The sequence below is a fragment of the Pseudomonas sp. W2-17 genome (assembly GCF_041060445.1).
Lineage (GTDB): Bacteria > Pseudomonadota > Gammaproteobacteria > Pseudomonadales > Pseudomonadaceae > Aquipseudomonas.
On record NZ_JAUFNS010000030.1, the window covers coordinates 1 to 57671 of the forward strand.

49 protein-coding genes (1 of these 49 running past the window's edge) are annotated in these 57671 nt (G+C 63.5%); 17 read left to right on the plus strand and 32 right to left on the minus strand.

Annotation, left to right across the window (positions count from 1 at the left end):
- Window positions 1-322: 322 nt before the first annotated feature.
- From QWI20_RS24840 to QWI20_RS24850, 3 genes are all read right to left on the minus strand, one after another.
- The gene (locus QWI20_RS24840) at window positions 323-754 is read right to left on the minus strand and encodes a RidA family protein (protein WP_369307659.1); all 432 of its coding nucleotides are present in this window, start codon (window positions 752-754) and stop codon (window positions 323-325) included.
- A gap of 96 nt (window positions 755-850) precedes the next feature.
- Window positions 851-2035 (minus strand): DUF2252 domain-containing protein, encoded by a 1185-nt coding sequence (locus QWI20_RS24845; protein ID WP_192172160.1) that lies wholly within the window; start codon window positions 2033-2035, stop codon window positions 851-853.
- A 118-nt stretch (window positions 2036-2153) separates the two neighbouring features.
- On the minus strand, window positions 2154-5039 hold the full coding sequence (locus QWI20_RS24850) for an EAL domain-containing protein (RefSeq protein ID WP_369307660.1): 2886 nt from the start codon (window positions 5037-5039) through the stop codon (window positions 2154-2156).
- A 309-nt stretch (window positions 5040-5348) separates the two neighbouring features.
- Here QWI20_RS24850 and QWI20_RS24855 point away from each other — a divergent pair, with 309 nt between their 5' ends.
- The 4 genes from QWI20_RS24855 to QWI20_RS24870 all read left to right on the plus strand — a co-directional run bounded on the left by QWI20_RS24855 (window position 5349) and on the right by QWI20_RS24870 (window position 10727).
- Window positions 5349-6413: an NAD(P)-dependent alcohol dehydrogenase gene (locus tag QWI20_RS24855; protein WP_369307661.1), complete on the plus strand. Its 1065-nt coding sequence runs from the start codon at window positions 5349-5351 to the stop codon at window positions 6411-6413.
- 413 nt (window positions 6414-6826) lie between these two features.
- Window positions 6827-7498 carry a 2Fe-2S iron-sulfur cluster-binding protein gene (locus tag QWI20_RS24860; protein WP_369307662.1) on the plus strand — a complete coding sequence of 224 codons (672 nt, stop codon included), beginning with the start codon at window positions 6827-6829 and terminating at the stop codon, window positions 7496-7498.
- Window positions 7498-8481, plus strand: coding sequence for a xanthine dehydrogenase family protein subunit M (locus QWI20_RS24865; protein ID WP_369307663.1), 984 nt, complete (start codon window positions 7498-7500; stop codon window positions 8479-8481). The genes QWI20_RS24860 and QWI20_RS24865 overlap by 1 nt, the downstream gene beginning before the upstream one ends.
- A 14-nt stretch (window positions 8482-8495) precedes the next feature.
- Window positions 8496-10727, plus strand: a complete 2232-nt coding sequence (locus QWI20_RS24870) for a xanthine dehydrogenase family protein molybdopterin-binding subunit (RefSeq protein ID WP_369307664.1) — start codon at window positions 8496-8498, stop codon at window positions 10725-10727.
- Between the two features lie 126 nt (window positions 10728-10853).
- Here the strand turns inward: QWI20_RS24870 and xylB are convergent, their stop codons facing one another.
- From xylB to QWI20_RS24895, 5 genes are all read right to left on the minus strand, one after another.
- Window positions 10854-12338, minus strand: a complete 1485-nt coding sequence (gene xylB, locus QWI20_RS24875; RefSeq protein ID WP_369307665.1) for a xylulokinase — start codon at window positions 12336-12338, stop codon at window positions 10854-10856.
- Between the two features lie 27 nt (window positions 12339-12365).
- A complete protein-coding gene (locus QWI20_RS24880; protein WP_369307666.1) occupies window positions 12366-13364 on the minus strand; it encodes a LacI family DNA-binding transcriptional regulator in 999 nt (332 codons plus the stop codon).
- 26 nt (window positions 13365-13390) lie between these two features.
- Complete coding sequence (locus tag QWI20_RS24885) at window positions 13391-14332, minus strand: ABC transporter substrate-binding protein (RefSeq protein ID WP_369307667.1); 942 nt, start codon at window positions 14330-14332, stop codon at window positions 13391-13393.
- 64 nt (window positions 14333-14396) lie between these two features.
- The gene (locus QWI20_RS24890; protein WP_369307668.1) at window positions 14397-15389 is read right to left on the minus strand and encodes a ribose ABC transporter permease; all 993 of its coding nucleotides are present in this window, start codon (window positions 15387-15389) and stop codon (window positions 14397-14399) included.
- 15 nt (window positions 15390-15404) lie between these two features.
- Window positions 15405-16982: a sugar ABC transporter ATP-binding protein gene (locus QWI20_RS24895; protein WP_369307669.1), complete on the minus strand. Its 1578-nt coding sequence runs from the start codon at window positions 16980-16982 to the stop codon at window positions 15405-15407.
- A gap of 705 nt (window positions 16983-17687) precedes the next feature.
- On the opposite strand from QWI20_RS24895, the gene QWI20_RS24900 reads away from it, so the two are divergent.
- Window positions 17688-18557, plus strand: coding sequence for an oxaloacetate decarboxylase (locus QWI20_RS24900; protein WP_065986037.1), 870 nt, complete (start codon window positions 17688-17690; stop codon window positions 18555-18557).
- Window positions 18558-18600: 43 nt separating this feature from the next.
- Here QWI20_RS24900 and QWI20_RS24905 read toward each other — a convergent pair whose 3' ends face one another.
- From QWI20_RS24905 to QWI20_RS24915, 3 genes are all read right to left on the minus strand, one after another.
- Window positions 18601-19791, minus strand: coding sequence for an MFS transporter (locus QWI20_RS24905; protein WP_369307670.1), 1191 nt, complete (start codon window positions 19789-19791; stop codon window positions 18601-18603).
- 144 nt (window positions 19792-19935) lie between these two features.
- Window positions 19936-20823 (minus strand): alpha/beta hydrolase, encoded by an 888-nt coding sequence (locus QWI20_RS24910; protein ID WP_369307671.1) that lies wholly within the window; start codon window positions 20821-20823, stop codon window positions 19936-19938.
- A gap of 39 nt (window positions 20824-20862) precedes the next feature.
- On the minus strand, window positions 20863-21117 hold the full coding sequence (locus QWI20_RS24915) for a hypothetical protein (protein ID WP_369307672.1): 255 nt from the start codon (window positions 21115-21117) through the stop codon (window positions 20863-20865).
- A gap of 47 nt (window positions 21118-21164) precedes the next feature.
- Here QWI20_RS24915 and QWI20_RS24920 point away from each other — a divergent pair, with 47 nt between their 5' ends.
- A complete protein-coding gene (locus QWI20_RS24920; protein WP_369307673.1) occupies window positions 21165-22106 on the plus strand; it encodes an AraC family transcriptional regulator in 942 nt (313 codons plus the stop codon).
- Between the two features lie 32 nt (window positions 22107-22138).
- Here QWI20_RS24920 and QWI20_RS24925 read toward each other — a convergent pair whose 3' ends face one another.
- Entirely contained in the window at window positions 22139-22582 is a 444-nt protein-coding gene (locus tag QWI20_RS24925) for a cupin domain-containing protein (RefSeq protein WP_369307674.1), read from the minus strand.
- A 95-nt stretch (window positions 22583-22677) separates the two neighbouring features.
- Here QWI20_RS24925 and QWI20_RS24930 point away from each other — a divergent pair, with 95 nt between their 5' ends.
- Window positions 22678-23577, plus strand: a complete 900-nt coding sequence (locus tag QWI20_RS24930) for a LysR family transcriptional regulator (RefSeq protein ID WP_369307675.1) — start codon at window positions 22678-22680, stop codon at window positions 23575-23577.
- Between the two features lie 9 nt (window positions 23578-23586).
- Here the strand turns inward: QWI20_RS24930 and QWI20_RS24935 are convergent, their stop codons facing one another.
- Window positions 23587-25956: a DNA polymerase II gene (locus QWI20_RS24935; RefSeq protein WP_369307701.1), complete on the minus strand. Its 2370-nt coding sequence runs from the start codon at window positions 25954-25956 to the stop codon at window positions 23587-23589.
- A 375-nt stretch (window positions 25957-26331) separates the two neighbouring features.
- Between QWI20_RS24935 and QWI20_RS24940 the strand changes: the two genes are divergently transcribed.
- Window positions 26332-27585, plus strand: coding sequence for a M20/M25/M40 family metallo-hydrolase (locus QWI20_RS24940; RefSeq protein ID WP_369307676.1), 1254 nt, complete (start codon window positions 26332-26334; stop codon window positions 27583-27585).
- Between the two features lie 471 nt (window positions 27586-28056).
- Here QWI20_RS24940 and QWI20_RS24945 read toward each other — a convergent pair whose 3' ends face one another.
- Window positions 28057-29229, minus strand: a complete 1173-nt coding sequence (locus QWI20_RS24945; protein ID WP_369307677.1) for an aspartate aminotransferase family protein — start codon at window positions 29227-29229, stop codon at window positions 28057-28059.
- A gap of 99 nt (window positions 29230-29328) precedes the next feature.
- Between QWI20_RS24945 and QWI20_RS24950 the strand changes: the two genes are divergently transcribed.
- The 3 genes from QWI20_RS24950 (at window position 29329) to QWI20_RS24960 (ending at window position 32588) form a co-directional block, all read left to right on the plus strand.
- Window positions 29329-30231 carry a LysR family transcriptional regulator gene (locus tag QWI20_RS24950; protein WP_369307678.1) on the plus strand — a complete coding sequence of 301 codons (903 nt, stop codon included), beginning with the start codon at window positions 29329-29331 and terminating at the stop codon, window positions 30229-30231.
- A gap of 175 nt (window positions 30232-30406) precedes the next feature.
- Window positions 30407-31423, plus strand: coding sequence for a zinc-dependent alcohol dehydrogenase family protein (locus QWI20_RS24955; RefSeq protein WP_369307679.1), 1017 nt, complete (start codon window positions 30407-30409; stop codon window positions 31421-31423).
- Between the two features lie 226 nt (window positions 31424-31649).
- Window positions 31650-32588 (plus strand): hypothetical protein, encoded by a 939-nt coding sequence (locus QWI20_RS24960; protein ID WP_369307680.1) that lies wholly within the window; start codon window positions 31650-31652, stop codon window positions 32586-32588.
- Here QWI20_RS24960 and QWI20_RS24965 read toward each other — a convergent pair.
- From QWI20_RS24965 to QWI20_RS24975, 3 genes are all read right to left on the minus strand, one after another.
- Window positions 32575-32892, minus strand: a complete 318-nt coding sequence (locus QWI20_RS24965) for a class I SAM-dependent methyltransferase (protein ID WP_282370964.1) — start codon at window positions 32890-32892, stop codon at window positions 32575-32577. The two genes, QWI20_RS24960 and QWI20_RS24965, sit on opposite strands and share 14 nt — an antisense overlap.
- A gap of 285 nt (window positions 32893-33177) precedes the next feature.
- Complete coding sequence (locus tag QWI20_RS24970) at window positions 33178-33615, minus strand: DoxX family protein (RefSeq protein ID WP_369307681.1); 438 nt, start codon at window positions 33613-33615, stop codon at window positions 33178-33180.
- Between the two features lie 102 nt (window positions 33616-33717).
- Complete coding sequence (locus QWI20_RS24975; protein WP_369307682.1) at window positions 33718-35121, minus strand: transglycosylase SLT domain-containing protein; 1404 nt, start codon at window positions 35119-35121, stop codon at window positions 33718-33720.
- Window positions 35122-35318: 197 nt separating this feature from the next.
- Between QWI20_RS24975 and QWI20_RS24980 the strand changes: the two genes are divergently transcribed.
- Together QWI20_RS24980 and QWI20_RS24985 are read left to right on the plus strand one after the other, a co-directional pair.
- On the plus strand, window positions 35319-36143 hold the full coding sequence (locus QWI20_RS24980) for a TatD family hydrolase (protein ID WP_369307683.1): 825 nt from the start codon (window positions 35319-35321) through the stop codon (window positions 36141-36143).
- Window positions 36144-36344: 201 nt separating this feature from the next.
- Window positions 36345-36566 (plus strand): hypothetical protein, encoded by a 222-nt coding sequence (locus tag QWI20_RS24985; RefSeq protein WP_192172193.1) that lies wholly within the window; start codon window positions 36345-36347, stop codon window positions 36564-36566.
- A gap of 67 nt (window positions 36567-36633) precedes the next feature.
- Here QWI20_RS24985 and QWI20_RS24990 read toward each other — a convergent pair whose 3' ends face one another.
- The 6 genes from QWI20_RS24990 to QWI20_RS25015 form a co-directional block, all read right to left on the minus strand.
- On the minus strand, window positions 36634-37428 hold the full coding sequence (locus QWI20_RS24990; protein WP_369307684.1) for an acyl-CoA thioesterase: 795 nt from the start codon (window positions 37426-37428) through the stop codon (window positions 36634-36636).
- A gap of 96 nt (window positions 37429-37524) precedes the next feature.
- Complete coding sequence (locus QWI20_RS24995; RefSeq protein ID WP_369307702.1) at window positions 37525-38295, minus strand: CHAD domain-containing protein; 771 nt, start codon at window positions 38293-38295, stop codon at window positions 37525-37527.
- 45 nt (window positions 38296-38340) lie between these two features.
- On the minus strand, window positions 38341-40341 hold the full coding sequence (locus tag QWI20_RS25000; protein ID WP_369307685.1) for a DUF3488 and DUF4129 domain-containing transglutaminase family protein: 2001 nt from the start codon (window positions 40339-40341) through the stop codon (window positions 38341-38343).
- A gap of 13 nt (window positions 40342-40354) precedes the next feature.
- On the minus strand, window positions 40355-41311 hold the full coding sequence (locus QWI20_RS25005) for a DUF58 domain-containing protein (protein WP_369307686.1): 957 nt from the start codon (window positions 41309-41311) through the stop codon (window positions 40355-40357).
- Complete coding sequence (locus QWI20_RS25010) at window positions 41308-42225, minus strand: AAA family ATPase (RefSeq protein WP_369307687.1); 918 nt, start codon at window positions 42223-42225, stop codon at window positions 41308-41310. Before QWI20_RS25010 ends, QWI20_RS25005 begins: the two co-directional genes overlap by 4 nt.
- 263 nt (window positions 42226-42488) lie before the next feature.
- Window positions 42489-42767 carry a hypothetical protein gene (locus QWI20_RS25015; protein ID WP_062381160.1) on the minus strand — a complete coding sequence of 93 codons (279 nt, stop codon included), beginning with the start codon at window positions 42765-42767 and terminating at the stop codon, window positions 42489-42491.
- Between the two features lie 171 nt (window positions 42768-42938).
- On the opposite strand from QWI20_RS25015, the gene QWI20_RS25020 reads away from it, so the two are divergent.
- Window positions 42939-44000, plus strand: a complete 1062-nt coding sequence (locus QWI20_RS25020) for a patatin-like phospholipase family protein (RefSeq protein WP_369307688.1) — start codon at window positions 42939-42941, stop codon at window positions 43998-44000.
- A 138-nt stretch (window positions 44001-44138) separates the two neighbouring features.
- Here the strand turns inward: QWI20_RS25020 and QWI20_RS25025 are convergent, their stop codons facing one another.
- The 7 genes from QWI20_RS25025 to QWI20_RS25055 all read right to left on the minus strand — a co-directional run bounded on the left by QWI20_RS25025 (window position 44139) and on the right by QWI20_RS25055 (window position 52680).
- Window positions 44139-44828: a response regulator gene (locus QWI20_RS25025; protein ID WP_369307689.1), complete on the minus strand. Its 690-nt coding sequence runs from the start codon at window positions 44826-44828 to the stop codon at window positions 44139-44141.
- 63 nt (window positions 44829-44891) lie between these two features.
- Window positions 44892-47549, minus strand: a complete 2658-nt coding sequence (locus QWI20_RS25030; protein ID WP_369307690.1) for a DUF4118 domain-containing protein — start codon at window positions 47547-47549, stop codon at window positions 44892-44894.
- Window positions 47550-47604: 55 nt separating this feature from the next.
- Window positions 47605-48171, minus strand: coding sequence for a potassium-transporting ATPase subunit KdpC (kdpC, locus tag QWI20_RS25035; RefSeq protein ID WP_369307691.1), 567 nt, complete (start codon window positions 48169-48171; stop codon window positions 47605-47607).
- A gap of 65 nt (window positions 48172-48236) precedes the next feature.
- Complete coding sequence (gene kdpB, locus QWI20_RS25040) at window positions 48237-50342, minus strand: potassium-transporting ATPase subunit KdpB (RefSeq protein ID WP_369307692.1); 2106 nt, start codon at window positions 50340-50342, stop codon at window positions 48237-48239.
- A gap of 10 nt (window positions 50343-50352) precedes the next feature.
- Entirely contained in the window at window positions 50353-52047 is a 1695-nt protein-coding gene (kdpA, locus tag QWI20_RS25045; RefSeq protein WP_369307693.1) for a potassium-transporting ATPase subunit KdpA, read from the minus strand.
- Window positions 52048-52052: 5 nt separating this feature from the next.
- Complete coding sequence (kdpF, locus tag QWI20_RS25050) at window positions 52053-52148, minus strand: K(+)-transporting ATPase subunit F (protein ID WP_037009437.1); 96 nt, start codon at window positions 52146-52148, stop codon at window positions 52053-52055.
- Window positions 52149-52416: 268 nt separating this feature from the next.
- Window positions 52417-52680: a hypothetical protein gene (locus QWI20_RS25055; protein ID WP_369307694.1), complete on the minus strand. Its 264-nt coding sequence runs from the start codon at window positions 52678-52680 to the stop codon at window positions 52417-52419.
- Between the two features lie 440 nt (window positions 52681-53120).
- On the opposite strand from QWI20_RS25055, the gene QWI20_RS25060 reads away from it, so the two are divergent.
- The 3 genes from QWI20_RS25060 to xopAW all read left to right on the plus strand — a co-directional run bounded on the left by QWI20_RS25060 (window position 53121) and on the right by xopAW (window position 55884).
- Window positions 53121-53873 (plus strand): response regulator, encoded by a 753-nt coding sequence (locus tag QWI20_RS25060; protein ID WP_133771586.1) that lies wholly within the window; start codon window positions 53121-53123, stop codon window positions 53871-53873.
- The gene (locus tag QWI20_RS25065; protein ID WP_369307695.1) at window positions 53870-54952 is read left to right on the plus strand and encodes a sensor histidine kinase; all 1083 of its coding nucleotides are present in this window, start codon (window positions 53870-53872) and stop codon (window positions 54950-54952) included. Before QWI20_RS25060 ends, QWI20_RS25065 begins: the two co-directional genes overlap by 4 nt.
- Before the next feature lie 131 nt (window positions 54953-55083).
- Window positions 55084-55884: a XopAW family type III secretion system calcium-binding effector gene (xopAW, locus tag QWI20_RS25070; protein ID WP_369307696.1), complete on the plus strand. Its 801-nt coding sequence runs from the start codon at window positions 55084-55086 to the stop codon at window positions 55882-55884.
- A 68-nt stretch (window positions 55885-55952) separates the two neighbouring features.
- Here the strand turns inward: xopAW and QWI20_RS25075 are convergent, their stop codons facing one another.
- A complete protein-coding gene (locus QWI20_RS25075) occupies window positions 55953-57005 on the minus strand; it encodes an AI-2E family transporter (protein WP_369307697.1) in 1053 nt (350 codons plus the stop codon).
- Between the two features lie 109 nt (window positions 57006-57114).
- Window positions 57115-57671, minus strand: the 3' portion of a protein-coding gene (locus QWI20_RS25080; RefSeq protein ID WP_369307698.1) for a DUF4892 domain-containing protein. 262 nt of this gene lie beyond the right edge of the window; only the last 557 of its 819 coding nucleotides appear in the window; its start codon lies beyond the right edge, outside the window; its stop codon occupies window positions 57115-57117.

The following is a 57671-nucleotide window of genomic DNA, read 5'->3' on the forward strand; positions in this document are numbered from 1 at the left end:
GACGTCGGCAGTCACGCTGCAGAATTGATGTCGTTCGCATCGGCCTCTTCCCGGCTGAAGCCGGTCCCACTAATCGACCGCGTACCATCGTAGGACCGGCTTTAGCCGGGAGGGCGTCGGCAGTCACGCTGCAGAATTGATGGTGCCCACGCTGGCCTCTTCCCGGCTGAAGCCGGTCCCACTAATCGACCGCGTACTCATCGTGACACTAGCTTTAGCCGGGAAGGCGCCGGCAGTCACGCTGCAGAATTGATGGTGCTCACACTGGCCCCTTCCCGGCTGAAGCCGGTTCTACGAGCGCGTACATCTGACGAACTATCGTTCACCCGTTAGGCATGCGCGCCGCCACCGCTTCGATCTCGATCAGCATCCCGTCCAATGCCAGGCGGGGTACCGGGATCAGTGTGCACACCGGCTTCATATGACCGGCCCATGCCCGATCCGCCTCCTCGACCCACATGCGCAACCGTTCCTCCGTGTGATCAACGATCAGCAGCGTCAGTTTGAATATGTGACGAAGGTCGGCCCCGCGGGATTGCAGGGCGGTGCGGAGGTTGGCGATTGCCTGGGCTGCCTGATCGGCAAAGACCGGTGACAGCTGACCTTCGGCATCCTCCCCGCCCTGCCCGGCGACAAAAAGCCACTCTGCGCGCGGGGCAACGACGGCGAGGTGGGAATAGGCATTCGGGGTGGGATCGTACAAGCCCTCGGGGTTGTACAACGTGAACGGAGCAGTAACGGGGGATTGCGTCATGGGAAGGATCCTGAACGTGGGAGCGCCCAGTCTCGAACCTCCACCTAAGTCGAGGTCAAGGGGGCGCTCCCGTCCGACGCCATTTTCCAGCGCGTCTCAATTCTCCAGCGCATACCGCCGGCAATGTTCCAGATAGCCCTGTTCGTGGCTGCCCACCAGATGCACGACGTTACTCCACAGCCACGACGGCGCATCCAGGGTCTGCGAGCGGTTGAGTTGCAGTTCGCGCATCCACGACGAGCGCGTGGCGAGGTCCATCTGCCGGGCGTGGGCCAGGCCGACGACACGGGCCAGGTAGCCGGCGGCTTTCATGGCTTCGCGTTCGCTCAACTGATCGAGCTCAAGCTTCATGTCCTGGGGCAACAGCTCGCGGACGAAGAAACCGTGATCGAGCATGCGGGTCGCAATCATGCGATTACCCAGCCCTGGCGACAGATGCCGGGCACCTTCCACCACGCGCTTGCCGTTGTCCCGGGGCATGCCCGCGCGAGGGGTGCGCGGTGCGGCGGCGGCGACGGCTTCCTTGACGTCGAGCAGGCAATATTCCTGATCCTCGTCATCGCCCACGCTCAACAGCACCGCATAACGCAGCAGGCCCAGCGAACTGCAACCCTTCACCCAGTAGGCACAATCGAGCATCTCGACGCGGTCATCCTTGGATCGGCCTTTGAGCGAGGTGACCAGCGCATGAATCTCCGGCGTCGCGCACAGGTCTTTCAGGCCGTGACGCTCATCGCGGGACAACGACCAGAAATGCTTGCCCAGCGGAATGGTCGGCCGGGTGTCTTCGATGCGCTCTTGAGCAAGGTGCTTCCAGGTCCGCTGCACCGCGCTGCGCATCCCCGCCTTCACCTGCGCCGGGCGTGCGGGCTCCTCATCGGCGCCATCTTCGAACGCCAGCTCGTAACCCTGCATCATCTCTTCGAGCATTCTGGCGGTGGCGACGCCGGGCAGATCGGAACCCCGCGCAGCAGTGGCCAGAGACAGCGCCAGACGCACAAGGTCGTGGGCCGGGTTGCCGATCACCGTCTGATCCAGATCGCGAATATGAATGTCGATGCGCCCTTTGGAATCCCCGGTCGGCCCGAGATTACCGGCGTGACAGTCGCCGCAGATCCACACCGGCGGACCGCTGGGCAGACGTCGGCCTGACTGGCTGTGCAGCCATTCGTAAAACTGCACCGTGCTGCCGCGCACATAGGCGTGGGCGGAACGGGCCATTTTCAGATTGCGTAATTCGTTGAGTGGCTTGAGGCGTGCGGACGGTCGAGGGGTCTTCATGAATAATTCTTTGCAGGGAGATGTAAGCGTTGACTCGCTGCGAAGAGAAATGTTGCGGAATGTTTCACGATATCGCGACGGTCGAGCTTAACGACCTCGGCTTACGGTTAAGCCCTTATTACCGCAATGCGCTCAAATCCAGCCTGTCCTGAGGCACCGGCATCGAGAAGTAGTAGCCCTGAGCCTGGCCCGCGCCCATGTCCCGCAGAAGGTCCAGGGTCGCGGCGTCTTCCACGCCCTCCGCCACCACCGTCAGCCCGAGGGATTCGGCCATGCGCACAATGGCGCGAACGATGGCCCGGCTGCGGGAGCTGGTGGTCAGTTCCAGGGTGAAGGACTTGTCGATTTTCAGCCCGCTGAAGTGGTACTGGTGCACGTAACTGAGGGACGAGAACCCGGCGCCGAAGTCATCGAGCACCACCGAGACGCCGTTGTCGGCCAAATGCTTCATGGCTTGACGCGCCAGCTCAGGCTCGGCCACCAGCGCGCCTTCGGTGAGTTCCAGGCAGATGCGCGACGGCGCCACCCCGTGCTGGCTCAGCAAACCGAGGACTTCGCTGGAAAACTCTGGGCGGGTGATGCTGTAGCTGGAGCAGTTGACGTGCACCGTCGGCCAATGGGCGTGGTCGGGATGGGCGAGGATGACCACCACCTGCTGCAGCATGTAGAGGTCCAGTCGGCCGATCAGGCGCAGGCCTTCCAGCGCCGGCAGAAACTCACCCGGCGCGACGATTCGGCCATCGGCCTGACGCCAGCGGATCAGCGCTTCGAGGGCCAGTATCCGGCCGCTGGCCACATCGATGATCGGCTGGAAATACGGCACCAGTTCATCGGTGCGCTTGAGGGCGTTGCGCAGCGCGGTCTCCTGCTCCATCTGGTCGGACACCTCGCGGCGCACTTCCTGATTGAACACCGCATAGCTGTCGCGCCCGGCGTTCTTGACCCGGTACATGGCCGTGTCGGCGTCGCGGAGCAAATCCGCCGGCTCGCTGTGAAACTGCAGGTCGGCGCCGACCACGCCGATGCTGCAGGATGAAAACACCGCGTGGCCGTCAATGTAGAACGGCACGTCGAAGGCCAGCAGAATGCGCTCGGCAATCGCCACGGTGACGTCCGGCGGCGCGGCGTACGCCAGCACCGCGAACTCATCGCCCCCCAGCCGAGCGAGCAAATCGCTGTCGCGCATGCAATGGCGCAAGCGGTCGGCGGCCTGGATCAGCAACAGATCGCCCGAGTGATGGCCGAGGCTGTCGTTGACCATCTTGAAGCGGTCGAGGTCGATGAACATCACCGCCAGCTCCTCGCCCCGGTTGCAGAAATCCTGCCACGCGCCTTTCAGCCGCTGCTGCAGATAGCTGCGGTTGGGCAGCCCGGTCAGCGCGTCGTGGGCGTTTTCGTGCTGCAGCTTGGCGTTGGCGTAGTCCAGCTCCCGGGTGCGGTCCTGAACCCGCGCTTCCAGGCGCAGGTTGGCGGTGTGAATGGCCTCGGCGGCGCTGCGCCGGGACAGTGCCGTGTCAATGTGGCGTGACACGAAGGTCAGCAACTCCTGATCGCGCAACGAGTAGCTGACATGGGAGGTGTAGCTCTGCACGGCCAGCACACCGCGGACCACGTCGCCGTCGAACAGCGGAATGCCCAGCCAGGAACTGGAACGGTTGACCTCGTTCTGCAGGGTGATCTCGCCGATGCTTTCCAGCCAGCGCGCCTCCGCGCCATCGATCAGGCACGGCCGGCGCTGGCGGATGACGTATTCGGTAAAGCCACGCTCGCCACGGCGCGGGTCCGGGCGGCGGGTCAGGCGTTCGTCCACGTAGTACGGGAAGGTCACCTCGCCGGTGGCGTCGTCGAACAGCGCGATATAGAAGTTCAGGGCAAACAGCAGTTCGCCGACGATGCCATGCAGGCTTTTGAACAGGTCGGTCATGTCGCCGGGTTGACTGGACAGCTCCGTGATCTGGAACAGCGCGCTCTGCAAGTGCTCGGCGCGTTCGCGATCGGCCACCTCGTTGCGCAGGGCGTCGTTGAGGCGGGACAGCTCAAGGGTGCGGCGGGCGACGGTTTCTTCCAGTTGCGCGCGGTGCAGAATGCGGTCCAGGGCCATGGCCACGTGGCGGGCCACCACCAGAAACAGCTCCTGATCCTCGACGCTGTAGACCCGGGCGACGTCATACACCTGCATCGCCAGCATGCCGAACACGTCGTCGGAGGCGTTTTTCAGCGGCGCGCCCATCCAGAATTCCGGGCGATGGCCCACGCAGTGGAAGCGATCCAGCGCCCGCGCCCGCTCGATGGCGGCGGCATCGACGAACAGCGCCTGCTCGGTGGTCAGCACATAACCGGTCATGGACAGCCGCTCGGGATCGAGAAACTCGTAGGTTTCCGCTTCGAGGGCGTCGAGGTCGGTGATGTCGATGTAATAGGGGTAAGTGATTTTGCCGCTGTGGTTTTCGTACAGCGCCAGGTAGAAGTTTTCCGCGTCGATCAGGGTCGAGAGCTGCTTGTGCACGCCTTGCAGAAACGCCGAACGGTCACGGGTCGAGCTGGCCAGGTAGGTGATTTCATAGAGCACCCGCTGGGTCGCCTGGGCCCGGGCCAGCGCATCGGTCTGCAGGCGCAGCCCCAGACGCCCGGCCAGCTCGGCGAAAAATGGATCGTCGGAGTGCGCGTCCGGCATCAACAGCCAGCCCAGCGCGGACTCGCCATGGCCGGTCACCCACCGCTGCAAATGGTGCTTACGGCAGTAGCCGTCGAACTCTTCACGGGGTATCAACGTCGGCCAGTCCGTGGCGGAACTGCCCTGCCCCAACAGGTGCATTTGCTGGCCGGCTCGGTAAGCGGCCCAGCTCAACTCCGGTGCAGCCTCGCGCGCGGCGCGCAGCAAGGCGTCCAGCGAATTCTCCTCGGTCAATCCCCCCACGGCCGACAGACCGTTATCGCCGGGTGCGGAGATCCGCTCGTCGGCAATCGGCGTGTACCCGGAGAGAGTGGAAAGTGGGGAATTCATAGGCGCTCCATTGCCAGCGTCGGACTGAGCTATCTTCATGGGGTGTGACAGAAGGTTGCAAGCGGCATATTCGGATTTGCGGTCTATTCGCGACGAAAAAACCGTATTCCACGACATTTATTGAAATTACCCGCGGCACAGTCCTGTAGCGGCCTGCAAACGGAAAGATTTAACCCGGCACTCTATTCACACAGCTCGTCAAACAGCCCGGCAGTGACGGTTTCATGTTTTGGCATTGACCTTTGCGCGCCCTCGCCTGTCACTGATTGCTGTTACCCGTCTTTTTGCCCCACTGGAGATGATCACCCCATGATCAAGACTTACAGCTACGCCGCGCAAAAACCCACTGACAAGCTGGCGCCGTTGCAGATAGAACGCCGCGAGCCGGGCGCCGATGACGTGCAGATCGATATCCTGTTCTGCGGCGTCTGCCACTCGGACCTGCACACCGCGCGCAACGAATGGCACAACACCCTGTATCCGTCGGTGCCGGGCCACGAGATCGTCGGCAAGGTGACCGCTGTAGGCGCCAACGTCACCCACTTCAAGGTCGGCGACCTGGCCGGCGTCGGCTGCATGGTCGACAGCTGCCAGCACTGCGCGTCCTGCGCGGAAGGCGAAGAGCAATACTGCGAAAACGGCTTCACCGGCACCTACAACGGCCCGGTGTTTGGCGGCGAGAACACTTACGGTGGCTACTCCGACAAGATCGTGGTGAAAGAGAAGTTCGTCCTGAAGATTTCCCACAGCGACAACCTGGCCGCCGTCGCGCCGTTGCTCTGCGCCGGGATCACCACTTACTCGCCGCTGCACCACTGGAAAGTCGGTCCGGGCAAGAAGGTCGGCGTTGTCGGGCTGGGCGGTCTCGGTCACATGGCGGTCAAGATCGCCCACGCCATGGGCGCGCATGTGGTGCTGTTCACCACCTCGCCGAACAAGCGTGAGGACGGTCTGCGTCTGGGCGCCGATGAAGTGATCGTGTCGAAAAACGCCGACGAAATGGCGACCCAGACCAATCAGCTCGACTTCATCCTCAACACCGTCGCGGCGCCGCACAACCTTGACCCGTTTCTGAACCTGCTCAAGCGCGACGGCACCATGACCCTGGTGGGCGCGCCGGATCAACCGCACCCTTCGCCAGGCGTGTTCAACCTGATCTTCAAGCGCCGCAGCATTGCCGGCTCGCTGATCGGCGGCATTCAGGAAACCCAGGACATGCTGGATTTCTGTGCGAAGCACGGCATCGTCTCCGACATCGAGATGATCCACATGAAGGACATCAACGAAGCCTACGAGCGCATGATCAAGGGCGACGTGAAATACCGCTTTGTCATCGACATGGCGACCCTGAAAGAAGAAGCGTCAGCCGCCTGACGGTTGGGGTTCCCGGGGGCGGTATCGCCGCCCCGGGCACTCGTCACATGCTGTGTGTTTTCCGCTCGAGAAATATCCGCAACCATCCCCCGGTGCTTCGGTCACAACCCTTGAGCCATGGCCAGCACCGCCTGCTTTCCTGATCCCGACAAGGCGCCAGCCCTCGCTGCTGACACAAACGCCACGGATTAGAGAGCATGACTCACAAGTGCATGCACGGATTCAACTGAATGCAGTGCCTGCGCAGTGGTTATCGTTGAAGACTGCCTTCACTTTGAAGACTGCCGTTGGCCCAGCCATACCGCATGCCGTTGCCCGGTTTTGAAAACTGCCGCTGCACTTGCCATCCCTGCCCGCGCGTCCGCCCACCGTCGGCCGCCAGGTCTGACCCAACGCTGACGAGGAACCCGTTCATGACCGATCAGCCTGATCGCCCCAACAAACAAGAAGTGTCTTGCGACCTCAAGGCCTTTACCGTGCCCTCCCGCCGTAATTTTCTGAAATCCATCGGCGTGTCCAGCCTCGCTGCCGCGACGGCGCCGATCTGGACCCAGGCGCTGGAAGCCCAGGCCGCCGTCGCCGATGACATCGACCCGCCGGCGGCCGACGAAAGGCGCATGACCTTGAAGGTCAACGGCCAGGCCCACACCCTGAACCTGCCGGCCAACGCCGCGCTGCTCGACGTGCTGCGCGATCGCCTGCAACTCACTGGCACCAAGAAAGGCTGCGATCACGGCCAGTGCGGCGCCTGCACCGTTCACGTCAACGGCGTGGCAATCAACTCGTGCCTGTCCCTCGCGGCGATGCACGAAGGCGACGACATCACCACCATCGAAGGCCTGGCGCAGAACGGCAAGCTGCACCCGGTGCAGGAGGCGTTCTGGGAACACGATGCCTACCAGTGCGGCTATTGCACTTCGGGGCAGATCATGAGCGCGGCGGCGTTGTTGAAAGACAAAAACATCGGCACCGACGATCACAGCGTACGCGAAGCCATGAGCGGCAACATCTGCCGTTGCGGCGCGTACAAGAACATCCTCGCGGCGATCCAGTCGGCGCGCATCAACGTCCAGGAGGTGAGCTGATGAGAGCCTTTGATTACGTGCGCGCCAACAGCGTTGAACAGGCAGTGGCCACCCACGCAAAAAGCCCGACCACGTTCTTCCTCGCCGGCGGCACGACGTTGCTCGACCTGGTCAAGCTCGACATCATGCCGGCCGATCAGGTGATCGACGTCAACCACCTGGCCCTCAAGCAGATCGAGGTGCAGAAGGACGGCAGCGTGCGGATCGGTGCGCTGGTCAGCAATACCGAACTGGCCCATCACCCGCACATCGTCGAGCACTATGCCGTGCTGTCCCAGGCGTTGCTGTCTGGCGCCACCACTCAACTGCGCAACAAGGCCACGACCGCCGGCAACGTGATGCAACGGGTGCGCTGCAATTATTTCCGCGACGGCTATTCGCCCTGCAATAAACGCGAGCCGGGCTCGGGTTGCGCCGCTATCGACGGCCACAATCGCAGTGTTCACGCGGTGCTCGGCACCAGCGACCAGTGCATCGCGACCCATCCTTCGGACATGTGCGTGGCGATGATCGCCATTGGCGCGACGGTCGAGGTGCAAGGGCCGAAGGGCAAGCGCAGCGTGGACTTCGCTGACTTCCACCTGTTGCCCGGTGCGACGCCGTGGAAAGAACACGCGCTGCTGGACGATGAGTTGATCACCCACGTGGTGCTGGCCGCGCCGCTGGCCGGCAACACATCCGCGTACCTGAAACTGCGAGATCGCGCCTCCTATCAGTTCGCCCTGGCGTCCAGCGCCGTGATCGTCGTCATGGACGGCAACACCGTGCGCGATGCGCGGGTGGCCTTGGGCGGGGTCGGCACCAAACCCTGGCGTTCGGTGGAAGCCGAGCAGGCGCTGAAGGGCCAGACCCTGACGCCGCAGACCCTCGAGAAAGTCGCCGCCATCGCCCTCAAGGGCGCCAAAGCCTATCGCCACAACGCCTACAAGATCGCATTGGGGCAGCAGGCCATCGTGCGCAACCTCGGCACCTTGAACGCCTGACCGGAGGATTCACCATGACTGATGCAATGATTGGCTCGGCACCCCGCCGCATCGATGGCCAGCGTAAGGTCACCGGCAGCGCGATGTACGCGTCCGACCATCACCTGAAAAATATGGCCTACGGCTACGGCGTGTTCAGCACCGTTGCCAGCGGCAAGATCACCGAATTGAAGCTGGACGACGCGCGCAAGTCCCCCGGCGTGCTGGAAATTCTGCACCACGGCAACTTCCCCTCGCTCTACCACAACTCGACGCTGCCGATGTCCTTCGCGCAGATCCTCAAGGCGGCCAAGTCCGACGAAAGCCGCCTGCCATTCGAAGACGACACGGTGCATTACGCCGGTCAATTTGTCGCCCTGGTGGTGGCCGATACCTTCGAGCACGCGCGGGCCGCGGCCTACAAGATCAAAGTCAGCTACAGCAAGACCGACGCCGTGGCCAATCTCGAACAAGGCCTGAAAGCCGGCGCCTTGCAGGACGGCAGCCCGAACCACACCCGGGGTGATGCCGCCGCTGCGTTCGACAGTGCTGCCCACAGCATCGACGCCACCTACTCGACCCCCGTCGAAACCCACAACCCGATGGAAATGCACGCCACCGTTGCCAGCTGGGAAGACGGGCGCCTGATCGTGTACGAAGCCACCCAGGGCGTGGTCGCTCACCGCAATTCCCTGGCGAAAATCTTCGGCCTGATCCCGGAGAAGGTCGAAGTGCGGGCGCCGTTCATTGGCTCCGGCTTCGGCAGCAAGCTGTGGATCTGGCCCCATTCAGTCGCCGCCTGCGGCGCTGCCAAAGTGCTCAATCGGCCGGTGCAACTGGTTGTGCCGCGCCAACAGATGTTCACCACCACCGGCCATCGCCCGGAAACCCGTCAGCGCCTGCGCCTGGCAACCGATGACAACGGCAAGCTGGTGTCGGTGCGCCACGAGTCGATCAACACCACGTCGTTTACCGACCCGTACAAGGAAAACTGCGGCACTTCGACCAAGAGCCTTTATAGCTGCGCGAACGTGCTGGTTACCCACAAGATCATCGAGGTCAATCGCGGCACGCCGACCTCCATGCGCGCGCCGGGTGCAGCGCCGGGGCTGTTCGCGCTGGAATCGGCCATGGACGAGATGGCCGATAAAGTGGGCATGGACCCGCTTGAGTTCCGCAAGCTCAACGTCTCCGAGCGCGACGAGAGCCAGAACCTGCCGTGGTCGAGCAATCACCTGCAGGAATGCATCGACAAGGCCGCCGAACGCTTCGGCTGGAGCAAACGCAACCCGACGCCGGGTTCGATGAAGGACGGCACCGAGATCATCGGTTATGGCATGGCCGCCTGTAACTGGGACGCCTATCGCACTCCCGCAGAGGCGCAAGTCGCGCTGCGCGCCGACGGCACGGCCTGGGCCATTTGCGGGGTGCAGGACATCGGCACCGGCACCTACACCATCGTTGCCCAGGTGGTCAGCAGCATCACCGGCATTCCGCTGGACAAGATCGAAGTGGAGCTGGGCAACTCGTCGTTCCCGCCGGCGCCGGTGTCGGGCGGATCATGGGCGACCGCGAGCGTGCTGCCGGCCATCGCCGAGGCCACCCGCCAGGCCGTCGAACAGCTGAAGGCGTTCGCGACCGCGCCCAAGGGCGTGTTTGCCGGAGCCAAGGCCGATCAAGTGAGCTTCGAGCAGGGTCAGGTGAAAAGCGGCGACAAGACGTTCGCCATCGCCGATGTGCTCAAGGCGCAGAAGCAGGGCAGCGCCTTTGGGGAAGCGAAGACCGGCATGAATGACACCAGCAAGCACTCGTTCCGCTCCTTCGGCGTGCATTTTGTCGAAGTGCGCTGGGACCCGGGCATCTCGCGGCTGCGCGTGTCGCGGGTGGTCAGCGCGATTGATGTGGGCAAGGTGATCAACCAGAAAACTGCGCTCAACCAGGTCGAAGGCGCGATCGTCATGGGCGTCGGCATGGCGCTGTTTGAAGCGACGGACTTCGACGAGCGCAACGGCATGCCGGTGAACAACAACTACGCCGAATACGTGGTGCCGGTACACGCTGACCAGCCGGAGATCGACGTGATCCTGCTGGACTACCCGGACTTCGAGCTCAACGAATTCGGCGCACGCGGGATCGGCGAGATCGGGATTACCGGGCTTGCGGCAGCGGTGGCGAATGCTGTTTCACATGCCACGGGCAAACGTATTCGGGACCTGCCGATCACGCTGGATAAGTTGATGGAGCTGCCGCCGACGATGAGGGTTTAAGGGCAGAGATGACTGATCGTTCCCACGCTCCGCGTGGGAATCCCGCACTGGACGCTCCGCGTCCCAAAGCTGACGCGGAGCGTCATGGCATGAATTCCCACGCGGAGCGTGGGAACGATCATGTTGTCAGGCACGCAATCCCTGTGCGGCGCTCAGCAGCCCTTTGAATTTCCGGTAACGCGCGCTCAATACATCCTGCACCGCCGGTATCGGCTGATACCGCGCCTTCACCGCCATCCCCCGTCCCAGCAACTCAGCCCCCTCCCCGATCGACAGAAACCCCAGCTTCGCCGCACCAATGCACGCGCTCAGTTCGCTGCCGTGCAGGGTGTACACCTCGCGATCCAGTATGTTGGCCAGCAACTGCGCCCAGTATTCGCTGCGTGCGCCGCCGCCCACCAGGGCGCAGGCGTTGACCGTGGCGCCGGCGGACAGCGTAGCGTTCATCGCATCCAGCAGTCCGAACCCGACACCCTCAAGCACCGCGTAACCCAACATCGCCGGCGTGCTGTCGTGCCCCAGGTTCATGAATCCGCCGCGCAACAGCGGGTCGTTGTGGGGCGTGCGCTCGCCCGCCAGATACGGGAGAAACAGCGGACTGGAAACCGCCACCGGCTGATCGACCGGCAATTGCGCGTGAACCAGATCGAGCAAGGCCTGCTCACTGGGCTGCCCCAACAATCGGGTGACCCAGCGCAGGCAGCTCGCTCCCGCCAGCATCGCGCCCATGGTGTACCAGCGCTGCGGCAACGCGTGGCAAAAGCTGTGCACGGCGCTGGCCGGATTGCCCGCCGGATGATCGGTGATGGCGACGATCGCCGCGCTGGTGCCGAGGGTGACAAACGCATCGCCGGCGTTGATCGCGCCGATGCCCACCGCCGAAACCGGGTTGTCACCACCGCCTGCGGCCACGGGCAGACCCAACGGCAAACCCAGCGCATCCGCCGCGTCGGCGCTCAGCCCGGCCGAAAGTTGATCGGCTTCCAGCAGCCGAGGCATCTGCTCAATCGTCAGCCCCGTGGCGTGGAGCATCGGCGCGTCCCACTCGCGCTTTGCCACATCCAGCCACAAGGTGCCAGCGGCGTCAGACATGTCACTCACCTGCTCGCCGGTCAGCAGCAAGCGCAGGTAATCCTTCGGCGACAGCACGCTGGCAATGCGCGCGAACAGCTGCGGTTCGTGCTGCTGCATCCACAGAAGCTTCGGCGCGGTCAGCCCGGCCATGGCCAGGCTGCCAGTGACCTCGGCGTAATTCGGGAAATCCTCGTTCAACTGCGACGCCTGAAGCACTGCGCGGGAGTCGTCCCAGAGAATCGCCGGGTACAGCACCTGCTGCGCCGCATCCAGCAGAACCGCGCCGTGCATCTGCCCCGACAAGCCGACGCAGCCGACCCGTGCCCACGCCTGAGGATTGCTTGTCCGCAACTGCTTAAGCGCTCCACGACAGGCCTGCCACCAGTCGGCCGGATTCTGCTCCGACCAACCCGACTGCCGGCGGCTGACGTCCACCCGCGCACCGGCCTGGGCCAGCACCTCGCCTTCGGCGCTCAGCAAAATGGCCTTGAGTTCGGACGTGCCGAGGTCAATCCCCAGGGAAACAAGCTGATTCATGAAGGTGTCATTCCTGTCAGCGGACGCCTAAAGGCATCCGCACGAATTTCGAATACGTAACGTCGGCGCCAGTCGCTCCGACAGTCGTTTGCCCTCGGGTTTATCGATGCGCTGCAACAGCAACTGCACCGCCCGCGCGCCCAGGGCCTGCACCGGCTGAGCGATCACGCTCAAGCGCGGCAGAAAAAAATCCGCCCAGTCGAAATCATCGAAACCCACCAGCGCGATCTGCTCCGGCACCTCAATGCTGGCGTCGCGCAGCGCGTGCATGGCGCCGATGGTCATCAGGTTATTCGCCGCCAGAATCGCCGTGGGCGGCGGGTTCAGGCGCAACAGCGCTGACGTCGCGACCCGTGCCGATTCGCTGTTCGACTCACCGTCGATCAGCAACTGCGGATCCCACGGCAGATCAGCCTCAACGAGCGCTTGCCGATAACCCTCGATGCGCTCCTCCGTCGTGCTCAGGCCGCGATGCCCGGCAATCATGCCGATGCGCCGATGACCGTGGCCGATCAGATGATTGACCAGTTCGCAGGTGGACTGGCGATTTTCGACGCCGACCTGATCGAAACCCTCCACCGCCATCCGGTCCACCAGCACGCTGGGAATGGCGTTGCTGCGCAAGTACGCCAGCGCTGCCTGCTGCGGATCGCTGGACGGCGCAAGCAAAATGCCGTCGACGCGGCGATGGTGCAGCGCCTGAACCACGCGCAGTTCCTGGGCGGGATCGTCGTGGGTGTCGACGAACAACATCATGATGCCGTGGCGCGCGCATTCGGTTTCGATGGCGTGCACGGTCTCGCTGAAATAGTGGTTTGACAGCGCCGAAATCGCCACGCCAATGGTGTTGGTGCGCGAACGGGCCAGCGAGCGTGCCAGGGTGTTGGGGATATAGCCCAAGTCCTGAACCGCCCGCTGCACCGCTTCCACCGTCTTGGCGCTGACCTTGCGCGTGCCGTTGAGCACGTGGGAAACGGTCGACGTCGATACCCGCGCCCGCTTCGCCACGTCTTCCATTTTGATCACTGCGCCGACTCCTTCAGGCCTGCGTATCAGTGCTTGCTGGACCAGCCGCTGTAGGAACCGACGTTGTCGCGGGTGATCAGTTTCGGCGTCAGCTGGGTGACCGCTTCAGCCGGCTTCTTGTCGTTGAGCAGGTCGTTGCCGATGACGACTGCCTGTTGCGCCATGGCCCACGGGTCCTGGCTGGCCGAGGCCTGAATCGAGGTGTCGGACTTGAGGGCCTGCTCGATGTCCGGCGCACCGTCCACCGACGTGATGACGATGCCGCTGCGTTTGAGCTGCTTGGCCGCCAGGTCACTGCCAATGGCCTGCGGGTCGTTGATCGCGAACAGACCATCGATTTTCGGGAAGCGCGTCAGGTAACCCTGCATCGCGTTCAGGCCGCCTTCGCGGGAGCCTTTGGCGTCCTGATCGTCGGAGAGAATCTTGATGTCCGGCGCGGCGGCGAAGGCCGATTTGCAGCCGGTAACGCGGTCGGTCACGGCGGTGACTTGCGGGCCGTTCTCGATGATCACGTTGCCCTTGCCCGACAGCTTGTCGACGATGAACTGACAGGCCAGCTTGCCCGCTTCGACGTTGTCGGTCTGCACGGTGGCGTCGACACCGGCGGCGCTGACGTCCACGGCCACGACCTTGATGCCGGCGGCCTGGGCCTTCTTGATTGCCGAAGCAATGGCCTTCGGATCCACGGCGTTGATCAGGATCAGGTCAACGCCCGACGCAATGAAGTTGTCGATCTGCGAGAACTGCTTGCTCAGGTCGTAATCGGCGGAGACGGAGGTGACTTTGACGTTGGGATTGAGCTCCATGGCCTTCGCCTTGGCGCCGTCAGCCAGAGTGACGAAATACGGGTTGCCCAGCGAACCCAGGGTGATGCCGACGGATTTCAGCTCGCGGGCTTCAACGCCCTGGGACAGCAACGCGGCCAGGCACAGGGACATGACAGCGGGGAATTTGCGTTTGAAGTTCATGGGTTCTCTCTTGTGATTATTGTCGGAGTCTTCGTTGAAACGCGTGCAGCCAGACAGCGTTGAATCAGGTTCGCGCACCGGACTGGCGATAGCGATCCAGCGCCACCGCGCCGATGATCACGATGCCCTTGATGATGTATTGCCAGATATCGGAGACGCCCAGCAGCACCAGGCCGTTGGTCAGCACCGCGATGATCAGCGCGCCAATCAGGGTGCCGCCGATGGTGCCGACGCCGCCGGTGAAACTGGTGCCGCCGAGGATCACCGCCGCGATGGCGTCCAGCTCGTAGGACTGACCCAGTTGCAGGCCGTTGGCGGCGAACAGTCGCGAGGCGCTCATCACCGCGCCGAGCCCGGCCAGCGCACCGGACACTGCGTAGACGAACAGCAACACCTTCCACACCTTGATCCCGGACAGGCGCGCCGCTTCGGGGTTGCCGCCCACCGAGTAGATCTGCACGCCCATCACGGTTCGGCGAAGGATGAACCACGAGACCACGATAACCGCCACGGCGATGATCACCAGCCACGGCACGCCGAGCACCGAATCGTTGCCAATGAAGGCAAACGGCAGGTCGGGATTGAACACGGTTTTGTCGTCGGCCAGCAGACGCGCCAGGCCGCGCATGGCGGTGAGCGCGCCGAGGGTGACGATGAACGGCGGCAGGCGCATGAAGGCAATCAGGCCGCCGTTGACCAGCCCCAGCAGCAGGCCGAAACCCACCCCTGCAGCGATGCCGAGCATGCCGAACTGCGGCGACATCGACGCTTGGAGGGCGACCACTGCGGAGGCCGCGAGAATCGCGCCCACCGAAAGGTCGATCCCCGCCGTCAGAATCACGAAGGTCATGCCGGCCGCCAGCACCACGTTGACCGAGGCCTGCTGGGTGATGATCGACAGGTTTTGCCAGCTCATGAAGGTGTCGGTCATCAGCGAAAAGCCGATCAGCAACAGAATCAGCACCGGCAGCATGCCAACGGTGCGCATCAATTCGCGCACGCGTTCACGCTTGCTGATGGCGGCAACGGTGGGCGAGTTTTCCAAGGGCAGACTCATGGCCTGGTTTCCTTTTTATTGTTGTTGAGTGTTGGGGTCGAAAGTATCGCGGGCACCGTGGGCTGCGGTGGCTGCGGCGTTCTCGCTGCCCGTCGCCAGATCGATGATCCGTTCCTGAGAGATCTCCTGCCCGGACGCCCCGCCGACTTCGGCCACCAGCTCGCCTTCACGCATGATCAGCACGCGGTCGCAGGTGCCGATGATTTCCGGCAGCTCGCTGGAGATCACCACAATGCCGACGCCGGCCTTGGCCAGTTCGTTGATGATGCGGTAGATCTCGGACTTGGAGCCGATGTCCACCCCACGGGTGGGCTCGTCGAGGATCAGCACGTGGGGCTTGACCTCCAGCAGCCGCGCCAACAGCACCTTCTGCTGGTTGCCGCCGGACAGCGCGCCGACATTGACCTTGCCCGACGCCACGCGAATCGACAGCGAACGAATCGCCTCGATCGCCCGCTTCGCGCCACGTCCGCGATCGAGCACGCCACCGGCATGGGCATCGGGCACGCAGGCGCAGACGTTGATGTTGTCGCGCACGCTCATGTCCAGAAACAGGCCCTGGGCCTTGCGGTCTTCGGTCAGGTAAACCACCCCTGCACGGATGGCGTCGGTGGGGTTGCGCAGATCGGTGATCGCCTTGCCGGCCACTTCAAGGGTGCCTGAGGTGCGCGAATCAGCCGCAAAAATCAGACGTGCCAGTTCCGTGCGCCCTGCCCCAACGAGTCCGGCAATGCCCAGCACTTCGCCGGCGTGCAGATCAAAACTGCACGGTTTGACGCGCTTGCCGTCGGCCATGTCGCGCACGCGCATGACCACCGCACCGGGGTCGTAGGCGGCGTGTTCTTTTTTGTAGAAACCGGACAGGTCGCGGCCGACCATCATCTTCACAAGCGCCTCGGCCGACAGCGCGTCGCGCTCCAGCATGCCGACGTACTCGCCGTCGCGCAGCACCGAGACGCGGTCGGACAACTCGTAGATTTCGGCCATGCGATGGCTGATGTAAATAATCGCCAGGCCCTGGTCACGGAGCTGTTTGATCAGCGCGAACAGGCGGTCGGTCTCCCGGGACGACAGCGGCGTGGTCGGCTCGTCCATCACCAGGATTTTCGCGTTGGCGTGCAGGGCCCGGGCGATCTCCACCAGTTGCCGCTCGGCAATCGACAGCACGCTGACCTTGGTGGACGGTTTGAAATCAGCACCCAGGCGCACCAGCACGTCAACGCAGCCGGCTTCCATCGCCTTGCGGTCAATGCTCCAGCCACGGCGCAGTTCGCGGCCCAGGTAAATGTTCTCGGCGACGCTGAGGTTCGGGCAGAGGCTGAGTTCCTGATAGATCACCGCGATGCCGCGCGCTTTAGCGGACAACGGGTCGAACGCACTCAGGGCCTCGCCGTCGATGCGGATCTCGCCACCGGCATCGGCCTGATAGGCGCCGGACAGAATCTTCATCAGCGTCGACTTGCCCGCGCCGTTCTCGCCCATCAGGGCATGAACCTCACCGGCGTAGACCTTGAGAGCGACATTTTTCAGCACGCGCAGGCCATTGAAGGTCTTGGAAATGTCGGTCATTTCCAGCACGGGTTGAGGGGACATAGCAAGGACGGCACTCATGGCCGGGCGGCCGATGAAGCAGCAATGACGAGCGCGGACAGCACACGCGGCAATCGAGCAGACGAGCTGATCATGTGGATCTCCGAGGTTTCTTGTTTTTATGCCTGGGCCACCTCTTTGCGGGTGGCACTCGGGTGTTGCTTTGAAATATTTCGGAACAGCTGAATCCTAGAACAGCTGAATCGATTCACGCAAGCGCTTGCTTTGTTATTTACTGTTCGGGTCGTGAGGCGGCAGGTCGGGCGCCTTCCCGGCTGAAGCCGGTCCTACCAAGCGCGGCAGAGGTCAGCTCTGCCCTTGATCGTCCCCGCGCTCCGCGTGGGGATGCAGCCTGGGACGCTCCGCGTCACCTCCCGATCTCGAATGCGCGTCTTCGGCTGGACGCAGAGCGTCCGGGGCGGCGTTACCACACAGAGCGTGGGAACAATCGGCATCACCTGGTGGCAGAAAGACTGCTTCCGTAGGACCGGCTTCAGCCGGGAAGAGGCCGATGTGGTCACCCTCAATTCTTCGGTGTAATGCAAACGCCTTCCCGGCTGAAGCCGGTCCTACCATGAGCTGCGTGGGTCAGTTACATCAGGGTGCGATGGCAAATCAATGCACGTCGCTCGTCGAGGTGAGACGTTTCAGCCTGAATTTGCGGTAGCATTGCTGGCATTTAGATGACGGCCAGAATCAGGAAGCCTTATGTCCAGAATTTCCCACTCCGCTTTGCGTCGCAAATTCCGTGAGCAGCTGGCTTCGCAGCACTGCGTCGAGACGGCTTCAGTGTTCGATCCCATGTCAGCACGCATTGCCGCGGATCTGGGGTTTGAGGTCGGTATTCTGGGCGGCTCGGTGGCGTCGCTTCAGGTGCTGGCAGCCCCTGATTTCGCATTGATCACCTTGAGCGAGTTCGTCGAGCAGGCCACCCGGATCGGTCGTGTCGCGCAGTTGCCGTTCATTGCCGACGCCGACCATGGCTACGGCAACGCCCTGAACGTGATGCGCACGGTGGAAGAACTGGAGCGCGCCGGTGTGGCGGCCTTGACCATCGAAGACACCTTGCTGCCCGCGCAATTCGGGCGCAAATCTACAGATCTGGTGTCCATCGAAGAAGGCATCGGCAAGGTCAAGGCCGCCCTTGAAGCCCGGGTCGATCCGGAACTGACAATCGTCGCCCGGACCAACGCCGGCGTGCTGCCGGTCCAGGACATCATTGAACGTACGCTGGCGTACGAAAAGGCCGGCGCCGACGGCATCTGCATCGTTGGCATCAAGGACTTCGAGCACCTGGAGCAGATTTCGGAAAAGCTCACCGTCCCGCTGATGCTGGTGACCTACGGCAACCCCGAGCTCAATGACCGCCAGCGCCTGGCCGATTTGGGCGTCCGCGTGGTGGTTGCCGGTCACGCGGCGTACTTCGCCGCGATCAAGGCCACTTACGACAGCCTCCGCGCTCAGCGTCAGGTGACCCACAGCACCTCGAACCACAGCGCCACCGAGCTGACCCACACCTACACCTTCCCGGAAAATTACGTGGCCTGGGCCAAGGATTTCATGGACGTGAAGGAGTGAGGCTGCGGCGTGGCGCATGACTGCGTCACGCCGCCTGCACGCTTCATGCAGTTACCGCTGCGGTCCGCGACACCTTCCACGCCAACAGCGCGGCGACGAGCAAAAACACGCCGCTTGTAATAAATGTCGCGCTGTAGCCCACCCCGTCATACAGCAAGCCACCCGCCGTTGCGCCCAGCGTGATCGCCAGCTGGATCACCGCGACCATCAGCCCTCCTCCCGCCTCGGCGTCTTTGGGCAGCGTGCGGGTCAGCCAGGTGAACCATCCCACCGGCGCACAGGTCGAGATCAGACCCCAGGCCCCGAGCATCACGGCGGTCATGCCAAACGACTGACCGCAGGCCAGCAGCGCGATGGCAATGCCCGCCATCAGCACCGGAATGGCGATCAGTACCCGGTACAGACTTTTTGCCAACACGGCGCCAATCATCAGCGTCCCGGCCAGCCCTGAAACGCCGATGATCAGCAGCAGGATTGACAGCTTCGGCACATCGACCCTGGTCACCGACTCCAGAAAAGGCCGCAGGTAGGTGAACAGCGCAAACTGCCCCATGAACAGGAAGGCTACGGCCGCCATCCCGTAGACCACCTTCGCGCGGCCCAGCAATCGAAACACATGCATCGCTGATCCGGAAGAGCGCTCACTGGGCATGCGTGGCAGCGTGAAGGCCTGCCAGCACAGCGCCAATGCGGCCAGCGGGACCACGCAGAAAAACGCGCCGCGCCAGCCAATCAGCCCGCCCAGAAAACTGCCCAGAGGGGCCGCAACGGCGGTGGCCAGCGCCGTGCCGCTCTGCACCATGGCGATGGCTCTGGGCACCATCGACTCGGGGGCAATGCGCATCATCACCGCCGTGCTCATCGACCACGAACCGCCGATCGCGATACCCAGCACCGCCCGCCCGAACATCAGCACCGGGTAATTCGGCGCGAAGGCAACCATTGCCCCCGACACGATCAGCAAGGCAGTCAGGGTCAGCAGCACCGGCTTGCGATCAAGCCCACGGGTCAGCGCAGACAGAAACAGGCTGGTGATCACCGCAAAAAACCCCGAGATCGAAATTGCCTGACCTGCCTGGCCTTCGGTCAGGCTCAAATCTGCCGCAATGGGCGTCAGCAGACTGACCGGTAAAAACTCGGACGCGACCAGCGCGAACGCGCACAGCGACATCGCCAGCACGGCGCCCCACACACGGTGGGTTGTTTCGGTCATTGGTACAGCGGGGGTGCCCATGAACATGCTCCAGCTCATTCAGCCCCCCATGCAGCGGGGCCAGTGATCAACAAACGGCGCGCAAAACCGTGCGTGCAACAAAAAGGGCCGTTCCGGCAGGATCCGGCACGTGACCGGATCGAGCCGTCTTGAACAGCCTGGGGGTTACTTCAGATGGGTCTGAAAGAAAGACGTGAGCCTGTCGAAAGGAATCAGATCCACCCGGTCATACAAGTCCACGTGTCCGGCGCCCGGAATGATCACCAGCTCTTTGGGCTGACCGGCCAGGCGATAAGCCTCCTCGCTGAACTCACGGGAATGGGCGTTCTCGCCGGCGATGAACAGCATCGGCCGCGGTGAAATCGTCTCGATGTCAGCGAACGGGTAGAAGTTCATGAACTTCACGTTGCTGGTCAGCGTGGGGTGCGTGGTCAGCTCAGGCGACTGCCCCTTCGGGGTGAACTCGCCACGTGGGGTCCGGTAGAAATCGTAAAACTCACGCTCGATCGGGTTGGAGTGTTCGGTGAGTGTGTCCACCGTGCCGCTGGTGTACTGGGTTTTGCCACCGGCAAACTCGACATCACGTTGTGCAGCGGCGGCCGCGATGGCTTCTTTGCGTTGCTCGACACTGACCGAGTGCTGCAGGCCGTTGCGATTGACGCCGCCCATGTCGTACATGCTCACCGTCGCGACGGCCTTCATGCGAGGGTCGATCTTTGCAGCGCTGATGGCGAAACTGCCGCTGCCGCAGATGCCCAGCACGCCGATGCGCTCACGATCGACGAAGCCCTGGCTGCCGAGGTAGTCGACGGCGGCGCTGAAGTCTTCGGCGTAGATCTCGGGGGACACCAGATTGCGCGGCCGGCCTTCGCTTTCGCCCCAAAAAGACAGGTCGATGGCCAGGGTGACGAAGCCCTGTTCGGCGAGCTTCTGCGCGTAGAGATTCGAGCTCTGTTCCTTCACGGCACCCATGGGGTGGCCGACGATGATCGCGGGGTACTTGCGGCCGCTGATCATGTCTTTGGGCACGAACAGGTTGCCCACCGTCTTCATCTGGTACTGGTTGTTGAAGGTTACTTTCTGCTTCGTGACCTATTCACTGGTGTAGAAATTGTCAGCTCCGCTGGACATATCGGCTCCCATTGTCGCGAATGAACTGACCAGCAAGGCCAGCCCTATCATCAGCTGTTTCATGAATGTCTCCGGCGCCAGGGCATGGCGCAAATGAAGTGTGCGATGCACATCTTCATGGCGCGGCCCGGGCAACCCGTAGAGCGATCCGGTGGTTTTCTTGCCTGATCCGATCAATCCCGAGGCGCGAGGCTGGACGGCTGTTTTGCCGGGCACGTACAGTTCCGGCTCAATGGCACAACAGCAAAACCAAGGGGAAAAACATGGGTGATACCGCGCTTTCAACGCTGGCGAAAGGCAGTGCCACCCGCGCCCGGTTGCAAACCCTGACGAACGCTATCGGGCACCTCACGCCGGCCTCCGGTGACTTTCCCACCGCCATCGCCGACCTCGGCCTGTTACGTCGCGAAGCGCCCTCGCCGCCGGTCATGTGCATCCTCGCGCCGAGCATCGTGCTGGTGGTCCAGGGCGCCAAGGAAATGGTCATCGGCAGCGATGTCTACCCCTACGACACGACGCGCTTTCTGATCACCTCGCTGGACGTGCCGGCCAATTCCGCCGTGACCCTCGCCAGCGCGGACGCGCCGTGTCTGGGACTGGTGTTCAAGCTGGACCTGCGCACCTTGACCGAGCTGATCGCCCAAGGGGATCTGCCAACACCGAAGGCGCGCACCGTGGGCAAAAGCGCGGGCATCGCCAGCCTCACGTCCGCGCTGCTCGATCCCTTGGCCCGACTGGTCGACCTGTTGCAGGAGTCCGACGCCATTGCGGTGCTCTGGCCCCTGTTGCAGCGCGAGATTCATTTCCGCCTGCTCACATGCGATCAAGCGCCGCTGCTGCGGCACATTGCGTCGGTCGACAGTCAGGGCTACCGCATCGGCAAAGCCATCGACTGGCTGAAGCTCAATTACGCGACAGCCTTGCGCGTCGAAGACCTGGCCGCGCGGGTGCAGATGAGCGCGCCGAACTTCCACCTGCACTTTCGCAACCTCACGTCCATGAGCCCGCTGCAGTACCAGAAATGGCTGCGCCTGAACGAAGCCCGGCGGCTGATGCTCAACGACCATCAGGACGCCGCCAGCGCAGCGTTCAAGGTCGGTTACGAAAGCCCCTCGCAGTTCAGTCGCGAGTACGGTCGGCTGTTTGGCGCACCGCCGAAAAAGGACATCGCCCGGATGCGCAGCCAGGCCCTCGCGGCGTCTTGATGACGGCGTCCTGATCGGGGTTCGCGAGCCCCTCAGTCTTTTTTCACCGGCCCGGCCAGGTAGGTCTGCTCGGTCACCGGCTCCAGCCAGTCGACCGGCTTGCCGTCCAGCGCTTCGTTGACCGCGACGTGTTGCATGGCGGTGGTGTCGGTCGCGCCGTGCCAGTGACGACGGCCGCAGTTGCACCAGATCAGATCCCCCGGACGGATTTCGGTTTTCGGCCCGCCTTCGCACTGAGTCCAGCCGACGCCGTCGGTGACCAGCAGGATCTGGCCCAGCGGATGGGTGTGCCAGTTGGTGCGCGCGCCGGGCTGGAAATTCACGATAGCCAGGCCGACCCGCGCCGGTGCCGGTGCGTTGAAAATCCGGTCGATTCTTACCTCACCCGTGAACCAGTCTGCCGGCCCCTTGATGGCCTTGGCGGAGCCGGCGCGGTGGATTTGCATGTCTTCAGCAGCGGTGTCAGTGGCGGTCATGTCAGATCTCCAGAAAGTGTGCAGCCAGCGTAACAAGGGCGCATTGACGACAGTATCCGTAGAATGCTTCGATCAGAATGAAGGAGCGCTTCGCAATGGCGGATTACAAACTCGATGACCTGGCCGTGTTCGTCGCCGTGGGCCGCGAGGGGAATTTCACCCGCGCCGCCGCCGCGCTGGGCATCTCGCCCTCCGCCGTCGGCCAGACCATGCGCCTGCTTGAGGAGCGTCTCGGCGTTCGCTTGCTCACCCGCACCACCCGCAGCGTGACCCGCACCGAGGCCGGCGAGCAGTTGTTTCAGGGCTTGGCGCCATTGCTTGACGGCATCGAAGAACAGGTCAACGCCGCCATCGATCACAGCGGGCGCCCGTCCGGCACGGTGCGCATCACCGCCGATGAATTTGCCGCGCGATACGTGCTGTGGCCGCGCCTCAAGCCGTTGCTTGATCAATACCCTGACATGACCATTGAGTTGGTCACCGACTACGGCCTGACCGACATCGTCGCCCAGCGCATCGACGCCGGCGTGCGCCTGGGTGACACCCTCGCGGCGGACATGATCGCCGCGCCGATCGCCCCGCCGTTGCGGCTGATGACCGTGGCGTCCCCCGAGTACCTGGCGCGGCATTCCACGCCGCAGGTGCCGGAAGACCTGCCGCGCCACCGCTGCATCAACCTGCGCCTGCCGACCCACGGCGCGCTGTACCAATGGGAATACGCGAAAGACGGCCGCGAGATTCGCGTGCGCGTCGACGGGCCACTGATCATGAACAGCGTGTTCCAGATTCTGCAGGGCTGCCTGGACGGCGTCGGTCTGGCGCAGCTTCCCGAGGGGCTGGTGGCCGGGCATATCGAGCAGGGGGAACTGGTGGAAGTGCTGGCCGATTGGTGCGAGCCATTCGAGGGCTATCACCTGTACTACCCCAGCCGGCGCCAGCACACGGCAGCGTTTCGCGTGGTGCTGGACGCGCTGCGGATCAATCCGCTGGTTTGAGAATACGGGTCAGAAGTCGAAGCTAAACTGGTCCTGGGAACTGAGATCAATCGTCCGCGAGATCACGAACGGCAGGATCGCGTCGGCAATCGGCTGCAGCTGTTTGCTGATGTAGTGGTCGTAGTCGATGGCCGCCGTCCGCACTTCCAGCGGCTCGGGCCCGGCGACCGTGATCACGTAGCTGATCCAGCCGCCATTCTGGTATTGCAACGGCCGACCCTGCTGGCGGTTGTACTCATCCGCCAGCCGCGCGGCGCGCACATGGGGCGGCACGTTGCGTTCGTAATCGTCGAGGGCCCGGCGCAGGCGTTTGCGATAGACAAGCTGGCCGTCGAGCTCCCCGGCCAGGGTTCGGCCCACGTACTCCCGAATGTATTCCTGAAACGGCTGACGCTGAAAGATCCGCAGGTACAGCTCCTGCTGAAAGGTCCGGGCCAGCGGCGACCAGTCGGTGCGCACCACTTCCAGGCCTTTGTAGACCATTTCGTCTTTGCCATCAGCGCGGGTGACCAATCCCGCATAACGCTTCTTGCTGCCCTCCTCCGCGCCGCGAATGGTCGGCATGAGGAAGCGCTTGAAGTGGGTTTCGAATTGCAGTTCGAGCGCACTCTCCAGCCCGTATTCCTCTTTCACATGAGCGCGCCACCAGTCGTTGACCTGCTTGACCAGCGCGGTGCCGATCTTCGCCGCGTCATCCTGCTCGTGGGCCTTTTTCAGCCAGACGAACGTCGAGTCGGTATCGCCGTAGATCACCTCGTAGCCCTGGGCTTCGATCAGCAGCCGGGTCTGGTGCATGATCTCGTGCCCGCGCAGGGTGATCGATGACGCCAGCCGCGTGTCGAAGAAGCGGCAACCGCTGGAGCCGAGTACGCCGTAGAAAGCGTTCATGATGATTTTCAGCGCCTGGGACAGCGGCGCATTGCGCTCGCGCTTGGCCACTTCGCGTCCTTCGGCTACCCGCGAAACGATGGCCGGCAGACAATGCCGCGTCCGGGAAAAACGCGCGCCGCGAAAGCCTTCCACCGACTCGCTGTCGTCGGGGTGCTTGAGGCCCTCGATCAAGCCCACGGGGTCGATCAGAAAGGTGCGGATGATCGACGGATACAGGCTCTTGTAATCGAGGACCAACACCGATTCGTAAAGGCCGGGGCGGGAATCCATGACGAAACCGCCGGGGCTGGCTTCAGGCATGCGCTCACCCAGGTTCGGCGCGACGAAGCCCTGGCGGTGCATTAGCGGGATATACAAATGCTCGAACGCGGCCACCGAGCCGCCGCTTCGATCCACCGGCAGGCCGGTCACCGTGGCGCGTTCGAGGAGGAAGGTGAGCAGCTCGGTCTTGGCGAAAATCTGCGTGACCAGCTCGCAGTCCTTGAGGTTGTAACGGGCCAGCGCCGGTTTGTCCTCGGCGAACATGCGGTTGATCTCGTCCATGCGCTGATACGGATTGTCGATCGCCTTGCCTTCGCCCAGCAGCGTCTGCGACACGTTTTCCAGACTGAACGACGGAAAGCTCCAGGTCGCCGAACGCAGCGCCTCGATGCCGTCGATGATCAGCCGCCCGGCCGCCGCCGCGAAGAAGTGATTGTTGCGCGCGCCGTGTTCACGCCAAGTCATCACCTCGCCGCCGCGCCCCAGACGCAGCGGCACATTCAAGCGCCGCGAGTGCTCGTGCAGCACGCGCAGATCGAACTGCACGACGTTCCAGCCGATGATACCGTCCGGGTCATGGCGGGCCATCCATTCGTTGAGTTTCTCCAGCAGCGCAACGCGGGTGTCACAGTACTCGAGCTTGAAATTCACCTGGGCGTCATCGCCATTGGCCGGGCCGAGCATATACACCTGACGCTCGCCGCAGCCGTGCAGGCCGATGCAGTACAGCTCGCCGCGCTCGGTGGTTTCGATGTCCAGCGACACCAGTTTCAGGGTCGGTCGATAACGTGGATCAGGCCTGAGTTGCGCGTCGAGCAACAGGCCATTGGCGTCCGCCCGCCCGCCGAACTGCACCGGCGCGGTGATGAAGCGCTCCATCAGGTAACGCTCGGGCGGACGGATATCGGCTTCGTAGACGTCGACACTGGCCTTGCGCAAGTCACTTTCCAGGTTCATCAACTGGCGATGCTGACGCGTGTACAACCCCATCACCGGGCGATGGCGGAAATCACACAGCTCCAGTGGCTTGAGCTCGACATGGCGCTCGTTGCGCAACACGGTTTCAGCGCGCTCGCGGTGCTGCGCCGGGATAAACGCGACGGACGTCTGATACGGCAGGCGCACCTGGCGCGGGCCCTCGTCGGTGGCCAGCCAGAATTCCACCTCGGTGCCGGCGTCCGTGTCGCGCCAATGCCGGGTCAGGACGAAGCCCTGCTGTAAATCCACCGCTGCAACCTCGTCGCTTTTTATTTCAGACAAGGATTCTACGGTGAATGATGTAGGAAAGCGCGGCGGCTGCAGCAATATGCAAGATCGCGACTTTGATGCCCTGCGGGCCATTCGCGAGCAAGCTCGCTCCCACATTTTTTGCAACGTGCCGCAGTCTGGAAGACTTTCATTGTCCGTCTTGTGTGCCCCCGCCCAGTTTTCGATGTTGCTCAAAAGCTGGCAACTCGGTCTGTCAGGCCATGGCACGTTTAAGCAAATGTGGGAGCGAGCTTGCTCGCGAAAGGCCCGAAGGGCTTCAAAGTTGCGATACTGACTGTTCTATCCTACGGCAACAACGTCACAACAACTCGACCATCATCTGAGGGATCCAGCATGCACGTTCGACGTACCGCCCTGACGACTTCCATCCTCGCCGCGCTGTTGAGTGGCGGCGCCCTTTTTGCCGGCAGCGCCTACGCCGCCGATATCTCCCCCGAGCAGTTATTAAAGAAGGCCGAGGCCGAGCAGAAACCTTATCTGGCCACCGTCAAACAACTGGTCGACATCGACACCGGAACCGGTCAGGCGACCGGTCTGAAAATGGTCAGCGTGGTGCTGGTCGAACGGCTCAAGGCCCTTGGCGCAACGGTGGACACCACGCCAGCAACGCCGTCGGCGGGCGATAACATCGTCGGCACCCTCAAGGGCACGGGCAGCAAATCCTTTCTGCTGATGATCCATTACGATACCGTTTTCGGTCCGGGCACCGCCGCCAAGCGGCCTTTCCGCGTCGACGGCGATCACGCCTACGGCCCCGGTGTCGCCGACGCCAAAGGTGGCGTGGCCATGGTGCTGCACACCCTGAAGCTGCTGGAAGACCAGAAATTCAAGGACTTCGGCACGATCACCGTGTTGTTCAATCCTGACGAAGAAACCGGGTCCGCCGGCTCGAAAGCCCTCATCGCCGAACTCGCCCGCAAGCACGACTACGTGTTCTCATTCGAGCCACCGGACAAGGACGCCGTGACAGTCGCCACCAACGGCATCAACGGCGTGTTCGTCGACGTCAAAGGCAAGTCCTCCCACGCCGGCTCCGCGCCGGAAGCCGGGCGCAACGCCGCCATGGAACTGGCCCACCAACTGGTGCAGCTCAAGGACCTGGGCGACCCGGCGAAGGGCACAACGGTGAACTGGACCCTGATCAAAGGCGGCGAGAAGCGCAACATCATCCCGTCGAGCGCCGCGGCTGAGGGCGACATGCGCTACTCAGACCTGAGCGAATCCGACCGCGTGCTGGCCGACGGACAGCGCATCGTGCAAGGCAAATTGATCGACGGCACCGACGTCACCTTCCGCCTCGACAAAGGCCGACCCCCGCTCGCAAAAAACCCCGCGACCGACGCCCTCGCCAGAACCGCCCAGGCGATCTACGCCAAAACCGGCCGCACCCTCGAGCCCATCGCCATGCGCTTCGGCACCGACGCCGGCTACGCCTACGTCCCCGACAGCCAAAAACCCGCCGTCCTCGAAACCATGGGCGTCGTCGGCGCCGGCCTCCACGCCGACGACGAATACATGGACCTCACCAGCATCGCCCCGAGGCTCTACCTGACCGCGGCGATGATCATGGAATTGTCCGGGAAATAGAGCGGGGGGCTGCTTAGCGCTTGTCGATAGATTGCTACTTTGATGCCCTGCGGGCCTTTCGCGAGCAAGCTCGCTCCCACATTTGCTTAAACGTGCCATGGCCTGATAGACCGAGTTGCCAGCTTTTGGGTTGCGTCGAAAATTGGGCGGGGCTACATAAGACGGGCTTTGATTTTCGCCTTTGATCATCATTACGACGCAAAAAGTCCAGACGACACCAATCGCGACTTTGGTGCAGGCTGAACGCAGACGACGCGGAGTGGGCCGAGCCGCATGGATGCGGCGAGAGCGCCGTCAGGACATGGATGTCCGTTCGGCGCGGGCCCACGGAGCGTCGTCGAAGTGAGGGAACCCGACGAAGTCGGGCCCAACCAGGAGCAAGCACCCTTGGTTACTTGGGGTGCTTTTCCAAGTAACTCGCCGAAGGCGAAACAGTCTGCCCCCAGGCAGACGCTCTTGATCTTAAAAACCTCAACCGCGAAGCGCGCCTACTACGCCTGCCACAATCCTGCCCACATCGTTTGCATCAATCACCAACGGCGGCAACAGCCGAATCGTCTGCCCACGGGTCACATTGATCAACACCCCATACTCCTGCGCCGCCACCAGACACACATCCCGAATCGGCCGCGTCAACTCAATCCCGATCATCAACCCCATCCCCCGCACCTGCGCCACATCAGCGTGCCCCGCCAGCGCGACGCGTAACCCCGCCAACAGCCGCTCACCCTGCACCGCCGCATTGCGCAAAAGCCCCTCATCCTCAATGATATCCAACACCGTACAACCCACCCGACACGCCAGCGGATTACCGCCAAACGTACTGCCATGACTGCCCGGCGTGAACAGCCGAGCCACCGCCGCCGTCGCCAGACACGCACCAATGGGAATGCCATTGCCCAGCGCCTTTGCCAGCGTCATGACATCGGGCACGATCCCCTCATGCTCGAACGCAAACCAGCGCCCCGTCCGACCCATGCCGGTCTGAATCTCATCCAGCATCATCAGCCAACCGTTTTGAGTGCAATGGTCGCGCAGTGCCTTCAGATAGCCCGGCGGCGGCAACGCCACACCGCCCTCGCCCTGAATCGGCTCAACCAGCACCGCGACGATGCGCTCGCCATACGTCGACGTCGCTTGTTTAACCGCAACGATGTCACCGAACGCCACCTTCACGAACTCCCCCGACATCGGCTGATAACCTAGCCGCGCGGCGCCGTTATCGCTGGCCGACAACGTGCCGAGGGTGCGGCCGTGAAAGGCGTTGTCCATCACCAGCACCAGCGGATGCTCGATGCCCTTGGCCCAGCCATACAAACGCGCCAGCTTGAGCGCGGTTTCGTTGGCCTCGGCGCCGGAATTGTTGAAAAACACCTGCTCCAGGCCCGACAGCCGGGTCAGCCGTTGCGCCAGCTTCTGCTGCCAGTCGATGCGGTAATGGTTGGACGTGTGCAAGAGCAGCCGGGCCTGCTCGCTGATCGCCGCGACAATTTTTGGATGGCTGTGACCCACGTTGGTCACGGCGACACCCGCGACGGCGTCCAGGTACTGACGGCCGCTGTCATCCCACAGCCGCGCACCTTCGCCACGAATGAAGCTCAAGGGCATCGGTTTGTAAGTGTTCATCAGGCAGGCGGCGGTCATGTCAGTGGCTCCATCACGGGTGAGTGATGCCAGTATCGTTAGCCCGTTCTGATGTATAAAGACCACCTTCCTTCAGTGACTTTAAAGCAGGGCTTGATAATGGACGTGTTTCTGGCAATGACGGTCTTCGTCAAAGTGGTGGACGGCGGCAGCATGACCGCGGCCGCGCGCCAGTGCGAAATGTCGACGACCATGGTCGGCAATCACCTCAAGGCTTTAGAGCAACGTCTCGGGGTGAGCCTGTTGCAGCGCACCACCCGCCGGCAGAACCTGACCGAGTTTGGCCTCGAATATTACCGGCGTTGCGTCGAAGTACTGGGGCTGGTCAATGATTCCGAGCGCATGGCCGAACAGGCCCAGACCGAGCCCAGCGGCACCTTACGCGTCACCGCCCCGCCAGCCTTCGGCGCTGAACGCCTGGCGCCGCTGCTCAGCGATTTCGTCCAGCGCTACCCGGAGATCAAGGTGGAGGTGGTGCTCAGCAATCAGACGATGGACCTGATCGAGCACGGTTTCGACGCCGCCATCCGCCTCGGCACACCGGAATCTTCGGCCTTGATCGCCCGGCCCCTGCAGGACTACACCCTGACCATCTGCGCGGCTCCCCCCTACTTGAAGCGTCGGGGTACACCGCAAACCGCCGACGAGCTGCGCGACCACGACTGCCTGGCGTTCGCCTACCCGGCCGGCGATGACTGGCGTGCCGCCGACAAGTTATGGCGCCTGACCGGGCCCGAGGGCGTGATGGAGGTGCCGGTGTCGGGCTCGATGATCGTCAACAGCACGCCGGCGCTGCGCCAGGCCGTGCTCGCCGGGATGGGCGTGTCAATGCTGCCCGACGTGCTGATCAGCGAGGACATCGCCAGCGGAAAGCTCGTGCCACTGCTGCAGGACTATCAACCGCCCAGCCGCACGCTGTGGCTGATGTACCCCCAGGACCGCTACCGCTTGCCCAAGGTGCGGCAGTTTGTCGAACACGCATTGCGCGCCTGGGGCAAGTAAACGTTCACAACCCCACTGGCCGCTTGCGTCCTACGCCGGAATCAAACGGCCGCGTGCAACATCAGCAACGCGAATTGATAGCAGGCATGTCGGGTATCGACCGACAGAAATAGTGCCCCGTGGCCCCCCTCGATACAGTCGTTGCAACACTCAACGACAGGCATCGAGGTCAACAATGTCACGCGCCATCAAATTCCATCGCTTCGGCAAAGCCGATGTGCTTAGTTGCGAGGAGCAGCCTGACCGGTCCCCCGGCCTACAGGAAGTGCTGGTTCGTGCCGAAGCCATCGGCATCAGCTGGGACGACGTGTTGTGGCGACAGAACCTGTCACTGGCATCGGTGCAGTTGCCGGCGGGGCTGGGCAGCGAAATGGCCGGCGTCGTCGAAGCCCTGGGCGCTGGCGTGACTGACTTGAAGGTGGGCGACAAGGTGGCGAGCTTCAAAGCCATGAGCGCCAACCAGTACCCGGTGTGTGGCGACCACGTGATGGTCCCGCGCAATGCCCTGACCCTTTACCCGGACGCACTGACGCCGGTGGAAGCCAGCGTTCACTACACGCCGATGCTGCTGGCCTGGTTTGCCTTCGTCGAGCTTGCCAACGTGCAACCGGGCCAGACCGTGCTCGTCACCGACGCGACGTACAGCCCCGGCATTGCCTTCGTGCAGTTGGGCAAGGCGTTGGGCCTGCGGGTTATCGCGGCGACGCCCCATGGGCAAGACCGTGAATACCTGCTGGCGAACGGCGCCGATCGGGTGATCGTCACCGACGAGGACGACATCGGCCTGCGCATCGAGTCGCTGACCCACGGCCATGGCATCGAAGCAGTGTTCGACGGCCTGGGCGGCATGCAGATGTCGATGCTCGGTGACGTGCTGGCGCCCCGCGGCAGTCTGGTGCTGTACGGCCTGCGCGGCGGCAACAAAACGCCTTTCCCGGCGCAGCAGGCCTTCCGCAAGAACATGCGCTTCCACGTGCATTGCCTGGAAAACTTCACCGGCAAACCGGAGCTGGGCATCGAGCAGAATGGCCCCGCCCTGCAACGCGCGCTGGACGCCATCAACGAGCTGACGGCCAAGGGCCTGCTCAAGCCGGACATCCACCGCACCTGGCCCTTCGAGCAGTTCGGCAAGGCGCACAACCACCTCGACGAGCACCCGGTGCGCGGTCGCGTGGTGCTGAAAGTCAGATGAGCGCCATGCAGGTCAACTCCGCACCGGCCATGGTTGCCCGGCGCGCGGTCGCAGGATCAATAAACGCCTGAGCCCGACCCGTGCCCTTACATCGCGCAACAGTTGCGAAGCGGGCGCAGGGTTGACCTCCGTGGGACGACGGCCAGACTCCGGGAAAGGACTGCGAGCGAATGACCGCTCACCCCGCTCCGCCCCGGAGCCTCACCACACGTCAAGGAATGACTGCATGCCCCTCAACCCACCGGCTTCACCCCGTCCGCCCCATCTCGACTGGATGGCGCAAACCCCCGAACTCGCACGGTTGCGCATCGACCAACTCATCCTCCCCGGCGCCCACAATGCCGGCAGCGACAAGCTGTCACCCAACTTCGCCGTCCCCCAGGAGATGGCCCAGGACGTCGCGCCCCTGGAGCAATTGCGCCAGGGGGTGCGCGCGCTGGATTTGCGCGTGGCGTTTTATTCGAAGTATGAAAAGGGTGACCCGCGGCGTTTTCAGCTGTTCCACCTGACCTCGTCAGGGCGCACGGTCGCCGGAGATATTCTGGCGTGCGTCCATGCATTCTTTGAAGAACTGGAACAGAACGGCCCCCCGGCGCGGGAAATCGTCATTCTGGATTTCCATCAGTTCAAGGATTTCACTGAATTGACCCACCGGGAATTTCAGACCCTGCTGACCAAAAGCCTTGGCCCGAGGGCCGTGCCTCGGCAGCTGAGCAGGCTGACGCTGGAAGGCATCTGGCGTGATCATCCGGGCAAAAACGTCGTGCTTGCCTATAACAGGAGCTCCGGCAACGAGCTGCTGTGGGACGGGGTCAAGCAGCGCTGGCCGGGAGAAAACCTGTTCAACACCAACACCCTGAAGGCGTTCGTCAACGAAGTGGCGGTGGAAAACAAACCCGAGTTCAGCCTGACCGCCATCCAGTGCGCCAAGTATTCACTGCCGCTGCACGCGCCCAGTGACTTGAGCGGGAAGATCGATCAGTGGTTTGCGTCGACGGACGACAACAGCTTCATCCAGAACTTCTACATCATCAACACCGACTGGACCCTGCGCAGCGCACTGGTCGCCCATTGCCGTCACGCCAATGCTGTGCGAGCCCGCTTCAACCTGCGCCATCCCGATCAGCCGTTGCAACCCAGGCGGCGAGCCGTCAGCAGCGCGTGATCAAACCCTGTCGGGCGACGCGGATCAGTTGATGGATCACCGCCTCCGCGCGCTCGGCAGCGGGCGCCTGAATCACGGCCAGGTCGAACTGGTCGTTGCTGAAGCGCTCAAGGGCATCGTCGGTTTCGATGAATTGAATGAGGAAAGCGTGCGGGCCGCCCTGGCGACGCGGCCAGCCGTCGAGGTAACGAAGCAACGTCGGCTGATGGGCGCCGCCCAGAAGGATTTGTGGATTGCGACGATTGAACTGGCTGGCGATGGGGGCCAGACGAACGAGGGGACGCGGGTGGGAATGACTGCTCATAGTGTCGTTTTCTCTGCCTCATTGATCCGCTGGGCAGCGGTGAGAGGCAACACCGAACCAGCGCTTTAGCGGAATTTCGATGACGAATGACCGTCACCCGGCGCCCCGCAAGTAGCTGTTTAAATCGGCGCATGAACGGCATCCTAGAGAAGCGCCGTAGGCATTGTCAATCGACGGATACCGTCGCGCTCCTGTCTGACCGGATGCAAAAAAATCCCGGCGCTCTGAGAGGCCGGGGATTTTGTTTTGCCACGAATGTGGCTGCTACGGATTTGACCGGAAGAATCAGCGGCGCGCGAGCAATCGGTCGACGGACAGGCGACCCGCGCCTTCGAACAGCACCGCCACCGCAGCGGCGATCAGCGCCAGTCCGAACTCATAACCGTTGTTGGCCATGAACAAGCCGTTGTGGATGTGCACCGAGAGAATCGCCACCACCAGCATCACGATCACCACCAGCGCCGCAGGCCGTGCCAGCAAGCCAAGGAACAGCGCCAGGCCGCCGAAGAACTCCGCGCTGCCGGACATCAACGCCATCAGGTAACCAGGGTTCAGGCCCAGGCTCGCCATGTACTGGCCAGTGCCTTCCAGCCCATAGCCGCCGAACATACCGAACAGCTTCTGACTGCCGTGGGCCATGAGGATGATGCCGATGAGAATCCGCAGGCCGGTGATGCCGAAACCGGCGTGGGTGTTGAAGATCGATTTAAGCTGAGCATTCATGGCGGTTAATTCCGTTTGATTTGAGAATGGCACCATCTTAATCGCTTCTATAAATATGAAAATCGCAAAATACGCTTCATACGTATCGATTCTTTAGATCTGTCAGCGTGTATCAGGGCGCTCCAATGAACTGCGGGCCTGGTCAAACGCCAAGTAGTACTTGTTGACGCTGTTGACGTAGCTCACGACGTTCTTGCCGCCCTGCTCCATGGCCACGCGCTCGACCTGAAAAAACCACTGGTTCGGGTTGAGCCCCTGGCGCTTCGCTTCCGCACGCATGGCCTGCACCCGCTCCGGGCCGAGGTTATAGGCGGCCAGGGTAAACGCCATGCGCTCACGCTCGTTGATTTTCGGGCTGGCGAAAAACTTGCGCCGCAGCAGCGCCATGTATTTGCTCGCCGCCTGCACGTTACCGTCGAGGTCGTGAATGTTGTCGACGCCGACGCGCTGGGCGGCCGACGGGGTGATCTGCAGCAGACCGGTGGCGCCGCTGCCACCCTTGGCAACCGGGTTGAGCGCCGACTCCTTGAAGGCCACGGCGGCCAGATCGAGCCAGTCCATCTTCTGTTTGTCGGCGTGCAATTGCAGCGTGGGACGCAGTTTTTCCAAGCGCTGACGGTCTTCGCGCGCCAGCGGATTGTGGATCTGGTAGCGGTCCTTGTAGGCGGTCTGGAACGCGGCGTCCTGATTGCGCGGCGGTTCGTAGGTTTGCAGGAAACGGTCGACGGCGCTCCGCAACACCACGGCGTCCTTGCGCACGAACCAGTTCATGTCCCCCGGATCGCTCAAGGCAGCAGCGCGGTCGATCCGCAGCTTCGGCATCACTTTGGCCCAGCGCTCGGCGATGGGCTGCTCGACCACGGTCAGGTGGTAAACACCGGCCTGAACCATTTCCAGCACGTCTTCCACGGCCAGGCTCGGGTCAACCCATTCGATCTTCACCGGCGGCAGCTTGCGCAGGGCCAGCTTCTGATTCAGCTGCTGGATGGCCTCATCGGCGGCGCTGCCGCTGGTGAGCATCAGCGTGCGGCCGGAGAGCTGTTCGGGACGCCGGAGGCCGCGCTCACCCTTGACGCCCACCACCACCAGCGGCACTTGGGCGACCACCGGTTCAGACGCGTCGACGTAACGGGCGGCGCTGGCGTCGAGCAGTTCGCCCGGCGCGACCATGTCACCTTCGCCCCGCTGCAGCGCGGCAAGCAGTTGGTCCTTGGCTTTGGGAATGAGTTTGAGGGAGATCTTCTGACCGTCGCGGGCGTGACTGTTGAGGTAGGTTTCGAATGCCTGCAAGCGACGGCACTCGACGCCGACGGGCTCACCCTGAACTTCGGCAGAGCTGTTGCGGCTTTGATTGACCAGTACCCGCAGGACTTTGCCACTGCGGATCGCCGGCAGGTCGCGCACCTGACTCTTTTTGATCACCACCGGCGGACCGGCGGGGCGCGGCGACGCGTGGCTGGGCACGGCCATGACGCACATCAGGGAAAACAGGGACGCTCGGATCATTGACGCTCCGATGAAAGGCCGAAAAAAACGGGCTTGAAGTCTGTGTCGCGCAGCTGAACGGCTCGTCGCGTGCATCGCGGCATGCGTCAACAAAAGCGGGATCACAGGAGTGGGTATTCCAAGCAGTTGAGCCTGCTTGTTTTTTATCGCTTCAATCGCTCTGGTATTCTTCTCGGCCTCTGGCCTGAGGTAGCACCATGCAACTAATAGACATTGGCGTCAACTTGACCAACCCCAGCTTCGCCGCCCGCGAACACGAGGTGGTGGAACGCGCGTACGCCGCCGGCGTTGGCCAGTTGATCCTCACCGGCACCGACGTCGAAGGCAGCGAACAGGCCCTGGCGTTATCGCGCCGGCTCGATGAAAGCGCCCAACGTCTGTTCAGCACTGCCGGCATTCATCCGCACTCGGCAAGCGCCTGGACGGGCGAAACCGAGAGCCAGCTCAGGGCGCTGCTGCGCGAAGAGACCGTCTGCGCCGTGGGTGAATGCGGGCTGGATTTCAATCGCGACTTCTCCCCTCGCCCGCAGCAGGAAAAGGTTCTGGAAACGCATCTGACACTGGCCGTCGAGCTGCAATTGCCGGTGTTTCTCCATGAGCGCGACGCTGACGAGCGCCTGCTCGCCATTTTGCGGGACTACCGCGATCAGCTCCCGGCGGCGGTGGTGCATTGCTTCACCGGGGAAAAACGCGCGCTGTTCAACTATCTGGATCTGGACCTGCACATCGGCATCACCGGCTGGATCTGCGACGAGCGCCGGGGCACGCACCTGCACCCGCTGGTCCGCGAAATTCCCCGCGGCCGGTTGATGCTGGAAAGCGACGCGCCGTACCTGCTGCCCCGCACCTTGCGGCCCAAACCAAAGAACGGCCGCAACGAACCGGCCTATTTGCCCGAGGTCTTGCGCGAAGTGGCGCTGCACCGAGGCGAAAGCCCGGACGACGTCGCGGCCCACACCACCGACTGCGCTCGGGCGTTCTTTTCGTTGCCGGTGGTTGCAGCCCCCGTTCAAGCATCCTGAACGTGCAGTCTGGCAAGACCGCCATAACATGGTGGGAGCGAGCTTGCTCGCGAATGCGTCGGCTCATCCCTCAACACTACAGCGGGTTAAATGCTGTCTATCGAACTGATAGCAATCCTCGATTCGCCGAAGTGAACCTCCTGGCCTATTCTCACCTCTATCGAAAACACTTCTTGTTCACGTTTCACCGAGGTAAGCGTCATGCCCAAGTTCATTACGGATCTTCACATCGGCGAATTCTTCAACCCATCACGCAAGGACGGTCTGCCGTCGAACGCCGTGTTGTCCTCACTGGCGTTCCCGTTGTCCATTGTCTCCGGCTTGCTCCTGCTGGACGGCGCGTTCAACAGCAGCCTGACGTCCGCCGCCATCGGTGTGCTGGGTCTGATTGCCGCGCAAGCCATTAAAGCCAGAGGCCAATAAGGTCCCTGGCTTTTGCCCGATACAGAGATGCGTCACCTGATGACGTTGTCAGCAAACGCACCTCTGATCAGCCGAAGACAGTCACCGTCTGGCGACTGATCGCCACCAATTCCCCTTTCGGCGTCCACAGCGCCGCTGCGGTATGACCGTAGCCATCGCGGGCATGCTCGATCGCCGCTCGGTACTGCGTCCAGTCATGGGTGGTCATCGCGGGCAACGGCTGCACAAATTCGATCGTCCAGGTCAACGAGCTTCCCGGCGCCGGCTTGTTCAGATGGGGCAGCACGGCGGGCGGCCATGTGTCGACCAGCGCCAGCAAATGCGCTTCGGTCAAGGGCTCCTCTTCCACATCGCGCAGCCGTGCATAGCCGCCAATCGCCGGTGACGGTGTGTTGGAAAACGGCAGGCCGCCCAGCGCCCAACGCAGATCAATAAAGCGCAGGTATTCCGGCATCACGCCCGACACGAACGGGAACGGCTGGAGCTCGTCCACCGGCTTGAAGACCGGCGCCGGCTCGGCCTGCACCGCAATCATCGACTCGCGGGGCGCGCCGAAGCTGCCCTGAATCAGGGTCATGACCTCGCCGTTCTGGATCGCCCGGCCCAAGACCTGACTGACCGCTTTGCCCTCGCGCAGGACTTCCACCTCAAACGAAATGGGCGTGTCGATGGCCGGCGGCGCAACAAAACAGATCGCCAGCGACCGAACCGGCCGCTCGGTCGAGACCTTCGCGCGCATCGCTTCATACATCAGCGCCGCCATCAGCCCGCCGAAGCAGGCCCGCCCCTGCGCCCATGAGGCGGGGATGCTGACGGATTCGGGATGGGCACGGACGGCATCAAGCAGCTCGGAGAATGTCATGGGGGTTCCAGGGTGGCAGGCGGGATGGGCAAATGGTAACGAGGCAGCCGCTGCAGGACAGGGTTGATAAGCGCCAATCCTGCGGACCAGCCGGCGTCAGCGTGGAGAATGTTTGCCAAAGCACGCCTTGTACAAACGCTCCAGAACCTGGTCAGACTTTTGCTCGGCACGATGAATGCCCAATTCCCACCCGGCCACGCACGGCGCCAGATCCGCCTGATGCCGCGCCTGCTCCAGCCATTGCAGGTGATCGTGCCAATCACCTAGGGCGCCCTGGGCCGCTTTCAACCGGCGCTCCATGTTTTTTGGCTGATGACTGAGTTCCGGGTAGGCCTCGCCGGCGTAGCGCACGCGTTTGATCAGCAGGCGCAGGCGATGGCGGTCGTGGGCAGGGTCGCCCATGGCTTCGCGCAGTTGCTTCCACTGTTTATCCAGACGCTTCTCGATGCGCTGCTCCAGCTTGTCGAGCAGGCCATGGCGTTCCTTGGTGCGCAGCAGGGCCGGCAATTGATCCAGCACGCCGAACAACCGATTAAGCTCCGCTGAGCTGGCGACTTTCGGGCACGCGGTTTTCAGGTATTGCTCGCGCTTGGCCGCCGCCTGGGGTAGACCCTGTTCATCGAGGAATGCCGCCAGCACCTGCATGTCACGCAAAGGCGTGGTCAGCGCACCGACCTCCTTGGCGGCCGCTTCCACCTGATCCAGCCCCGGCAGACCCCGCAGCGGGCGCAAAACGCTGCGCAGGCGGCGGACGTTGGTGCGCAGGTCGTGCAGCGCTTCGCTGTCGGTGGAGACCTCCAACCGCGCGTGGCAGGCAAGCAGCTTGATATTAAGGCCGATAATCTCGGCAACCAGGTGATCGACCATCGCTGACATGAAACACTCCTTCATTGAAGATTAATGTCTGATGATTCACGGCCGCTTGCCCCCCACAGCGGACAAACGCCACGGCAGGCTGCGGCGCAGAAATTTCAGGCGCTGACGCAGCGCCCCGACGGAGCCGTCTGCCCCGGCATAGCGCTGGGCCTCGAACTCACGGACAAAATCTCTGATCGCCCCGGCGTGCGCCGGCAGTTGCTCGGCAGCGCGCTGCGCGAAGGCCTGGGCGCCTTCACTCGGCTGACGTTTAAGACCCTGCCGGGCGAGCAGACGTTCGAAATGGTTGAACAGGCGCAGCTGCGAATCGCTTTCCCGACGCCACGGTTTGAACAACCACAGCGCCAGCAGACCCAGGATAACCGCCGCGCCGCCGGCAAACACCGGCGCCTGGAACCCGGAAAACCATCGGCCCAGGACCTGCAGCTGCTGCTGACCCTGATAGCCGAGGACCCACCGCTGCCAGCCGTAATTGAGGTTGTCCCAGCTCATGCGGATCGAATTGACCCAGGCCAGGTGCCGATAGCGCAGGGCTGACATCGGCGAATCGCTGAGAAACTCTTCGTCCGCCGCCAGCGCCTGCTCAAGCCCCTGCTCGATCCGCGCGGGTGCCACCGCTGCGGTGGGATCAACGCTGCGCCAGCCCACGTTCAGTTGCCAGTACTCGACCCAGGCATGGGCATCGAACTGACGTACCGTGAGGTAGTTGCCGTCCGGGTTCAGCTCACCGCCCTGATAACCGGCAACCACCCGCGCCGGGATGCCCGCCGCGCGTAACGCGAAGGTCATGGCCCCGGCGTAGTGAGCACAGAAACCGGCACGGCTGCCGAACAGAAAATCATCGATGCTGTTGGCGCCCAGCGCCGGGGGCTTGAGGGTGTAGCGGAACGGCTGCGACGTGAAATACGACAGCAGCGCGTCCACCACCGCGTCGGTGCCGGGATGGCGCCGATGCAGGTCCGCCGCCCATTCGCGCACCTGGGGATTGCCTTTGGCCGGCAGTTGCAGGGCCTGCAACCGGGCGCCGTCGCTGAGCACGGTCTCGCGCACGGCGTCGGGCCAGGATTCGACGCTGTAGAGCATTGATTGCTCGATCGGTCGCCGCCGCTGCCAGCGGAAATCACTCATCTGGCGCACGCCGGCCAGATCGGTCTGGCCCACGTCGAGGGTCATCAGCCACGGCTTGCCGGTCGGCTCCAGCACCACGCTGTAGCTGACCCGCTCGCCTTCCCGGCGCCACAGCGGCGCGTCCGGCACCTGCGCCCGCGAAGACTGCGACCAGCGTCTGCCGTCGAACTGCTCCAGGGTCAGCGCGCGCCAGTACAACTGATTGCGCGGCGGCAGCGGGCCATCGAAACTGGCGCGAAAGACGAGCTCGGCAGATTTGCTCAGCTCGGCGATGTCCCCCGGCGCCATGCTGTCGGACAGCCCGGTCAGCGCCTTGTTGCTTGGTTGCGGCAACGACCACAGGGGCTCAAGACGGGGGAAAAACAGGAACAGCAGGAGCATCAGCGGCACCGCCTGCAGCAGCAGCTTGGCCGACAGCCTCAGCGTGGCCGCGGGCTTGCTGGAAATGCCGGACTGCTGCAGGCCGATCAACGCCGCCAGCAGCGTAGTAATCGGCAGTAGGGTAAACAGGCCCCACAGCAGCGAGTCTTCGAACAGGTAACCGACGGCGATGCAGAAGAAGCCGAGAAAGATCAGCACCAGCGCGTCGCGACGGTTCTGCATTTCCAGCATCTTCAGAATGAACGCCGCGATCAGCAGCGCCGCCCCTGCGTCCAGCCCGATCAGGCTGCCCCGGGCCAGATAAATGCCCCCGGCGGTGCCGACCAGCAGTCCAGATTTGATCCAGGTGCCTGGCATGCGCACGCGCATACGGAAGATCTGGATGCGCCAGAACGAACACACCAGCCACAGCACGATCAACGCCACCGGCACGTGCAAGGCGAAGGGCACGATCACCAGCGCCTGGGCGATCAGCAACCAGTTGAGGCTGACCCGGGGGATCGGTTTGGCCAGGCTGGAGGACGTCATCGCGCCGCGCCGTTCATGCGCGCACCCCGTACAGCGCCAATTGGCGCAGGCAGGCTTCACGGTGGGCGTCGCCGCTGTCCACCGCCGAGATAAAGCCGGGCAGCCGCAGCGCGAACGGCTGCTGACGCTGGGACAATTCCAGCACCCAGTAACACAGGCGCGACAGCCGCTCTTCGATATCCCCACCCAGGGCCATGAAATCCAGACACAGGTCGTGACCGCTAAGGTCGCTGAACTCCTTGACCATCAGCCCCTGTCCCCGCGACCAGGCTTTCCAGTGCATGCGCCGCATCGAGTCGCCCGGTTGCCACAGGCGCAGGCCCTGATAATCATCGACGCCCGGCCCCGTCGTGGCGTGGCCGTCGTCCTCGGCATGGGGTTGCACGCCTTGCAGCAGCGGCATCGTGCCGGCCAGCGGTTGCGGGTAGATCAGCACGGTCTGTTCCAGGTCCAGCCAGCTCCAGGCGCGAAAAATCCCCAGCGGGAACACGCTCTCCACGCGCAAACGCGGGGCCCGCATCCAGCCGCGTTTGAGCGCCGGCAGGGTCAGGCCGACTTCGACCAGACGCTCGGCTTCAACGTCGGTCTGCTCTAGCTGTTCGCTGTCCCAACCCAGGGCAATCGCCTGATGGCCATGGCCGGTGCTTTCCAGACGCAGGCGCAGTTGCACCGGTTCGCCGACGAACACCGATCGCGCGTGGCCGCCGCTGAGGATCAGCCCGCTGATGTTGCGGTAGGTGTGCAGAATGCCCAGCACGCCCACCGACAGCATCAGGAATGTCAGGCCGTAGGCGAGGCTGTTCTGGTAGTTGATCGAGACCAACAACAGCAGAAAAAGAATGAGCGCATAGGTACCGCCGACCCGGGTCGGCAGGATGAAGATTCGACGGTGATCCAGCTCGACCCGCGACGCCGGGGGAATGCGGCGTCCCACCCAGCGCTGCCAGACCGGTTTGAAGCGTTCGATCACAGCACCGGCACCTCACGCAGTAGCCACTGGACCAGCGCGCCGCCGCCATGCCCGGTCGGGTCGGTGCGCTCGCGCAGGCGGTGGCTGATGACGGCGGGCAGAATCGCCTGCACGTCTTCGGGAATCACGTAATCACGCCCGGCGAGCAATGCCCAGGCACGCGCCGCCGACAGGATCGCCAGGCTCGCGCGGGGCGACAGGCCGTAGGCGAATTGCGGCTGGCTGCGCGTGGCATCGACCAGCCGCAGCACGTAGTCGACCAGGGCGTCGCTGGCCCGCACCTGCCGCGCCTGCTGCTGAAGCAAGGCCAGTTCGGCGTGGTCCAGCAACGGCTCGATGCGCGGCAGCAGATCGCGACGGGATTCCCCCAGCAGCAGGGCTTTCTCCGCCGAGCGCGCGGGATAACCCAGGGACAGGCGCATCAGGAAGCGGTCCAGTTGCGATTCCGGCAAGGCGAAGGTGCCGCCCTGGCTGAACGGGTTTTGGGTGGCGATGACGAAAAACGGATCGGGCAGCAAACGGGTGGCGCCTTCGATGGTGACCTGGCCCTCCTCCATGGCTTCGAGCAGCGCGCTCTGACTCTTTGGCGTGGCGCGGTTGATTTCGTCGGCCAGCACCAGCTCGGCGAAGATCGGCCCGGGATGGAAGGTGAATTGCCCGGTGTCGCGATCAAACACCGACGTGCCGAGGATGTCCCCCGGCAGCAGATCGGAGGTGAATTGAATGCGCTGAAAGCTTAAGCCCAGCACCCACGCCAGGGTATGGCTGAGGGTGGTTTTACCCATGCCGGGCAAGTCTTCGATCAACAGATGCCCGCCACCCAGCAGGCAGGTCAGCGCCAGGCGCACCTGCGGTTCCTTGCCCAGCACCACTTCATTGATCGCGTTGAGACACGCATCCAGTTTTCTGCCCATCGGAAGGCCTCCCCAGGCGACTGCTCATGGCTAATAGGACTGCAGACGATGCCAGACGTGCAGCCACTGTACGGTCAGCGTAGGCCTTTTCGCCATAGGGGAATGGAGGGAATAATCAGGGTGGAGCGAAACGGGACTGTAGCAGTGGGCTTGCTCGCGATGGGCGTCATCCCGGTCAGCTTGATGGCGACTGACAGCATGCTTCGCGAGCAAGCTCACTCCTATAGGAAGACTGCTTGATGGCTGCGGACTTTGGAACGATTTCAGCGACCGGCGCGGGACTCACGGATATAGAAACGGGCTTTCTCGGCTTTCTCGGAGCAACCCTCGAACGCTTCGAACTGCTGCTGGGTCTTGGCGCCGGTCAGCAGCGACAGGGCCTTGGAGTAGCTGACCGTGCCGGCGAAACCTTCGGCCTTGGCCAGATCGAGCTCGTGCCAGGCTGCGTCAAGGTTGGTGGCACAGCTGTCGCGGTAGGCCGTTTTGCCGGCGCAACCGGTGAGAACCAATGCCAACAGGGGCAGGCAGATCCAGGCTTTCATGGGTGTTACCTCAACTAAGGAAATCGACGATGCGGCTTTGACGGTGCGGCGATGCAAAAGTGCCACAGCGGGGCGATGCACGATACCCGTTTCGCGCTGTTGGCGTTACGCTGGTGTGTGATGAATCGGCCGCCTGGCGCGCCGCCCGAACGCTGACAGTGGAAACCGCACATGAATAAACGCATCGCGCTGGTCCTGGGCTCCGGGGGCGCCAGGGGTTACGCGCACATCGGCGTCATCGAAGAGCTCGAACACCGCGGCTACGACATCGCCTGCATCGCCGGCTGTTCCATGGGCGCGGTGATTGGCGGGATCTACGCGGCAGGCAAGCTGCCCGAGTACAAGGCGTGGATCGAAAGCCTGGATTACCTGGACGTGTTGCGGCTGGTGGACGTGAGTTTCCGGTTGGGGGCGATTCGCGGCGAGAAGGTGTTCGGCAAGATTCGCGACATCGTCGGCGAGATCAACATCGAGGACCTGCCGATCCCCTATACCGCCGTGGCCACGGACCTGACGAACCAGCAGGAAATCTGGTTTCAGGAAGGCAATCTGCATTCGGCGATGCGCGCCTCGGCGGCAATCCCGAGCCTGTTCACCCCGGTGGTTCAGGGCAATCGCACGCTGGTCGATGGCGGCCTGCTGAACCCGTTGCCGATCGTGCCGGTGGTGTCGAGCCACTGCGATCTGATCGTCGCGGTCAACCTCAACTCAACGACGCAGAAGCATTACACCTTGCCGGTGATCGAGCGCCCACCGGCAGTGAAGAAGCGTTTCGACGGTTTGATGAGCTCCATCGGCTCGCACCTGCCGTTTCGGCGCAAGCTGGACCTGACCGGCGAGGATGGTTTGCGTCTGGCGCAGGAACGGCTCAAGCCCAGCGCCGCCGCGCTGACGGGCAATCCGTGGTTGATGGCTGACATCGAATCCGCCGACCCCCAGGGCCAGCAACCCTCCGCCGCGCCCACCCAACCCGGCGCACCGAGATCGGCCAGCGGCTCGATCATCATCGACAACGTCGGCCCGGCGTCGCTGCTGGATCTGATCAACCAGAGCTTCGAGGTGATGCAGACCTCCTTGGCGCAATACAAGATCGCCGGCTACCCGCCCGACATCCTGATCAACGTGCCGAAGCGCGTGTGCCGGTTCTTCGAATTCTACAAAGCGCCAGAGCTGATCGCGCTCGGGCGGCAGATTGCCAGGGAAACGCTGGATCGGTATGAGCAGGAGCATTGAGGTTGTTACACCCGACGCCTTCCCGGCTGAAGCCGGTCCCACAAGTCAGCGTTCCAGCCAGCACCTATGCGGTGTGGCATCCGACGCCTTCCCGGCTGAAGCCGGTCCCACGAAGGCTGTCCCGCGGAGTGTGATCCTTCACCCATTCACCAACCGATACCCGACCCCCGCTTCGGTCACGATGTACTGTGGCGCGGCGGGGTCGTCGCCCAGCTTCTGGCGAAGATGGCCCACCACGATGCGCAGGTAATGGGTGTCTTCGACGTGGGTCGGGCCCCAGATGTCCTTGAGCAGTTGCTGTTGGGTAATGACCCGTCCGGGATGCCGCGCCAGTTGCGCCAGCACCGCGTATTCCTTGCGGGTCAGGGCGACTTCGGCATCGCCCAGGGACACCCGGCGGTAGGCCAGATCGATGTTCAGCGGCCCGATGACCACCGCCGATTCCACCTGACCGCTCTCCGGCGCCTGGCGCAACAGCGAACGAATCCGCGCCAGAAACTCCTGAATGCCGAACGGCTTGGTCACGTAATCGTTGGCGCCGGCGTCCAGCGCGCGCACTTTTTCACCCTCGCTGGCACGCACCGAGAGCACCAGCACCGGCACTGTCGACCACTCGCGAAACTGGCTGAGCACGTCCTGCCCGTCCATGTCCGGCAGGCCCAGGTCGAGCACCAACAGGTCGGGTTTATTCAGGGCGGCCTGGGTCAGGCCGTCGGTGCCGGTGCCGGCTTCCAGCACTTTGTAGCCTTGTGACGCGAGGCTGATGCGCAGGAACTTGCGGATCTGCGGCTCGTCATCGATCACCAGAATGGTCGCCGTCTGGCTCATGGGTGTCCTGTCATGAAGAAAAGAGTCGGTAACGAAAGAACGTCAGCGTAGCGCAAAGCGGTTTCAGACCGCCTGGTCCATTTCCGCTTCGGGCTGCGCCTGCAGCGGCAAGTGCAGGCTGATGCAGGTGCCGCGACCGTCGATGCCATCGCCCACGCTGATCCGTCCGCCATGGGCGCCGACCATGCCCTGACAGATCGCCAGACCCAACCCCGTCCCCTGCCCGCCTCGATCACCCCGCGCGGCGGTGTAGAACATATCAAAAATCTTCGCCCGTTCGTTCTCGGGTATCCCCGGCCCTTCATCGCTGACGGCGAAAATAATCTCCTCGTTCTGCACGCTCACCGCCATCTGCAGACGGCCATTGACCGGCGAGAAGCGCGCGGCGTTTTCGATCACGTTGATCAACGCCTGCTCGATCAGCGCAGCGTGGACATACAACAGCGGTAGCTCCGTCGGCAATTCGGTCATGACTTGCAGCGGCGCGAGCACCGCACGCAGGCGATTGAGCGCGCTGCCGACGATGTCACCCGGCGAGACCCAATCCCGTGCCAGCTTCAGCGCGCCATGGCCGAGGCGCGTCATGTCCAGCAGGTTCTGGATGTAGCGATCCAGACGCTCGGCCTCGTCGCGGGTGCCTTCGAGCAACTCGCGGCGGTCCTCCAGCGGAATCGCCTCGCCCAGCGCCAGCAGGCTGTCGATGCTGCCGCGCATGGCGGTCAGCGGCGTGCGCAGGTCGTGGGACACCGAGGTCAGCAAGGCGCTGCGCAGCTGTTCGGTCTCACCATGCAAACGCGCGGCCTCAAGGTCTTCGGCCAGTCGCGCCCGGGCCAGGGCCTGACCCAGTGGCTGACTCAGCGCCGTGAGCAGACGTCGCCGCTGAGGGCTGAAGGTCTGGCCCTGTTTGGCACGAATGCCGAGCAGCGCCATCGGCGCGTCGTCCACCCACAACGGCAGCCACCACCAATTCCCCGACGGCAGCGTACCGGTGCCCTTGCCCGCCGGCTGCCCGTGCTGCCAGGCCCAGTCCGCCGCTGCGCGTTCAAATTCGGAAAACTCCAGCGGCCCGCCCACTTCAACCTTCCAGCCCTGCTCGCGGTCGTTGTCCAGCACGCACAGCTGCAACTCGCTCCAGCCGGCCAGATGATGATCGGCCGCACTGAGCACCGCCTGGCGATCGGTCGCGGCAGTCAGCCGACGGGACAGGTCGAGCAGTTCGCTGGTCTCCTCCTGGGTGTCCCGCAGCGCTTGCAACTGGCGGCGCTGGCGAGCGGCGAGATTGCCGGTCAGCGCGGCCATCAGCAGAAAGAACAGCAGCGTCAGCACGTCTTCTTCGCGCTGGATGCTCAGGGAAAAATTCGGCGGGATGAACAGAAAGTCATAAGCGAGAAACGACAGCACCGAACAGACCATCGCCGGGCCGACGCTGCTGCGCACGGCCACCAGCAACACGGCAGCGAGAAAGACCAGGGAGATATTCGGCAGCGCCAACCAACTGGACACCGCCCAGGCCAGTGCGCTGGCGCCGACCGTGGCGAACAGCGCCAGGGCGTAATCGAACCAGACCAGATTGCGCGGCGAAGTGGATTGCGGCTGGTCAGGGCGCGACTCGCTGTCGAGCACGTTGATTTCCAGGCCGTGGGCGTTGCGCAGCAAACGCGACGCCAGCCCGCCGCCCAACACACGACGCCGCAGCGAAGGCCGCGACTGGCCCACCAGCACCAGACTCGCGCGGCGTTCGGTGGCGTGCTGAATCAGGGTCTTCGCCACTTCCGGCGCGCGCAGCACCACCACTTCCCCGCCGAGGCGTTCGGCCAGTTGCTGGGCATTCTGCAAACGGCTGCGGGCCAGCTCATCGAAAAAGCGCCCGTTGTCGACGTGCACCAGGCTCCACGGCAGGTGCCGACGTTGCGCGACCCGGCTCGCGTGACGCACCAAGCGCTCGGCCTGGGCGTCGCCGTCGATCCCCACCAACAGACGGCCGCGCACTGCGGGCGCCGCCTGACCCAACTGCCGATAGCCCAGCGCCAGGTCGTTGTCGACCTGGGCGGCGGCGGTCTGCATGGCCATTTCCCGCAGCGCGGTGAGGTTGGTCTGGGTGAAAAACGCATCGATGGCGGCGCGGGCCTGCTCGGGCACGTAAACCTTGCCGTCCCGCAGCCGCTCCAGCAATTCGCGGGGCGGCAGGTCGATCAGCACCAGTTCGTAGGCTTCCTGCAACACCCAGTCCGGCAGGGTTTCGCGCACTTGCACGCCGGTGATGCCGCGCACCTGATCGTTGAGGCTTTCCAGGTGCTGAACGTTGACCGTGGTGTAGACGTCGATCCCCGCCGAGAGCAATTCCTGAATGTCCTGCCAGCGCTTGGCGTGGCGACTGCCGGGCGCGTTGCTGTGGGCCAGTTCATCGACCAGCACCAGTTTGGGTTTCGCCGCAAGGATACCGTCCAGGTCCATCTCTTCGAGCATGACCCCGCGGTATTCGGAACGGACCATGGGTTGCTGCGGCAAACCGCCCAGCAGCGCCTCGGTCTCGGCGCGGCCGTGGGTCTCGACAACCCCGGCCAGCAGCGAAACGCCCTGGCGCATCTGCGTGTGCGCGGCCTGGAGCATGGCGTAGGTCTTGCCCACGCCCGGCGCCGCACCGAGAAACACCTTCAGCCGCCCGCGATCGTCCCGGGGAAGATTGACCAGCAAAGCGTCGGCGCGGGTGGTTGAATTCACGAAAAGTTGTCCTGGTGCAGGGTGATGTGCGCGCGTGTGGCGTCGCCCGTTGGCGTCAGTTCACGGCGTTGCCAGACGGTAACCGATTCAGACTCAGATTCAAGTCCAGCACGTTTACCACCGGCGGGCCGATCAGCGAACTCTGGGTGTTGTCCGCCACCAGTTTCTGCACCGACTCGGCAGGCACATTACGCGCCGCCGCGATGCGGGCCACCTGGTATTGCGCCGCAGCGGGCGACAGGTGCGGATCGAGACCGCTGGCGGACGTGGTCAGCAGGTTCAGCGGCACCGGGCCCTGGCCGTCGACCTTTTCTTTGGCGGCATCATCGGCCACTCGGGTCGCCAGCGCCGGATTGCTCGGCGCCAGGTTGCTCGCGCCGCTGGCGACGGTGGCAAAGGCCCCGGCAGACGGACGCGGATGAAACCATTCTTCGCCGGTGAAGTTCTGGGCGATCAGTTCAGAGCCACGCACTTTTTCATGGTCGTCGTACACCAGGCTGCCATTGGCCTGATCCGGGAACGCCACCTGGGCGACGCCGGTCACCACCAGCGGGTAAGCCACGCCGGTGATCAGGGTCATCAGAACGATCAGGCTTACGGCCGGACGCAATATGCTGGACATCATTCATTCCTCATTTCGAAGTGAGCGCCGCGCGGGATCAGTCACCGCGCGGCGCGATCAACGGGTTAAACCAGGTGCAGAGCGGTCAACAGCAGGTCGATGGCCTTGATCCCCACGAACGGCACGACAATCCCGCCCAGCCCGTACACCAACAGGTTGCGGCGCAGTAAATGCGCCGCGCTGGCGGCCTGCACCCGCACACCGCGCAGTGCCAGCGGAATCAGCACGACGATGATCAGCGCGTTGAACACGATGGCCGACAGAATCGCGCTCTGCGGGCTGGCCAGGTGCATGACGTTGAGCACGCCCAGTTGCGGATAAATCGCCGCAAACAGCGCCGGCAGGATCGCGAAGTACTTGGCCACGTCGTTGGCGATGGAAAAGGTCGTCAGCGCGCCGCGGGTCACCAGCAACTCCTTGCCGATCTGCACTACGTCCAGCAACTTGGTCGGGTCGCTGTCGAGATCGACCATGTTGGCCGCTTCCCGCGCCGCCTGGGTGCCATCGTTCATCGCCATGCCGACGTCGGCCTGGGCCAGCGCCGGGGCGTCGTTGGCGCCGTCGCCGCACATCGCCACCAGACGCCCGTCGTTCTGCTCCTGACGGATGCGCTCCAGTTTCTTCTCGGGAGTGGCTTCGGCCAGCACATCATCGACGCCCGCCTCTGCCGCAATCGCCGCCGCCGTCAGCGGGTTGTCGCCGGTGACCATGACTGTGCGAATGCCCAGCTTGCGCAGTTCTTCAAAACGCTCGCGAATGCCCGGCTTGACCACGTCCTTGAGGTGAATCGCGCCCAGCAGTTTGCCATCGCCGCAGACCAGTAACGGCGTGCCGCCGGTCTTGGCGATCTTGTCGATCTCCCGCGCCAGTACTGGCGGCAGGTCACTGCGGTCACGGCCGAGGAATTTCAGCAGCGAGTCCACGGCGCCCTTGCGGTACACGCGGCCCTCGAAATCGATGCCAGACAGACGGGTTTCCGCCGTGAACGGCACCGCCGTCAACTGGCTCGGCGCAGGCTCGGTCATCGGCTGCAGACCGCGCAGGTATTCGACGATGGATTTGCCTTCAGCCGTATCGTCCGCCAGCGAGGCCAGCAGCGTGCCTTCGCTCAGCTCTTTCGGTGTCACGCCCGGTGCGGCATACACCGCCGAGCAGCGACGGTTGCCGAAGGTGATGGTGCCGGTCTTGTCCAGCAGCAACACATGCACGTCACCCGCCGCCTCTACCGCACGACCGGATTTGGCGATCACGTTCAGGCGCACCAGGCGATCCATGCCGGCAATACCGATGGCCGAGAGCAGGCCGCCGATGGTGGTCGGAATCAGGGTGACCAGCAGCGCCACGAGGAACACCAGCGGCAAGTTACCGCCGGCAAAGTGCGCGAACGGCTGCAGGGTCACGACCACCAGCAGGAAGATCAGGGTCAGGCCGATCAGCAGAATGTCGAGAGCGACTTCGTTAGGTGTCTTCTGACGTTTGGCGCCTTCGACCAGCGCGATCATGCGGTCCAGCGTCGATTCGCCGGGGTTGGCACTGATGCGCACCAGCAGCCAGTCGGACACCAGTCGCGTGTTGCCGGTCACGGCCGAACGGTCGCCCCCGGACTCGCGGATCACCGGCGCAGACTCACCGGTGATCGCCGCTTCGTTGACCGCCGCAATGCCTTCGATCACCTCGCCGTCGCCCGGGATCATTTCCCCGGCTTCAACGCGGACCACATCGCCCTTGCGCAGGGTCGCCGCATTGACCATCTGATAACTGCCGTTTGCGCCCTGGATCCGCGCTTTCAGGCCCTCGCTGCCGGCTTTGAGGCTATCGGCGCGGGCCTTGCCGCGACCTTCGGCCAGGGCTTCGGCGAAGTTGGCGAACAACACGGTGAACCACAGCCAGACGGCGATCTGCACGGCGACGGACGTCGGCACCGCCGGGTCGGGGATCAGGCACAGCACGGTGGTCAGAATGGCGGTCAGCTCGACCACCAGCATCACCGGCGCACGTTGCAGCTGGCGTGGGTCAAGCTTGACGAACGCCTGAACCAGCGCCGGGCGCCACAGCGCGGCGAAGCCGGTCTTGGCCGACACGTTTGATGCGGGCTGTGCGTCATGGCCGGCTGTCTTGCTGGCCTGAATTTTACTGTCCGGGCTTTTTGTTACGGGGGCTTGCATGTTCATGGTGTGGTCCTCAGAAGCCCAGGCTCAAGTGTTCGGCAATCGGTCCCAGTGCCAGCGTCGGCAGGAACGTCAGGCCACCCACGAGCAGGATGGTCACGGTCAGCAGGGTGACGAACAGCGGGCCGTGGGTCGGGAAGCTGTTCTGGCCCAGGGGCGAGCTTTTCTTCGCCGCCAGACTGCCGGCCAGCGCCAGCACTGGCAGGATGTAGCCGAAGCGGCCGATGAACATCGACAGGCCCAACATCAGGTTGTGGAAGGTGGTGTTGGCGCTGAAGCCGCCGAAGGCCGAACCGTTGTTGGCGGTCGCCGAGGTGTAGGCATATAGCAACTGACTGAAACCGTGGGCGCCGGGGTTGCTGATCGCAGCTGCCGGGCCGGGCAACGAGGCTGCCAGCGCACCGAACACCAGCACGCCGACCGGCATCACGATCAAGGTCGCCACCAGCAACTTGACCTCCCGGGCCTGCAGCTTCTTGCCGAGGTATTCCGGGGTGCGGCCAATCATCAGGCCGGCGAGGAACACCGCGATCAACACGTTCAGCAACATGCCGTAGAGGCCTGCGCCGACGCCGCCGAAGATCACTTCGCCGACCATCATGTTGGCCAGGGCGATCATCCCGGTGAGCGGGTTGAGGCTGTCGTGCATGCCGTTGACCGAACCGTTGGACGCGGCGGTGGTGGTCGCGGCCCAGAGCACGGTGGCCGTGGTGCCGAAGCGGGTTTCCTTGCCTTCCATCGGCGCGGTCTGCTCGACCGAGGCAATGTTCAGCGCAGGATTGGGCTGGTACTCGGACCACATCGCCGTCGCGCCGCCAATCAGGAACAGCGTCAGCATGCAGGCGATGATCGCGCGGCTCTGGCGCATGTCTTTCACGTAATGACCGAAGGTGAACACCAGCGCCACCGGGATCAGGATGATCGACACCAGCTCGAACAGGTTGCTCCAGATGGTCGGGTTCTCGAACGGATGCGCCGAGTTGACGCCGAAGAAACCGCCGCCGTTGGTGCCCAGTTGCTTGATCGCGATCTGGCTGGCAGCCGGGCCCAGCGGAATGGTCTGGTCGGTGCCTTGCAGGGTCACGGCGTCCACGTAATGGGCGAAGGTTTGCGGCACGCCCTGCCAGACCAGCATCAGTGCCAGCACCAGGCACAACGGCAGCAGGCCGTAGAGGGTCGCGCGGGTCATGTCCGCCCAGAAGTTGCCCAGGTGTTGCGTCGAGCGACGGCTGATGCCACGGCAAAACGCGACCAGCACGGCGATGCCGGTGGCGGCGCTGACGAAGTTCTGCACGGTCAGGCCGGCCATCTGGCTGAGGTAGCTCAGGGACGATTCGCCGCTGTAGCTCTGCCAGTTGGTGTTGGTGACGAAGCTCATCGCGGTGTTGAACGCCAGCGACCACTCCATCCCCGGCAGGCCCTGTGGGTTAAGCGGCAGCGAGCCTTGCAGGAGCAGGACGGCGAACAGCACGACGAACCCGGCCAGGTTGAAGGCCAGCAGGGCGATTGTGTAGGTTTTCCAGTTTTGTTCGACCGCGGGGTCTACGCCGGACAGGCGATAGCAGATGCGTTCGACCGGGCCCATGACCGGGGTCAGAAAGGTCCGCTTACCTTCCATGACGTTGTAGTAGAACCGTCCCAGCAGCGGCGCGGGCAACAGCACCAAGGCAAAAAACGCCAGTATCAGCAGGTAGTCGTAACCGTGCATGGCCGTTACTCCTCGACCCGGCCGGCGCGCAAGAGCGCCACCAGCAAGTAAACGAATAACCCTGCTGCAAGCAGCAGTGACACCCCATCCAGAACGCTCATGAAAAACTCTCCGTCATACGGCGACTGCCGTGTGGGGCAATTGTCTGCAGCGGGGGTGTAAAGGAACGAGAGCGACGGGAGCCGGAGGGCATAAAGAAAGCGTAAAGAGTAAATAAAACAGGGCGTTTAGAAGCTTTACACCGTAGGCAGATCCGTTATTTGTGACTCGCGTTGCGCGGTGTTTGAACTACCGCGTAGAAGATCAAAAGCAAATCAGAGGCAGATCAAGGGCGGGTCAAGCGCCAGGGACTTGTGGGAGTGAGCTTGCTCACGAAGGGGTCGGTACATCCAACGGATATCTGGTGTTTGAGATAAAGCATTCGCGAGCAAGCTCCCACAGATGGGGTGTCCAGTCAGCAAAACTGTCGCCGCCTGGGCTGGCCTCTTCCCGGCTAAAGCCGGTCCCACTAACAGCAGCGCGCGCATTTAGTGGGACCGGCTTCAGCCGGGAAGCTGTTGATCTGCTTCTGATCTTGATCTTGATCTTGATCTTGATCTTGATCTTGATCTTGATCTTGATCTTGATCTTCATACGCAAGACGTCCAGACGACACCAATCGCGACTTGGGTGCAGGCTGAACGCAGGTCTCGCGGAGTGGGCCGAGCGGCATGGATGCCGCGAGAGCGCCGTCAGGGCATGGATGCCCGTTCGGCGCGGGCCCACGGAGCGAGACCGGAGTGAAGGTATTCCGACGAAGGAGGAACCCAACCAGGAGCAAGCACCCTTGGTTACTTGGGGTGCTTTTCCAAGTAACTCGCCGAAGGCGAAACAGTCTGCCCCCAGGCAGACGCCCTTGATCTTGATCTTGATACGAAGCACGGCAGGTCAGCCGTGTACCGACCTTGATACATTCAAGACAATCCACCGACACCTGCCCCCCTCACCCTTCCGCCCCGCTCGCCAGCGAAGTAGCATGGCAGCGTCGACTCCTACCCGCGGCCCACTCGGCAGCACCACACGGCGGCAGCACCATGCAGACAACACCCGACAGCACCACCGCCACCGCGCCGAGCGAAGAGCGCCGCTGGAACACCCGCGCCCTCATCGTCGACGACGACATCCCCATCCGCGAACTGCTCTGCGACTACCTCGCCCGCTTCAACATCCACAGCACCGGCGTCACCGACGGCAACGCCATGCGCCTGGCCCTCACCGAAGACACCTACGACGTCGTCGTCCTCGACCTCATGCTCCCCGGCGAAGACGGACTTTCCCTCTGCCGCTGGCTGCGCAGCACCTCCGACATCCCCATCCTCATGCTCACCGCCCGCTGCGAACCCACCGACCGCATCATCGGCCTGGAACTGGGCGCCGACGACTACATGGCCAAACCCTTCGAGCCCCGCGAACTGGTGGCGCGGATCCAGACCATCCTGCGCCGCGTGCGTGATGACCGCACCGAAGAACGCACCACCCTGCGCTTCGACAACTGGCGCCTGAACAGCGTCCTGCGCCAACTCACCGCGCCGGACGGCCTCGTCGTGCCCTTGTCAAATGCCGAATTTCGCCTGCTGCGGGTCTTCCTCGAACGGCCGCGTCGGGTGCTCAACCGCGAACAACTGCTCGACGCCGCCCGCGGACGCTCCATCGAAGCGTTCGACCGCAGCATCGACCTGCTCGTCTCGCGCCTGCGGCAGAAGCTCGGCGATGACCCGAAATCCCCGCAACTGATCAAAACCGTGCGCGGCGAAGGCTACATGTTCGACGCCCGGGAGATTGGTTGATCCGCTCGGCCGACACCCTGTTTGCCCGGCTGTTTGGCGGGGCAATGCTGGCGATCGTCCTGGCGCACCTGCTCGCATTCGTCTGGTTTCACCACTACGGCCCGAGAATGCCGCCCCCGCCCGGTTGCGATCGGCCGATGGAAAGCCAGATGCAACCGCCACCCGAACGCGACGCTGCAACGGACGACGACCTCCAGCGCTCTCCTCCACCGCAAGGGTGCCGCCCGCCGATGCTCGGCATTCCCCTGGTGCCCTTGCTGTTCCAGCTGATCAGCCTGGTGCTCGCCGCCTGGTTCGGCGCCAAGGCCCTGAGCCGGCCGATCCGCCGACTGAGCGAAGCGGCCGAGCGCCTCAGCGAAAACCTCGACAGCCCGCCGCTGGCGGCCAATGGCCCTCGCGAGGCACGTCAGGCGGCGCAGGCGTTCAACCTGATGCAGGAGCGCATTCGCGAACAGGTGCAACAGCGCGGGCGCATGCTCGCCGCCGTGTCCCATGACCTGCGCACGCCGCTGGCGCGTCTGAAACTGCGGGTCGAACAGATCGACGAGCCGCGGCTGCACGGACAGATGAGCCAGGACCTCAACGACATGATCGGCATGCTCGACGCGACCCTGACCTACCTCAACGAACAGCGCACCAGCGAAGCGCTGCAGTATTTCGACGTGCAGGCGCTGATCGAATCCCTCGCCGAAAACGCCCAGGACAACGGTGACGACATTCAGGCGAGCGGCACCTGTCGGCCGCTGAAATCCCAGCCCATGGCCCTGCGTTCGTGCCTGAACAACCTCATCGACAACGCCCTGCGTTACGCCGGGCACGCGCGGGTGGAGATCGAGGACGCCAGCGATCGCCTGCGGGTCAGCGTCATCGATCACGGCCCGGGGATTCCCGAAAACCTGCGGGAGGCGGTGTTCGAGCCCTTCTATCGCGTCGAGAGCTCGCGCAATCGCAACTCGGGCGGCGTTGGCATCGGCATGACCATCGCACGGGAAGCCGCGCGGCGAATGGGCGGCGACCTGCGCCTCGAACACACCCCCGGTGGCGGGCTCACCGCAGTGCTGGATCTGCCGCGAATCTGACCCGGCGCCGTTACGCAAGCCTTACGTAAGCGCGGCGGTACAAACTCAACACACCCACGACACCCCTTGCCCTGACGCTGCATAAGCCGGAGCACCGCCCGGCATTATCCATCTGATGGGGAGTCAGTCCGATGATCACAGGCGTCAGCGGCAGCAGCAGTTATTCCAGTTACACCAGTGCCAGCACGAGCAGCACCACCAGCACAGCCAACAGCAAGAAGTTCGCCGACGAATTATTAAAGAAACTCGACGCGAACGGCGACGGCAGCATCGACAAGGACGAGCTGAGCTCGGCGCTGTCCTCGGATTCCAAAGACGGCATTACCGTCAGCTTGAGCAAGGCGTTCGGCGATCTCGACAGCAATGACGACGACAGCCTCGACGCCGACGAGTTGGCGGCCCTGACGCCTCCGCCGCCACCGCCGATGCAGATGGACGCCACGTCCTCCGAAGACGAAGCGCAAAACCTGCTCAGTGCGCTGGACAGCGACGGCGACGGCACGGTCAGCAGCGCTGAACTGACCACGGCGTTGAGCAGTTCAGACAGCAGCGCCGACAGCAGTAAAGTGTTCGATGCCCTCGACACCAACAAGGACGGCACCGTCAGCCTCGACGAACTGACCGCCAGCCTGCAGGCCCAACAACCGCCGCCTCCGCCCCCTGCCGAAGACGCCAGTGACCTGTTCAGCAGCCTGGACAGCGACAGTGACGGCAGCATCACCGCCGCCGAACTGACCAGCGCCTTGCAGGGCGCGACGAATTCCGCCAGCACCGCGTCCTCCGGCAACCAGACCGCCGCGAGCCAAACAGCCACTTCGCAAACCACCACCCAGGCCACTGAAGCCTTGAACCGCATGGTCGCGGCCCTCAGTGACCGTTACAACCTCAACAGCAACTCCACGTCCGGCAAGTACGTCAGCACCTCAGCCTGAGGAAAAAAACCGCCACCGAGCTCAGCCCGGCGGCGGTTTTTTATGCCCGTGCTTTTTACGGGTGTGAGTTACTTGACCGGCTGCCGCGCGCGGCTGTCGCCCACCCAGTCCAGCAGCAAGCTGTAAGCCACCGCCAGCAAGGTCGGGCCGATGAACAGGCCGATGAAGCCGAACGCCAGCAATCCGCCAAACACCCCGAGCAAGACAATCACCAACGGCAGGTTGCCACCGCGACTGATCAGGTACGGCTTGAGCACGTTATCGACGCCGCTGACGATGAAGGTGCCCCACAGGCCGAGAAAAATCGCCATGCCGTAATCGGCTCTCCAAGCCAGCCACGCCGTGGCAGGTATCCAGATCAGCGGCGGGCCCATGGGCACCAGGCTCAACAGGAAGGTGCCGATGCCCAGTACCAGCGCGCCCGGCACGCCGGCAATCAGAAAACCGATCAGGGCCAGCACGGCTTGCGCCGCAGCCGTGCCGATCACGCCGTTGACCACCCGTTGCACCGTGCCGGCCACCAGATCGAGGTAATACTGAGCGCGATCGCCGATCAGCCGCTCCAGCAGACTCAGCACGAACGCCGCCACCCGCGGCCCGTCACGGTAGAAAAAGAACACGAAGACGATGCTCAGGGTCAGCTCAAGAATCCCGCCGCCGATCTGTGCACTGCGCGCCAGCAGCCAGTTGCCGACCTGACCCAGATAAGGCCGGACGCTGACCAGCAGCGCCGCGCCCTGTTGGTCGATGGTGTTCCAGTAACCCACCAACCGCTCGCCCACCAGCGGAACGCCCGCCAGCCAGGTGGGTGGATCCGGCAGGCCGTCCACTTGCACGTCCTTGACGAAGGCCGTTGCGTCGCGCACGTGGTCCGCCAGATTGAAGCCCAGCCAGACCAGCGGCGCGAGCACCAGCACCATCCAGCCCAGGGTCAGAATCGCCGCCGCGAGGGACTCACGCCCCTTGAGCGCGCGGGTCAACAGACGCATCAGCGGCCAGCTGGCGAACGCCAGCACCGCGCCCCAGAACAGCGCCGACCAGAACGGCACCATCACCCACAGGCAGGCGCCCAGCAGCGCGAGCAGGAGAATCTGCACCAACAGGCGATCGTTATTGAACATCGGTCATTCCGCAAAAGAGGGTCGAATCCGCTGAGCATACCGGCGAACCACATCGCTCGCCTCATGCTGACAGCCAGATCGGTTTTTCAGGACGGGAATAGCGTTCGCTTCAGCGGATGAGTTCGAGGGTCAGGCCGGGATTTTTCCGGTCGCCCGCTTCCAGCCGTGCAGCGCGCACCCCTTTGGCCACCAGCGCTTGACGCCACGCTTCGCGCTGATCCCCGGAAAGGGTCACGCGCAAGGTGCTGTCCAGATTCAGGCCACGGGACAGCAAGGTGATCCACGGCTCCTGCGGCTCTGCGGTCAGCATCGGCAGTTCCAGCTCGCCGGTGCTTTTCAGCTCGCGCAAGAGGGTCGCGGAAGTCGGCAGCAAATCCCCCAGCGGCGTGCTCGATTGAAACTGCTCGACGTGGAGGAAAGCCCGTCGATTGCCCCGGGTGATGCCGTACAGCGCCACGAGCGTGTTGTCCGCCGGCGCGGCCAGGCGCAGCAATAAGTAGGACTGACCGTTGTCGGCGCCATACAGTTTGGCATTGCCGAACACCTCGTTGGCCCACAGGCTGCTTTCGCCGCAATCCCGCGCCTGGCACCAGAACAGCAGCTGCGCGCCCTGCTGCTGCAACGCTTCGCGGGCGGCGGTGAACGCTTCGTCGGCGCTGTGCTCGA

What these genes read in the sequence shown, in the direction of transcription:
- QWI20_RS25025 (WP_369307689.1), bottom strand. Translation starts at nt 44,828, where the DNA reads ATGAGCCAGACGGCGACCATTCTGGTGATCGATGACGAGCCGCAGATC.
- QWI20_RS24945 (WP_369307677.1), bottom strand. Translation starts at nt 29,229, where the DNA reads ATGACCGCCGCCTGCCTGATGAACACTTACAAACCGATGCCCTTGAGC.
- QWI20_RS25010 (WP_369307687.1), bottom strand. Translation starts at nt 42,225, where the DNA reads ATGGGCAGAAAACTGGATGCGTGTCTCAACGCGATCAATGAAGTGGTG.
- QWI20_RS24980 (WP_369307683.1), top strand. Translation starts at nt 35,319, where the DNA reads ATGCAACTAATAGACATTGGCGTCAACTTGACCAACCCCAGCTTCGCC.
- QWI20_RS24900 (WP_065986037.1), top strand. Translation starts at nt 17,688, where the DNA reads ATGTCCAGAATTTCCCACTCCGCTTTGCGTCGCAAATTCCGTGAGCAG.
- xylB (WP_369307665.1), bottom strand. Translation starts at nt 12,338, where the DNA reads ATGAATCAGCTTGTTTCCCTGGGGATTGACCTCGGCACGTCCGAACTC.
- QWI20_RS24955 (WP_369307679.1), top strand. Translation starts at nt 30,407, where the DNA reads ATGTCACGCGCCATCAAATTCCATCGCTTCGGCAAAGCCGATGTGCTT.
- QWI20_RS25075 (WP_369307697.1), bottom strand. Translation starts at nt 57,005, where the DNA reads ATGTTCAATAACGATCGCCTGTTGGTGCAGATTCTCCTGCTCGCGCTG.
- QWI20_RS24910 (WP_369307671.1), bottom strand. Translation starts at nt 20,823, where the DNA reads ATGAAGACGGTGGGCAACCTGTTCGTGCCCAAAGACATGATCAGCGGC.
- QWI20_RS24845 (WP_192172160.1), bottom strand. Translation starts at nt 2,035, where the DNA reads ATGAAGACCCCTCGACCGTCCGCACGCCTCAAGCCACTCAACGAATTA.
- QWI20_RS24975 (WP_369307682.1), bottom strand. Translation starts at nt 35,121, where the DNA reads ATGATCCGAGCGTCCCTGTTTTCCCTGATGTGCGTCATGGCCGTGCCC.
- QWI20_RS25015 (WP_062381160.1), bottom strand. Translation starts at nt 42,767, where the DNA reads ATGAAAGCCTGGATCTGCCTGCCCCTGTTGGCATTGGTTCTCACCGGT.
- QWI20_RS24860 (WP_369307662.1), top strand. Translation starts at nt 6,827, where the DNA reads ATGACCGATCAGCCTGATCGCCCCAACAAACAAGAAGTGTCTTGCGAC.
- QWI20_RS25020 (WP_369307688.1), top strand. Translation starts at nt 42,939, where the DNA reads ATGAATAAACGCATCGCGCTGGTCCTGGGCTCCGGGGGCGCCAGGGGT.
- kdpA (WP_369307693.1), bottom strand. Translation starts at nt 52,047, where the DNA reads ATGCACGGTTACGACTACCTGCTGATACTGGCGTTTTTTGCCTTGGTG.
- QWI20_RS25060 (WP_133771586.1), top strand. Translation starts at nt 53,121, where the DNA reads ATGCAGACAACACCCGACAGCACCACCGCCACCGCGCCGAGCGAAGAG.
- QWI20_RS24985 (WP_192172193.1), top strand. Translation starts at nt 36,345, where the DNA reads ATGCCCAAGTTCATTACGGATCTTCACATCGGCGAATTCTTCAACCCA.
- QWI20_RS24855 (WP_369307661.1), top strand. Translation starts at nt 5,349, where the DNA reads ATGATCAAGACTTACAGCTACGCCGCGCAAAAACCCACTGACAAGCTG.
- QWI20_RS24865 (WP_369307663.1), top strand. Translation starts at nt 7,498, where the DNA reads ATGAGAGCCTTTGATTACGTGCGCGCCAACAGCGTTGAACAGGCAGTG.
- kdpF (WP_037009437.1), bottom strand. Translation starts at nt 52,148, where the DNA reads ATGAGCGTTCTGGATGGGGTGTCACTGCTGCTTGCAGCAGGGTTATTC.
- QWI20_RS24940 (WP_369307676.1), top strand. Translation starts at nt 26,332, where the DNA reads ATGCACGTTCGACGTACCGCCCTGACGACTTCCATCCTCGCCGCGCTG.
- xopAW (WP_369307696.1), top strand. Translation starts at nt 55,084, where the DNA reads ATGATCACAGGCGTCAGCGGCAGCAGCAGTTATTCCAGTTACACCAGT.
- QWI20_RS24930 (WP_369307675.1), top strand. Translation starts at nt 22,678, where the DNA reads ATGGCGGATTACAAACTCGATGACCTGGCCGTGTTCGTCGCCGTGGGC.
- QWI20_RS24995 (WP_369307702.1), bottom strand. Translation starts at nt 38,295, where the DNA reads ATGGTCGATCACCTGGTTGCCGAGATTATCGGCCTTAATATCAAGCTG.
- QWI20_RS24895 (WP_369307669.1), bottom strand. Translation starts at nt 16,982, where the DNA reads ATGTCCCCTCAACCCGTGCTGGAAATGACCGACATTTCCAAGACCTTC.
- QWI20_RS24905 (WP_369307670.1), bottom strand. Translation starts at nt 19,791, where the DNA reads ATGGGCACCCCCGCTGTACCAATGACCGAAACAACCCACCGTGTGTGG.
- QWI20_RS24965 (WP_282370964.1), bottom strand. Translation starts at nt 32,892, where the DNA reads ATGAGCAGTCATTCCCACCCGCGTCCCCTCGTTCGTCTGGCCCCCATC.
- kdpC (WP_369307691.1), bottom strand. Translation starts at nt 48,171, where the DNA reads ATGTCCAGCATATTGCGTCCGGCCGTAAGCCTGATCGTTCTGATGACC.
- QWI20_RS24840 (WP_369307659.1), bottom strand. Translation starts at nt 754, where the DNA reads ATGACGCAATCCCCCGTTACTGCTCCGTTCACGTTGTACAACCCCGAG.
- QWI20_RS25000 (WP_369307685.1), bottom strand. Translation starts at nt 40,341, where the DNA reads ATGACGTCCTCCAGCCTGGCCAAACCGATCCCCCGGGTCAGCCTCAAC.
- QWI20_RS24990 (WP_369307684.1), bottom strand. Translation starts at nt 37,428, where the DNA reads ATGACATTCTCCGAGCTGCTTGATGCCGTCCGTGCCCATCCCGAATCC.
- QWI20_RS24870 (WP_369307664.1), top strand. Translation starts at nt 8,496, where the DNA reads ATGACTGATGCAATGATTGGCTCGGCACCCCGCCGCATCGATGGCCAG.
- QWI20_RS24960 (WP_369307680.1), top strand. Translation starts at nt 31,650, where the DNA reads ATGCCCCTCAACCCACCGGCTTCACCCCGTCCGCCCCATCTCGACTGG.
- QWI20_RS24970 (WP_369307681.1), bottom strand. Translation starts at nt 33,615, where the DNA reads ATGAATGCTCAGCTTAAATCGATCTTCAACACCCACGCCGGTTTCGGC.
- QWI20_RS24890 (WP_369307668.1), bottom strand. Translation starts at nt 15,389, where the DNA reads ATGAGTCTGCCCTTGGAAAACTCGCCCACCGTTGCCGCCATCAGCAAG.
- QWI20_RS24850 (WP_369307660.1), bottom strand. Translation starts at nt 5,039, where the DNA reads ATGAATTCCCCACTTTCCACTCTCTCCGGGTACACGCCGATTGCCGAC.
- QWI20_RS24885 (WP_369307667.1), bottom strand. Translation starts at nt 14,332, where the DNA reads ATGAACTTCAAACGCAAATTCCCCGCTGTCATGTCCCTGTGCCTGGCC.
- QWI20_RS25055 (WP_369307694.1), bottom strand. Translation starts at nt 52,680, where the DNA reads ATGAAGATCAAGATCAAGATCAAGATCAAGATCAAGATCAAGATCAAG.
- kdpB (WP_369307692.1), bottom strand. Translation starts at nt 50,342, where the DNA reads ATGAACATGCAAGCCCCCGTAACAAAAAGCCCGGACAGTAAAATTCAG.
- QWI20_RS24920 (WP_369307673.1), top strand. Translation starts at nt 21,165, where the DNA reads ATGGGTGATACCGCGCTTTCAACGCTGGCGAAAGGCAGTGCCACCCGC.
- QWI20_RS24925 (WP_369307674.1), bottom strand. Translation starts at nt 22,582, where the DNA reads ATGACCGCCACTGACACCGCTGCTGAAGACATGCAAATCCACCGCGCC.
- QWI20_RS24950 (WP_369307678.1), top strand. Translation starts at nt 29,329, where the DNA reads ATGGACGTGTTTCTGGCAATGACGGTCTTCGTCAAAGTGGTGGACGGC.